This window comes from Xanthomonas protegens, assembly GCF_038442435.1.
Taxonomy (GTDB): Bacteria; Pseudomonadota; Gammaproteobacteria; order Xanthomonadales; family Xanthomonadaceae; genus Xanthomonas_A; species Xanthomonas_A sontii.
Map to the genome: position 1 here is coordinate 229,138 of NZ_JAQJCQ010000002.1, position 57,671 is coordinate 286,808.

At 68.2% G+C, this 57,671-nt stretch carries 40 protein-coding genes and 1 tRNA gene (2 of these 41 only partly in view); 22 read left to right on the plus strand and 19 right to left on the minus strand.

Features of this window, described 5'->3' with window-relative positions:
• From PIQ37_RS04745 to PIQ37_RS04780, 8 genes are all read left to right on the plus strand, one after another.
• Positions 1 to 2,723 carry the 3' portion of a maltotransferase domain-containing protein gene (locus PIQ37_RS04745; protein WP_407136574.1) on the plus strand. It extends 439 nt beyond the left edge of the window, so 2,723 of the gene's 3,162 nt are visible here — the last part of the coding sequence; its start codon lies beyond the left edge, outside the window; it ends in the stop codon at positions 2,721 to 2,723.
• Complete coding sequence (treS, locus tag PIQ37_RS04750) at positions 2,720 to 6,070, plus strand: maltose alpha-D-glucosyltransferase (RefSeq protein WP_342072572.1); 3,351 nt, start codon at positions 2,720 to 2,722, stop codon at positions 6,068 to 6,070. The genes PIQ37_RS04745 and treS overlap by 4 nt, the downstream gene beginning before the upstream one ends.
• Complete coding sequence (gene glgB / locus PIQ37_RS04755) at positions 6,067 to 8,250, plus strand: 1,4-alpha-glucan branching protein GlgB (RefSeq protein WP_342072573.1); 2,184 nt, start codon at positions 6,067 to 6,069, stop codon at positions 8,248 to 8,250. The genes treS and glgB overlap by 4 nt, the downstream gene beginning before the upstream one ends.
• 352 nt (positions 8,251 to 8,602) lie before the next feature.
• A tRNA-Ile gene (locus PIQ37_RS04760) sits at positions 8,603 to 8,678 on the plus strand.
• Positions 8,679 to 8,774: 96 nt separating this feature from the next.
• Positions 8,775 to 9,878 (plus strand): hypothetical protein, encoded by a 1,104-nt coding sequence (locus PIQ37_RS04765; protein ID WP_342072574.1) that lies wholly within the window; start codon positions 8,775 to 8,777, stop codon positions 9,876 to 9,878.
• A 498-nt stretch (positions 9,879 to 10,376) separates the two neighbouring features.
• A complete protein-coding gene (locus PIQ37_RS04770; RefSeq protein WP_342072575.1) occupies positions 10,377 to 10,559 on the plus strand; it encodes a SymE family type I addiction module toxin in 183 nt (60 codons plus the stop codon).
• 514 nt (positions 10,560 to 11,073) lie between these two features.
• Positions 11,074 to 11,331: a helix-turn-helix domain-containing protein gene (locus PIQ37_RS04775; RefSeq protein ID WP_342072576.1), complete on the plus strand. Its 258-nt coding sequence runs from the start codon at positions 11,074 to 11,076 to the stop codon at positions 11,329 to 11,331.
• 1 nt (position 11,332) lies between these two features.
• Positions 11,333 to 12,676, plus strand: a complete 1,344-nt coding sequence (locus tag PIQ37_RS04780; protein WP_342072577.1) for a type II toxin-antitoxin system HipA family toxin — start codon at positions 11,333 to 11,335, stop codon at positions 12,674 to 12,676.
• Positions 12,677 to 12,880: 204 nt separating this feature from the next.
• On the opposite strand, the gene PIQ37_RS04785 is transcribed toward PIQ37_RS04780, so the two are convergent.
• On the minus strand, positions 12,881 to 13,174 hold the full coding sequence (locus PIQ37_RS04785) for a hypothetical protein (protein ID WP_342072578.1): 294 nt from the start codon (positions 13,172 to 13,174) through the stop codon (positions 12,881 to 12,883).
• Positions 13,175 to 13,817: 643 nt separating this feature from the next.
• Here PIQ37_RS04785 and PIQ37_RS04790 point away from each other — a divergent pair.
• The 6 genes from PIQ37_RS04790 to PIQ37_RS04815 all read left to right on the plus strand — a co-directional run bounded on the left by PIQ37_RS04790 (position 13,818) and on the right by PIQ37_RS04815 (position 26,355).
• Positions 13,818 to 17,189 carry a GH92 family glycosyl hydrolase gene (locus PIQ37_RS04790; protein ID WP_342072579.1) on the plus strand — a complete coding sequence of 1,124 codons (3,372 nt, stop codon included), beginning with the start codon at positions 13,818 to 13,820 and terminating at the stop codon, positions 17,187 to 17,189.
• A 295-nt stretch (positions 17,190 to 17,484) separates the two neighbouring features.
• Entirely contained in the window at positions 17,485 to 20,586 is a 3,102-nt protein-coding gene (locus PIQ37_RS04795; protein WP_342072580.1) for a TonB-dependent receptor, read from the plus strand.
• Positions 20,587 to 20,725: 139 nt separating this feature from the next.
• The gene (locus tag PIQ37_RS04800; protein WP_342072581.1) at positions 20,726 to 23,170 is read left to right on the plus strand and encodes a GH92 family glycosyl hydrolase; all 2,445 of its coding nucleotides are present in this window, start codon (positions 20,726 to 20,728) and stop codon (positions 23,168 to 23,170) included.
• Between the two features lie 75 nt (positions 23,171 to 23,245).
• Positions 23,246 to 24,430: a LacI family DNA-binding transcriptional regulator gene (locus PIQ37_RS04805; RefSeq protein WP_342072582.1), complete on the plus strand. Its 1,185-nt coding sequence runs from the start codon at positions 23,246 to 23,248 to the stop codon at positions 24,428 to 24,430.
• A gap of 184 nt (positions 24,431 to 24,614) precedes the next feature.
• The gene (locus PIQ37_RS04810) at positions 24,615 to 25,058 is read left to right on the plus strand and encodes a DUF2231 domain-containing protein (protein ID WP_342072583.1); all 444 of its coding nucleotides are present in this window, start codon (positions 24,615 to 24,617) and stop codon (positions 25,056 to 25,058) included.
• Positions 25,051 to 26,355: a PQQ-dependent sugar dehydrogenase gene (locus PIQ37_RS04815; RefSeq protein WP_342072584.1), complete on the plus strand. Its 1,305-nt coding sequence runs from the start codon at positions 25,051 to 25,053 to the stop codon at positions 26,353 to 26,355. The genes PIQ37_RS04810 and PIQ37_RS04815 overlap by 8 nt, the downstream gene beginning before the upstream one ends.
• A 150-nt stretch (positions 26,356 to 26,505) precedes the next feature.
• Here PIQ37_RS04815 and PIQ37_RS04820 read toward each other — a convergent pair whose 3' ends face one another.
• The 5 genes from PIQ37_RS04820 to PIQ37_RS04840 all read right to left on the minus strand — a co-directional run bounded on the left by PIQ37_RS04820 (position 26,506) and on the right by PIQ37_RS04840 (position 36,608).
• Positions 26,506 to 29,058: a polynucleotide kinase-phosphatase gene (locus PIQ37_RS04820; RefSeq protein WP_342072585.1), complete on the minus strand. Its 2,553-nt coding sequence runs from the start codon at positions 29,056 to 29,058 to the stop codon at positions 26,506 to 26,508.
• Positions 29,059 to 29,074: 16 nt separating this feature from the next.
• Positions 29,075 to 30,475: a 3' terminal RNA ribose 2'-O-methyltransferase Hen1 gene (locus PIQ37_RS04825; protein WP_342072586.1), complete on the minus strand. Its 1,401-nt coding sequence runs from the start codon at positions 30,473 to 30,475 to the stop codon at positions 29,075 to 29,077.
• 264 nt (positions 30,476 to 30,739) lie between these two features.
• Entirely contained in the window at positions 30,740 to 31,984 is a 1,245-nt protein-coding gene (locus PIQ37_RS04830; protein ID WP_342072587.1) for a macro domain-containing protein, read from the minus strand.
• Between the two features lie 328 nt (positions 31,985 to 32,312).
• Positions 32,313 to 35,444, minus strand: coding sequence for an efflux RND transporter permease subunit (locus tag PIQ37_RS04835; RefSeq protein ID WP_342072588.1), 3,132 nt, complete (start codon positions 35,442 to 35,444; stop codon positions 32,313 to 32,315).
• 15 nt (positions 35,445 to 35,459) lie between these two features.
• Entirely contained in the window at positions 35,460 to 36,608 is a 1,149-nt protein-coding gene (locus tag PIQ37_RS04840) for an efflux RND transporter periplasmic adaptor subunit (protein ID WP_342072589.1), read from the minus strand.
• A 150-nt stretch (positions 36,609 to 36,758) separates the two neighbouring features.
• On the opposite strand from PIQ37_RS04840, the gene PIQ37_RS04845 reads away from it, so the two are divergent.
• Positions 36,759 to 37,490, plus strand: coding sequence for a response regulator (locus tag PIQ37_RS04845; protein WP_342072590.1), 732 nt, complete (start codon positions 36,759 to 36,761; stop codon positions 37,488 to 37,490).
• Positions 37,487 to 38,590: an ATP-binding protein gene (locus PIQ37_RS04850; RefSeq protein ID WP_342072591.1), complete on the plus strand. Its 1,104-nt coding sequence runs from the start codon at positions 37,487 to 37,489 to the stop codon at positions 38,588 to 38,590. Before PIQ37_RS04845 ends, PIQ37_RS04850 begins: the two co-directional genes overlap by 4 nt.
• A 12-nt stretch (positions 38,591 to 38,602) precedes the next feature.
• On the opposite strand, the gene PIQ37_RS04855 is transcribed toward PIQ37_RS04850, so the two are convergent.
• Together PIQ37_RS04855 and PIQ37_RS04860 are read right to left on the minus strand one after the other, a co-directional pair.
• Positions 38,603 to 39,214 carry a cytochrome b gene (locus tag PIQ37_RS04855; RefSeq protein ID WP_342072592.1) on the minus strand — a complete coding sequence of 204 codons (612 nt, stop codon included), beginning with the start codon at positions 39,212 to 39,214 and terminating at the stop codon, positions 38,603 to 38,605.
• 44 nt (positions 39,215 to 39,258) lie between these two features.
• On the minus strand, positions 39,259 to 39,852 hold the full coding sequence (locus PIQ37_RS04860; protein ID WP_342072593.1) for a TetR/AcrR family transcriptional regulator: 594 nt from the start codon (positions 39,850 to 39,852) through the stop codon (positions 39,259 to 39,261).
• A gap of 419 nt (positions 39,853 to 40,271) precedes the next feature.
• Between PIQ37_RS04860 and PIQ37_RS04865 the strand changes: the two genes are divergently transcribed.
• Entirely contained in the window at positions 40,272 to 40,427 is a 156-nt protein-coding gene (locus tag PIQ37_RS04865; protein ID WP_017910105.1) for a hypothetical protein, read from the plus strand.
• A gap of 39 nt (positions 40,428 to 40,466) precedes the next feature.
• Here PIQ37_RS04865 and PIQ37_RS04870 read toward each other — a convergent pair whose 3' ends face one another.
• The 6 genes from PIQ37_RS04870 to PIQ37_RS04895 all read right to left on the minus strand — a co-directional run bounded on the left by PIQ37_RS04870 (position 40,467) and on the right by PIQ37_RS04895 (position 47,279).
• Positions 40,467 to 40,706 carry a DUF1653 domain-containing protein gene (locus tag PIQ37_RS04870; RefSeq protein ID WP_342072594.1) on the minus strand — a complete coding sequence of 80 codons (240 nt, stop codon included), beginning with the start codon at positions 40,704 to 40,706 and terminating at the stop codon, positions 40,467 to 40,469.
• Between the two features lie 509 nt (positions 40,707 to 41,215).
• Positions 41,216 to 42,205: an MBL fold metallo-hydrolase gene (locus tag PIQ37_RS04875; RefSeq protein WP_342072595.1), complete on the minus strand. Its 990-nt coding sequence runs from the start codon at positions 42,203 to 42,205 to the stop codon at positions 41,216 to 41,218.
• Between the two features lie 99 nt (positions 42,206 to 42,304).
• Complete coding sequence (locus PIQ37_RS04880; RefSeq protein ID WP_342072596.1) at positions 42,305 to 43,606, minus strand: carbohydrate porin; 1,302 nt, start codon at positions 43,604 to 43,606, stop codon at positions 42,305 to 42,307.
• Positions 43,607 to 43,874: 268 nt separating this feature from the next.
• Positions 43,875 to 44,804, minus strand: a complete 930-nt coding sequence (locus tag PIQ37_RS04885) for a dihydrodipicolinate synthase family protein (RefSeq protein WP_342072597.1) — start codon at positions 44,802 to 44,804, stop codon at positions 43,875 to 43,877.
• A 109-nt stretch (positions 44,805 to 44,913) separates the two neighbouring features.
• Positions 44,914 to 46,320, minus strand: a complete 1,407-nt coding sequence (locus PIQ37_RS04890) for an MFS transporter (protein WP_342072598.1) — start codon at positions 46,318 to 46,320, stop codon at positions 44,914 to 44,916.
• A gap of 104 nt (positions 46,321 to 46,424) precedes the next feature.
• Positions 46,425 to 47,279 (minus strand): IclR family transcriptional regulator, encoded by an 855-nt coding sequence (locus tag PIQ37_RS04895; RefSeq protein WP_342072599.1) that lies wholly within the window; start codon positions 47,277 to 47,279, stop codon positions 46,425 to 46,427.
• Between the two features lie 382 nt (positions 47,280 to 47,661).
• Here PIQ37_RS04895 and PIQ37_RS04900 point away from each other — a divergent pair, with 382 nt between their 5' ends.
• The 4 genes from PIQ37_RS04900 (at position 47,662) to PIQ37_RS04915 (ending at position 52,695) form a co-directional block, all read left to right on the plus strand.
• Positions 47,662 to 48,132, plus strand: coding sequence for a hypothetical protein (locus PIQ37_RS04900; protein WP_295964028.1), 471 nt, complete (start codon positions 47,662 to 47,664; stop codon positions 48,130 to 48,132).
• Between the two features lie 105 nt (positions 48,133 to 48,237).
• Positions 48,238 to 49,041, plus strand: a complete 804-nt coding sequence (locus tag PIQ37_RS04905) for a YiiX/YebB-like N1pC/P60 family cysteine hydrolase (RefSeq protein WP_342072600.1) — start codon at positions 48,238 to 48,240, stop codon at positions 49,039 to 49,041.
• Positions 49,042 to 49,174: 133 nt separating this feature from the next.
• Positions 49,175 to 51,436 (plus strand): methyl-accepting chemotaxis protein, encoded by a 2,262-nt coding sequence (locus PIQ37_RS04910; RefSeq protein ID WP_407136579.1) that lies wholly within the window; start codon positions 49,175 to 49,177, stop codon positions 51,434 to 51,436.
• A gap of 617 nt (positions 51,437 to 52,053) precedes the next feature.
• Entirely contained in the window at positions 52,054 to 52,695 is a 642-nt protein-coding gene (locus PIQ37_RS04915) for a DUF6766 family protein (protein ID WP_342072601.1), read from the plus strand.
• A gap of 105 nt (positions 52,696 to 52,800) precedes the next feature.
• Here PIQ37_RS04915 and PIQ37_RS04920 read toward each other — a convergent pair whose 3' ends face one another.
• The 5 genes from PIQ37_RS04920 to fabR form a co-directional block, all read right to left on the minus strand.
• Positions 52,801 to 53,703, minus strand: coding sequence for a manganese catalase family protein (locus tag PIQ37_RS04920; RefSeq protein ID WP_342072602.1), 903 nt, complete (start codon positions 53,701 to 53,703; stop codon positions 52,801 to 52,803).
• A 122-nt stretch (positions 53,704 to 53,825) separates the two neighbouring features.
• Positions 53,826 to 54,332, minus strand: coding sequence for a YciE/YciF ferroxidase family protein (locus PIQ37_RS04925; protein WP_342072603.1), 507 nt, complete (start codon positions 54,330 to 54,332; stop codon positions 53,826 to 53,828).
• Between the two features lie 70 nt (positions 54,333 to 54,402).
• A complete protein-coding gene (locus PIQ37_RS04930; RefSeq protein WP_017910118.1) occupies positions 54,403 to 54,915 on the minus strand; it encodes a ferritin-like domain-containing protein in 513 nt (170 codons plus the stop codon).
• Between the two features lie 467 nt (positions 54,916 to 55,382).
• A complete protein-coding gene (locus PIQ37_RS04935; protein ID WP_342072604.1) occupies positions 55,383 to 56,249 on the minus strand; it encodes an SDR family oxidoreductase in 867 nt (288 codons plus the stop codon).
• A gap of 146 nt (positions 56,250 to 56,395) precedes the next feature.
• A complete protein-coding gene (fabR, locus tag PIQ37_RS04940; RefSeq protein ID WP_017912841.1) occupies positions 56,396 to 57,040 on the minus strand; it encodes an HTH-type transcriptional repressor FabR in 645 nt (214 codons plus the stop codon).
• A 94-nt stretch (positions 57,041 to 57,134) separates the two neighbouring features.
• Here fabR and PIQ37_RS04945 point away from each other — a divergent pair, with 94 nt between their 5' ends.
• Positions 57,135 to 57,671, plus strand: the beginning of a protein-coding gene (locus PIQ37_RS04945) for a ferredoxin reductase (protein WP_342072605.1). The gene runs 540 nt beyond the window's last position; only the first 537 of its 1,077 coding nucleotides appear in the window; the start codon lies at positions 57,135 to 57,137; its stop codon lies beyond the right edge, outside the window.

Sequence of the window (57,671 nt, forward strand, 5' to 3'; positions counted from 1 at the left end):
CCGGCTTCCGCGTGTTGCAGCCGCAGCGCGTGCCGGCGTCGCTGTGGCGCACGCTGATCGACGGGGTCCATGCGCAGGCGCCGCACGCGCGGCTGTTGGCGTGGACGCCCGGGCTGGGCCTGGACGCCTTGCGCAGCCTGGCCGGCGCCGGCTTCGATGCCGCGTTCTCCTCGCTGGCGTGGTGGGACGGCCGCGGCGACTGGTTCTTCGACGAAGACAGTGCGCTGCGCGCGCTGGCGCGCCGCGTGATCGCCACCGTCGACGCCGACGCACCTTCCGCCGCTCCGCTGCCGTTGCCACGTGCGCAGCGGCAGCGCCTGGCCGCCGCATTCGGCGGTGCGTGGGCGATCGCCGCGCAAGACGCGTCGACGGACCATGAGGAGCCAGAACACGCGCAGTACACGACGTCCGAGAGCGACGCGTCCACGCCGGCCGCGTCGCTGCCCGATGCCACCGCGTCGCTGCGCTTGCGTCCGCTGCTGCGCGATGGCGCGCTGACCGCGGTGGCGGTGGAGCCGCTGCACGGCGCGCCGTGGCTGGTGTTGCTCAATAGCGATCGCGACCACCTGCTGCCGGTGCCCGGCCCGGCGCTGCTGCGCCTGCTCGGCGACAGCGAGGGCCTGCTCAGCGACCACGGCGAGCCGATCCAGGGCGAGCAGGGCGGCACCCTGGAAGCGGGCGAGGTGCGCATCTATCGCAGCCTGCCGGCGCGTCCGGTGCTGACCGCGGCGCGCGCACGCACCCCCGCCGAGGTCGCCGCCGGCGAAGCGCGGGTGTGCATCGAGTCGGTGACGCCGTCCGTGGACGACGGGCGCTTCCCGGTCAAGCGCACGGTCGGCGACCGCGTCTGCGTGGAGGCCGACGCGTTCTGCGACGGCCACGATCGCATCGCCGTGGCGCTGCTGTGGCGTGCCGCCGATGCGCGCACCTGGTCCAGCACGCCGATGCGCGCGCTCGGCAACGACCGCTGGCGCGGCGAGTTCCCTTTGCAGCGCCTGGGCCGCTACGAATTCCGCATCGAGGCCTGGCGCGATGTCTACGCCACCACCCACGCCGACCTGGAAAAGAAGCGTGCCGCCGGCACCCTGCTGCCGGTGGACGTGCAGGAAGCGCTGGCCCAGGTCGAGGCCGCGCGCGGCCGCAGCCGTGGCGCACTGGCGACGCGCTTGAAAGCCATCGCCACCCGCATCGCCCGCGCCGGCGACCTCGCCGAGAAGGCGCAGTTGCTGCTCGAACCCGAGACCGCCGAGGCGATGGCGCGCGCCGACGCCAAGCCGTTCCGCACCGAATACCCGATGACCTTCCGGGTCGAGGCCGAACGCCGCGCCGCGCACTTCGCCAGTTGGTACGAGTTGTTCCCGCGCTCGCAGAGCGGCGATCCGCAGCGCCACGGCACCTTCGACGACGTGATCGCGCGGCTGCCGCACATCCAGGCGATGGGCTTCGACGTGCTGTACATGCCGCCGATCCATCCCATCGGCGAGAAGAACCGCAAGGGCCGCAACAACGCGGTGACCGCCGAGCCGGGCGAACCGGGCAGCCCGTATGCGATCGGTTCGGCCGAGGGCGGACATACCGAGGTGCACCCGGAGCTGGGCGGGCTGGAGGGTTTTCGCCGCCTGCGCGCGGCCGCGGCCGAGCACGGCCTGGAGCTGGCGCTGGACTTCGCCATCCAGTGCGCGCCGGACCATCCCTGGCTGCGCGACCACCCGGACTGGTTCACCTGGCGCGCCGACGGCTCCATCCCGTACGCGGAGAACCCGCCGAAGAAGTACCAGGACATCGTCAACGTCGACTTCTACGCCAGCGGCGCGGTGCCGGCGCTGTGGAATGCGCTGCGCGATGCGGTGCTGTTCTGGGTCAACGAGGGCGTCACCCTGTTCCGCGTCGACAACCCGCACACCAAGCCGTTCCCGTTCTGGGAATGGCTGATCGCCGAAGTGCGCGGGCGCCATCCGGACGTCGTGTTCCTGTCCGAGGCCTTTACCCGGCCCAAGCCGATGTACCGGCTGGCCAAGGTCGGCTTCTCGCAGTCCTACACCTATTTCACCTGGCGCCAGCACAAGGCCGAGCTGCAGGCCTACATCGAGGAACTCAACAGCGGCGTGCCCAGCGAGTGCTTCCGCCCGCATTTCTTCGTCAACACGCCGGACATCAATCCGCTGTTCCTGCAGCACAGCGGGCGCAGCGGGCACCTGATCCGCGCCGCGCTGGCGACCACGCTGTCCGGGCTGTGGGGCATGTACCAGGGCTTCGAACTGTGCGAGGCCACGCCGCTGCCCGGCAAGGAGGAGTACCTCGACTCGGAGAAGTACCAGTTGCGCGTGTGGCCGGAGCGTGCGCCGGGCGACATCGTCGAGGAAATCACCCGCCTCAACCTGCTGCGCCGCCAGCATCCGGAGCTGCAATCGCACCTGGGCACGCGCTTCTACGTCGCGCACAACGAGCAGGTGCTGTACTTCGGCAAGTTCCTCGACGCCGCGCACCTGGCGCGCGGTCGCAGCCTGGTGCTGGTGGCGGTGAGCCTGGATCCGCATGCGGCGCAGAACGCGCAGATCGAAGTGCCGCTGTGGGAACTGGGCCTGCCCGACCACGCCAGCGTCGCCGTGCGCGACCTGTGGGACGGCCACGACTTCGCCTGGCACGGCAAGACCCAACACATCCGCCTCGATCCGTCGCGGCCGTTCTCCCTGTGGCGCATCCGCGCCGGAGCCACTGCATGAATGTCGCCGCGCCGTCGTCCCCTCAACTTGAGCCGCGCGCACCGGCCGGCGATGCGCGCTGGTACAAGGACGCGATCATCTACCAGGTGCACGTCAAGTCGTTCTTCGACTCCAACGACGACGGCATCGGCGATTTTCCCGGCCTGATCTCCAAGCTCGACTACATCGCCGACCTGGGCGTGGACACGATCTGGCTGCTGCCGTTCTACCCCAGCCCGCGCCGTGACGACGGCTACGACATCGCCGAGTACATGGCGGTGCACCCGGACTACGGCAGCATCGCCGACTTCCAGCGCTTCGTGGAGCAGGCGCACGCGCGCGGCATCCGCATCGTCACCGAGCTGGTGATCAACCACACCTCCGACCAGCACCCCTGGTTCCAGCGCGCGCGCCTGGCCCCGGCCGGCTCGCCGGAGCGCGCCTTCTACGTGTGGTCCGACAGCGACCAGGACTATGCCGGCACCCGCATCATCTTCTGCGACACCGAGAAGTCCAACTGGACCTGGGACCCGGAGGCCGGCCAATACTTCTGGCACCGCTTCTACTCGCACCAGCCGGACCTGAACTTCGACAACCCGGCCGTGCTGGAGGCGGTGCTGGAAGTGATGCGCTTCTGGCTGGACCTGGGCGTGGACGGGCTGCGCCTGGACGCGGTGCCGTACCTGATCGAGCGCGACGGCACCTCCAACGAGAACCTGCCCGAGACCCACGCCATCCTGCGCCGTATCCGCGCCACGCTCGATGCCGAATACCCGGACCGCATGCTGCTGGCCGAGGCCAATATGTGGCCGGAAGACACCCAGCAGTATTTCGGCGAGAACGCCGACGAATGCCACATGGCGTTCCACTTCCCGCTGATGCCGCGCATGTACATGGCGATCGCGCGCGAGGATCGCTTTCCGATCACCGACATCATGCGCCAGACCCCGGAGATTCCGGAGAGCTGCCAGTGGGCGATCTTCCTGCGCAACCACGACGAGCTGACCCTGGAGATGGTCACCGACTCCGAGCGCGACTACCTGTGGCAGACCTACGCCGCCGACCGCCGCGCGCGCATCAACCTCGGCATTCGCCGGCGCTTGGCGCCGCTGCTGGAGCGCGACCGCCGCCGCATCGAGCTGATGACCTCGCTGTTGCTGACCATGCCCGGCACGCCGGTGCTGTATTACGGCGACGAGATCGGCATGGGCGACAACATTCACCTCGGCGACCGCGACGGCGTGCGCACGCCGATGCAGTGGTCGATCGACCGCAATGGCGGTTTCTCGCGCGCTGATCCCGCCGCGCTGGTGCTGCCGCCGATCATGGACCCGCTGTACGGCTTCCAGGCGGTCAACGTGGAAGCGCAGCAGCGCGACCAGTATTCGCTGCTGACCTGGACCCGCCGCGTGCTTTCGGTACGCAAGCGCTACCGCGCGTTCGGCCGTGGCACGCTGCGCTTCCTGTACCCCGGCAACCGCCGCCTGCTCGCCTACCTGCGCTGCCACGAGGACGAGACCGTGCTGTGCGTGGCCAACCTCTCGCACACGCTGCAGGCAGTGGAGCTGGACCTGTCCGAGTTCGAGGGCCGGGTGCCGGTGGACATCCTCGGTGGGGGCAGCTTCCCGCCGATCGGGCGCCTGACCTACCTGCTCACCGTGCCGGCGTTCGGCTTCTATGCCTTCCAACTGGTCGGCAATGCCACCCTGCCGGACTGGCACGTGCCGGCACCGGTGCCGCTGCCGGATTACCAGACCCTGGTGCTGCGTGGCGGCACCGACAGCGCCGGCCTGCAACCGCACCTGCCGACGCTGGAGCGCGACATCCTGCCGGCGTGGCTGTCCACGCGGCGCTGGTTCGCGGCGAAGGACCGCGCGCTGCGCAGCGTTCGCATCGCCCGGCGCACGCCGCTGTCCGGCGGCGACGGCCTCACCTTGCTGGAGATCGAGGCGGAGCTGGACGACGGCGCCCACGAGCGCTACATCCTGCCGCTGGGCATCGTCTGGGAGCGCGAGCAGCCGAGCGTGCTGGCCGAGCAACTGGCGCTGGCACGGGTGCGCCATGGCCGCGAGGTCGGCTACCTGACCGACGCCTTCGCGCTGAAGCCCTTCACCGTGAGCATGCTCGCCGCGCTGCGCGACAAGGCGGAACTGCGCGTGGATGGCGAGGCCGGCAATGACGCCGCCGAGCGCATCCGCTTCTGTCCGACAGCCGCACTGCAGCGCGTGGACATTCCCGCCGATCCGGAGATCCGCTGGCTGTCGGCCGAGCAGAGCAACAGCTCGCTGATCGTCGGCGACGCGGCGGTGTTCAAGCTGCTGCGGCGCGTGTCGGCCGGCATCAACCCGGAGATCGAGATCGGCGAGCGGCTCACCGCGCTGGGCTACGCGAACGCCGCGCCGTTGCTGGGCCATGTCGCCCGCGTCGAGGCCGACGGCAGCGAGACCACGCTCGCCTTGCTGCAGGGTTTCGTGCGCAACCAGGGCGATGCCTGGCGCTGGACGCTGGATCACCTGTCGCGTAGCGCCGAGGAATACGACGCGGCACAGGACGATGCCGCGCGGCTGGAGATCGTGGCGAGCTACGACGCCTTTGCGGCGATCGTGGGACGGCGCCTGGCGGAACTGCATGCCTTGCTGGCGCAGCCCACCGACGCACCCGCCTTCGCGCCGCAACCGGTGGATGCGGCCGCCGCGCAGCAGGTGGTGGAGGGCGTGGTGCACGAGGTGCAGGCCATTTGGGACACCCTGCTGGCGCACCGCGACGCCAACGACGACCCGGCCGAACACGCCGCGGTCGACAGCCTGCTGGCCGAACGCGCGCGCCTGGATGCCTGGCTGCAGCAGGCGCCTGCGCTGCTGTCCGGCGCACTGCTGACTCGCGTGCATGGCGATTTCCATCTCGGCCAGATCCTGGTCGCGTTCGACGACGTGGTGCTGATCGACTTCGAAGGCGAGCCGGCCAAGTCGCTGGACGAACGCCGCGCCAAGGCCAGCCCGCTGCACGACGTCGCCGGTTTCCTGCGCTCGCTCGACTACGCCAGCGAAGTCTCCGCACGCGGCGAGGAAGGCACCGCCGCGCGGGTGGGCGTGGGCCTGGACACCGCGCAGGAGGCGTACCTGGCCGCGTTCCGCAGCCGCGCCAGCGCCGCGTTCCTGTCGGCCTACCGCGCCGTGCTCGATGCCAGCCCGCATCCGTGGGTGGCGCCAGCCGCGTTCGAGGCCACCACCTTGCTGTTCCTGATCGAGAAGGCCTGCTATGAAATTCGCTACGAGGCCGCCAACCGCCCGGCATGGATCATGGTGCCCATACAGGGACTGTTGCGCATACTCGACCGCTTTCCCGCGCCCCAGGAGTCGATTCGATGAGTGATGCCGTCCACGTCTGGGACGACGCGACGCAACGTGCCTTCGCCACCGCACGCCATGGCGACCCGTTCGCGGTGCTGGGCGTGCATCGCCTCGGCAATGCGCGGGTGCTGCGCAGCTACCAGCCGGGCGCCGATGCGGTGCTGGCGGTGCTGGAGGACGGCAGCGAAGTGCCGCTGCAGCAGGGGCCGGAGGGATTCTTCCATGCTGAATTGCCGCACGATGGCCGTTACCGCCTGCGCATCCGCTGGCCCGGCGGCGAGCAGGACACCGCCGACGCCTATGCCTTCGGCCCGCAGCTCAGCGACTTCGACCTGCACCTGATCGGCGAAGGCCATCACCTGCACCTGGCCGACGCGCTAGGCGCCAACGTGGTCGAGGTCGATGGCGAGCGCGGCACCCGCTTCGCGGTGTGGGCGCCCAACGCCTCGCGCGTGGCGGTGATCGGCGACTTCAACAGCTGGGACGCGCGCCGCCACCCGATGCGCCTGCGCCACCAGGCCGGCGTGTGGGAACTGTTCGTGCCGGGCGTCGGCCCCGGCGCGCGCTACAAGTTCGCCTTGCGCGGCCCGCGCGGCGAAGAACTGCCGGCCAAGGCCGACCCGGTCGCACGCCAGGCCGAACTGGCGCCCGGCACCGCCTCCATCGTTGCCGACCCCGCGCCGTTCCAGTGGCGGGACGACGCCTGGATGGCCACACGTGCCCGCCGTCACGCCCCGCAGGCGCCGATCAGCGTGTACGAAGTGCATGCCGGCTCGTGGATGCACGCCGACGACGGCAGCATGCTGGACTGGGACGCGCTGGCCGAGCGGCTGATTCCCTACGTGGCCGACATGGGCTTCACCCACATCGAACTGCTGCCGGTCACCGAGCATCCGTTCGGCGGCTCCTGGGGCTACCAGCCGCTGGGCCTGTTTGCGCCCACCGCGCGCTTCGGCAGCCCGGAAGGCTTCGCCCGTTTCGTCGACCGCTGCCACCGCGAGGACATCGGCGTCATCGTCGACTGGGTGCCGGCGCATTTCCCCACCGACGCGCACGGCCTGGCCCACTTCGACGGCACCGCCCTGTACGAACACGCCGACCCGCGCGAAGGCTTCCACCGCGACTGGAACACCCTCATCTACAACCACGGCCGTCGCGAAGTCTCCGGCTTCCTGATCGCCAGCGCGCTGGAGTTCTTGCAGCGCTACCACGTCGACGGCCTGCGCGTGGACGCGGTCGCCTCCATGCTCTACCGCGACTACAGCCGCAACGCCGGCGAGTGGGTGCCCAACATCCACGGCGGCCGCGAGAACTACGAGACCATCGCCTTCCTGCGCCGTCTCAACCAGGTGGTGGCCGACCAGGCCCCCGGCGCCATGACCATCGCCGAAGAATCCACCGCCTGGCCCGGCGTCACCGCCGACCTCGCCCATGGCGGCTTGGGCTTCGACTACAAGTGGAACATGGGCTGGATGCACGACAGCCTGCACTACATCGAACTGGACCCGATCTACCGCCGCTACCACCACGGCGAGATGACCTTCAGCATGGTCTACGCGTATTCCGAGCGGTTCATGCTGCCCATCTCCCACGACGAAGTGGTGCACGGCAAGCGCTCCCTGCTTGGGCGCATGCCCGGCGACGATTGGCAGCGCTTCGCCAACCTGCGCGCCTACCTCGGCTACATGTACACCCACCCCGGGCGCAAACTGCTGTTCATGGGCTGCGAAATCGCCCAGCCCACCGAGTGGAACCACGACGCCGCGCTGCCCTGGCACCTGCTGGATCAGCCCAACCACCGCGGCATCCAGCGCCTGGTCCGCGACCTCAACCGCCTCTACGCCGAACACCCCGCACTGCACGCCCGCGACGACGAACCGGAAGGCTTCGCCTGGGTCATCGGCGACGACGCCAGCAACAGCCTGTTCGCTTACCTGCGCAAGGCCCGCAGCGGCGACACCCCGCTGCTGGTGGTGGCCAACCTCACACCGCAAGTGCACCACGGCTACCGCATCGGCGTGCCCCGCGCCGGCCGCTGGCGCGAACTGCTCAACTCCGACAGCGAGATCTACGGCGGCAGCAACACCGGCAATGGCGGCAGCGTGCGCACAGAGAACGTCGGCGCGCATGGGCATCCGGCGTCGCTGGTGCTGACCATCCCGCCGTTGGCGGTGTTGGTGCTTGGGGTGGAGGAGTAGGGCGAGAAAGCAGAAGGGGCCGCGGCTAGAGGGCGGGAAGAGCCGGCTGTTCGGAGAGAAGCCGGCTGTTGTGGGAGGGACTTCAGTCCCGACGCTTTCCCGACCCACTGTCAGCATCTGAGCCTTAACCACATGAGATGCCAAGGATGCGCACCGATCAGGTGCAGTCCTTGGCGCTCAACTCGCTAAGCTCGCAGGCCGAGAGCAATTCTCGGCCCCGTCTACCGCCCCGGGCAGACAGCCCACCACCCCGACCGGTAAACTCACGCCCGCCTCGGCGCCTTCCTCTGCATGCACGCCAGAGGCGCCAAGCCGGCGGCCGACGCATGGCTCGCCCGCTCCGGACGCGTCCGGGCCTATAGCTCAACGGTTAGAGCAGAGGACTCATAATCCTTTGGTTCCAGGTTCGAATCCTGGTGGGCCCACCATCAGCATGCAAATCAATCGCATGTTGTCTTTTCTTGAATATGAGTGACTTGAAAGTCAACCTGACTCCGTTCTTCAATTAAATAATAGGTGGATATATGCGTGCCGCAGCCCCTGGTAATAAAGTTCTGCAGGCGCTTGAAGATACTGGATTCATATTGGAGCATAAGGTTGCGCTCAAGTTCCAAGAAAAAAAGTGGGCAACAATAAATGGCCGGTATTATTTGGATGATGTTGACGGTCGAGCTCGGGAGCTTGACTTGATTGCCTACAAGGTAAAAAAAGATAAAGAAATAGAGGTCGCTACCGTTGTTTTGGTGAGCTGCAAAAAAGATGCCAAAAATACAGTTGCCTTTATGAGCAGGGGGCGGCCTGAAAAAGATCCAAACGCTGACAGGGAACCAGTTCATTGGTGGACTAGGGCTGAGCCCTTAAGGTCGTACTTGGCCTCTGAGGAATGGAAAGTTCGCTACGTAGAATCCAGTAAAAATATTAAGGATAAATTACTTAGTCCTCAAAGAGAAATATTCGCATTTCAGCTGATTAGTGAAAGTGGAGCCCCGCAGAACGATAAGCCAATATTTGATTCTGTGACTTGCTTGATGAAGGCTATGGATCATGAGATAAATAGATTCGACACGGGTGGGAAAGGCAAGAGGAGAATATATCAGTTCGTATTGTGCACGATTTTTGATGCTCCTATGGTCGATGCTCAATATGAACACGCCGCGCCACAAGTAATTGAGGTGTCTCACATATTATACTTTTCGCAGTATATTGTTAGCAAAAAAGATAGGTCTGCGCTTGTGCACTTTGTCCGTTGGGAAGGACTTGAAAAATTTCTAGACGACCTGGGTGCACTACATGAACATAATGCGAGCTTCTTTAAGAGTGCAATATCTCTTGCGTACTCGGCGGTCAAAACTTCTTCATTGGTTAGGAAATACTTCTCTGAAAATCTTAGCTGGGAGTTTAAGTTTAAATTGAATGATCGGTTAAGGAAACTCGGGAGGAAAAAAAGAATAAACAAGGTGAGTTTTGAATACTACGGGGGTAAATTGGTAATTTCTCTTGACTTGGAGGATTCTGAGTCGGAAATCCTTAATCGGGATAGGGTAACTCGCGATGAGGTTGCTTCGTTATTAAAAAAGACCCTGCGCTATGCGGGCGAATTTTCGATTGAGGAAGATATACCGTTCTAAGCGCAATGGCGTCCTTGTGGGAAGCTTTTTGGATACCTCGACATAGAATGTGAATGTGCCTGCCAAGTAATTTGCCTCAGCTCAGGATGAGCTAATCTAATAGGCATTTTGTGATGCCAAATATTTCATTGGGCTGCGCTTGCATGGTCTTTGGCTGGAAGGTCTCGGCTTCGCGGTGGGCGGCAAGTTGTGCATCCCTATGGCCGATGGCGCCCCGCTGATCACGGCTGCGCCGGTGCAGCAAACGGCGGCGAATAAGCAACTTAGGTGCAAGCTAGCGCCCTAGCCGGTCTATTTGGAGATAGCGTTGCCGGGGCGGCCGGTGTGAGCCGAATCGCTCGAGGGGCAGCGGCGGCGCGGCGGTGGCCGCGTTGTTGCTACATGCGGACTCCTCGGACGGAGCCGCTCCTCGTATGGCGGTATGTCATAGGGGCCTTGCATACGCTGCGGTGATTGACCAGATATCGGGGTCGGGTTGACTTAATCTGCACAGGAAGCATGCGCATCGGGCGGCAGGTGCCGAGCCTGCGTTTGCATGGCCTATGGCTGGAAGGCATCGGCTTCGCGGTGGGCAGCAAGGTGCGCATCCCGATGACCAATGGCGCCCTGCTGATCACGGCTGCGTCGGCGGGGACGCAGCCTGCGGCGAAGAAGCGACGCAGGTGCAAGGTGGCGCCGTAGCCGCTCGGTTTTGAAGGTGGCTTTGCCGGGGCGGGGCCGTGAGCCGAAGCGCTTGACGGTGTAGATGACGCGTGCCGGTCGCGTCGGCCCCTTGAACGGAGGGTGCCTCCCCGACGTGTGGCATCGGCCGTCCGGGTGGGCGAATGCGGACCTTGCGCGGCGATTGGCGGCCCCAATCACTGCAGGAAAGTGCGGTGATTGGGCCAAGGAGGCAGTGGAGGCCACAGGCATCGGGAGCGATGCAGTAGGCCGAGGACATCGCCTATCGGTTCCCAGCAAGTTCACCATTGGCAGGTGCGTCATGCCAGCGCGCCTGGCGTTCGGCAGCTCAGCCCGCCTTTGCCGCCCACTGCACCGCATCTCGGTCGTGATGCATGTGCCCGACCATTCGGCACCCGACGTCAACGCGGGAGACTCGCGCGCGCATCGATTGGCTTACCCGAATATCAGCTACTTGAAGAGTATTTGTTTTGCAGGTATTTTGCGTTTAGCTGGATGACGGGTACCGCCCCCAATGTCGACACGCCACGTTCTGGTCACCGCGACGCAACTAGGCGCGACGCTGCAGGCCGCACGCAAGGCCCAGGGACTGACCCAGTCTGCACTGGCCAGCCGTCTCGGCCTGAGCCAGTCGCGGGTTTCCCACCTGGAACTGAACGCTCATGCGTTGAGCGTGGAGCAACTCTTGGCCTGGTGCGCGGCGCTGGGGTTGGAGCTGACCATCGGCACCCGCGGCGACCCCACCGCCGCTAACGCGCAATCGGAATGGTGAGATGGGGCGTCGATCGCACAGCCGCAGCCTCTCCATCTGGACCAATGGCGTGCGCGTGGCGCGATGGACGCTGCTCGCGCGCGGCGACATGGAACTGCACTACGACACGGATTGGGTCGGCACCGACATCGGCCGGCCGCTGTCGCTGTCGCTGCCGTTCAATCTGCAGAACCTGCCGCTCAAGGGCGAGAGGGTCTTCAACTACTTCGATAACCTGCTGCCGGACAGCGATGTGATCCGCCGGCGCGTGGCGCAGCGCTTCACGGTGCCATCCACCGATCCGTTCGATCTGCTGAGCGCGATCGGGCGCGACTGCGTGGGGGCGGTGCAGGTCCTGGGCGAGGACGAGGTTCCGCAGGGTGTCGGGCGTATCGACGGCGTACCGCTGTCCGAAGAGGACATCGAACGGCACCTGATCGAAACCGTCTCGCCGCATGCCTTCGCCGCACACCGCGACCCGGATGCGGACTTCCGCATTTCCTTGGCTGGTGCGCAGGAGAAGACGGCCTTCCTGTGGTGGGAGGGGCGGTGGTACGCGCCGCGCGGCGCCACGCCGACCAGCCACATCTTCAAGCTGCCGATGGGCCTGGTGGGCGGTCGGCGGGCGGATTTCAGCACTTCCGTCGACAACGAATGGCTGTGCCTGCGGCTGTTGAAGGCGTACGGCTTGAACGTGGCCGATGCGCGCATCGCCCGCTTCGGCCAGCAGCGCGTGCTGGTGGTGGAGCGCTTCGACCGGCGCCTGGCGCCCAATGGGCAGTGGCTCATGCGCCTGCCGCAGGAAGACTTCTGCCAGGTCGAAGGCTGCTCGCCGCTACGCAAGTACGAGAACGAAGGCGGTCCAGGGCTCAAGGCCTTGTTCGGCACGCTGCGCCAGTCGGTCGATGCCGAGGCCGACATGAAGACGGTGCTGGCGGCGCAGGTGCTGTTCTGGTTGCTGCGCGCGCCCGATGGTCATGCCAAGAATTTCAGTATCCAGCTGCTGCCGCGTGGCCGCTTCCGGTTGACTCGGCTGTATGACGTGATGTCGGCCTATCCGGTACTGGGCGACGGCCCCCATCAATGGTCGCCCTACGACATCACATTGGCCATGGCGTTGCTCGGCAAGAACAAGCATTACGCGATGCACAGCATCCAGCGCCGACACTTCAGCAGTACGGCGCAGAAAGTGGGTTATGCGCCGTCGGCTGAGCCGATCATCGAGGAGATCCTTGCGCGTACGCCTGCCGCCATCGCCGAGGTGCGGGCGGACCTGCCGCAGGACATTTCGCCGCGCGTTGTGGATGCGATCCTGGGTGGGCTGGAACAGGCGGCGCTCGTGCTTGAAGGGATGCCCGCTAGCTAAAACGGGACCGTCGTGATCCGCGCCGCTTCGCGGCGCAGGGGTGAAGCCGCGCCGCGAAGCGGCGTCGGCTTGAATGCCATGTTGGGCTGCTTGTCGGCAAGTGGCAACGCCAAAGCTGTCGGTGCTCCGGCGTGTTGCGTTGCTCTTGCCGTCGCGCTACGTCGTGTTGTCGAAAGAGCCCGTCGCGCCGCGAACCACATTGCCCTAATCGCTAGGGGTCGTGCTATTGCCGTAGGAGTCTGTGCTGGTGCGACTGACGCTTCCGTCGTCGCCGCGGCAGGTTTTGTTGCCGTACGAGTCGGAAGAGCAGCGAATCGTGTTGCCCCGGTCGTCACGGGTCGTGGTATTGCCGTAGGAGTCGGTGCTGCTGCGCGTCACGCTTCCGTCGTCACCACGGCAGGTCTTGTTGCCGTACGAGTCCGAGGAGCAGCGAATCACGTTGCCCTGGTCGTCACGGGTCGTGGTATTGCCGTAGGAGTCGGTGCTGGTGCGCGTCACGCTTCCGTCGTCTCCGCGGCATGTTGTGTTGCCGTACGAGTCCGTCGAGCAGCGGGTTGTGTCGGCGAATGCGCTCGACGTTGCCAGCAGTCCAGCCAAAATTGCGAGTGTGGCTATTTTCATTTTGAAACCCCCTGAGTGTGTGGAGCGATCCAGCGCTTGCCAGTGTAGCCGCTGATGGTCGGTCAGGCAGGGCGCTCTATCGCCTTTGATCGCTCCTCGTCGCGGGACGGTTCAGCGTCATCTCTCTTCGTATTCGACGTAACGCGATCGATGGTGCATCGCGTGTCGATACGGAGACGAACTGTTGCGCAGCAGCATGCAACTCTGCAAAAGGCGTGTTACTTCTAGCCGAGTTGGATCGATCCAAAGCCGTTGATGCAGCGCATCTGGGGAAGACGGTGGGTAGGGATCGCGTGCTACGCGTTTGCTGAGGCCTGCTCTTCCGTCCGCATGCAGCTGCGGTCGTGAAGCGGTGCCGGATGCTGACTTGAGCTGCGATTCACCGGGTCGATCCGGTCCACGCTGCGTGCCTTCGCTGCGCGCCGTTGCCACCGGAGGTGCGTGACGCCGCGCGTCGCGGCACAGCCGATCGAGAGAGTTTGGGGAGCCTGCCATGCCAATCCGCCCGCGCTTTGCGCACATGCCTGAGTCTTCACGCCGGTGGTTGGCGGCCGTCGCGGCGTCGGCGCTGTTGTGCGCGGGCAGCGGTGCGGCATGCGCGGCCGATGCCGGCTTCGCGTCTTCGTTCGAGCGGGGCGAACCTGCGCCAGCGTCGGCCACGCAGTCCGACAAAACAGGTCTCCAGGTCGCCATCGGCAATGGGCCCGAGCAGCCCTATGCGGCCAAGGCCGGCATGGGCTACACCGGGCTGCATGCGCTGCACTATCGCGCCACTGCGGGCGGGCGCGCGCAGCTGTTTGCGGTCGATCTGCCGGTGGAGCAGGACACGGTGCTGTCGTGGATGGTGCTGCCGGAGATCGTCGACGGCGATACGGTGGCGTCGACCGGTGTGGCGGTGGATCTGCTGTTCGACGATGGGCGCCGCTTGTCCGAGTTGGGCGTGGAGGATCAGCACGGTGCGCTGGTCAGTGCGGCGGGGCAGGCGTCGTCGAAGACGCTGTATCCGCAGCAGTGGGCGCTCAAGCAGGTGCGGCTGGGTGACGTGGCAGCCTTGCGCGGTAGACGCATCCGCGCGATCGAGCTGCAGGTGCAGCCCGGCGCCGGCAAGGTGGCGTCGGGCTGGATCGACGATGTCGCGGTGCGCCGCGCGGCAGCGCCGCAGGCGGCGCGGCGGCCCAGCGACGAGGTGGTCACCACGCGCGGCACGCAGTCCAACGGCACGTTCTCGCGCGGCAACAACATCCCGGCCACGGCGATGCCGCATGGCTTCAATTTCTGGGTGCCGGCGACCGATGCGGGGACGCTGAGCTGGCTGTACCGCTGGAACGAGCAGAACGGCGACGACAACCGGCCCCGTCTGCAGGCGCTGTCGATCAGTCATGAACCCAGCCCGTGGATGGGCGATCGCCAGACGTTCCAAGTGATGCCGTCGTCCACGCGCGGGGTGCCGGAGGCGGACCGCGCGAAGCGTGCCTTGTCGTTCGGCCACGACCACGAGGAGGCGCGCCCGCATCTGTACCGGGTGGATTTCGACAATGGCATCCGCGCGGAGCTGACGCCGAGCGAGCGGGCGGCGGTCTTCCGCTTCCGCTTTCCCGAGGGCGGCGATGCCAATCTGCTGTTCGACAATGTCGACGCGCGTGGCGGGCTGACCCTGGATGCGGCGACGCAGACCCTGCGTGGCTACTCCGATACGCGTAGTGGCCTGTCCAACGGCGCCACGCGCCTGTTCGTGTATGCGCGCTTCGACCGTCCGTGGACTTCAAGCGGCAAGATCGCCACCGGCCGCCCGACCGGCTACGTCAAGTTCGCACCGGGCGCCGATCGCACGGTGGTGATGCGCATCGCCACCTCGCTGATCTCGGTGGAGCAGGCGCAACGCAATCTGCAGCAGGAGATCGGCGACGCCGGGTTCGAGGCGGTGCAGTCGCGGGCGCAGGACGCGTGGGACGCGGTGCTGGGGCGGGTACAGGTGCAGGGCGCCAGCCACGACCAGCGGGTCACGGTGTACTCCAATCTGTACCGGCTGTTCCTGTATCCCAACATCGCCCACGAGAACGTCGGCGACGCGGCGCATCCGGACTGGCGGCATGCCGACCAGAACAGTTGGTCCAAGGACAACACCGGCGGCGATGCCGAGCGCACCGCGGCGCCGATCGTGCCGGGCAAGGTCTACGTCAACAACGGCTTCTGGGACACCTTCCGCACCAGTTGGCCGGCGTATGCGTTGTTCGCGCCGGAGCAGGCCGGGGCGATGATCGATGGTTTCCTGCAGCAGTACCGCGACGGCGGCTGGGTGGCGCGCTGGTCCTCGCCGGGCTATGCGGACCTGATGGTCGGCACCAGTTCCGATGTGGCCTTCGCCGATGCCTGGCTGAAGGGCGTGCGCGGATTCGATGCGCACGAGGCCTATGCGGCGGCGCTGCGCAACGCGACGGTGGTGCCGCCGGTGTCGAATGTGGGCCGCAAAGGCCTGGCCCGCTCGATGTACCGTGGCTATGCCGCCAACGACGTGCACGAAGGGCTGTCGTGGACGCTGGAGGGCGCGCTCAACGATTTCGGCCTGGCGCAGATGGCGCAGGCGCTGGCGGAGCAGGAACAGGAACAGGATAAGCAGCAGGCGCAACGCTACCGCGAGGAAGCCGAGTACTTCCGGGCGCGTGCCACCGATTACGTGTTCCTGTTCGACCCGGCCACCCGCTTCTTCCGCGGGCGCACGCCGGCCGGCCAGTGGAGTACACCGGCGTCGAAGTTCGATCCGCGCGTATGGGGCGGCGATTACACCGAGGCCAATGCCTGGACCTTCGCCTTCACCACGCCGCACGACGCTGCGGGCCTAGCCACGCTGTTGGGCGGCGAGGATGCTATGGCGGCGCGGCTGGACGAACTCTTCGCCACACCGGAGACCGCGGACAAGCGCTTTGCCGGCAGCTACCGCGGCGTCATCCACGAGATGACCGAGGCGCGCGACGTGCGCATGGGCATGTACGCGCACAGCAACCAGCCCTCGCACCATCTGCCGTGGATGTACGTGGCGGCGGGGCAACCGTGGAAGACCCAACGCCTCACCCGCGAGGTGCTGCGCCGGCTGTACCTGGGCAGCGAGATCGGCCAGGGCTATCCGGGCGACGAGGACAACGGCGAGATGTCGGCGTGGTATTTGTTCGCGATGCTCGGGCTGTATCCGCTGCGCATGGGCGCGCCGGAGTACATGATCGGCTCGCCGGCGTTCCCGCGCGCCGAGGTCCATCTCGGCAACGGGCGCAAGCTGGTGGTGATCGCGCGCAACAACAGTGCGCGCAACGTGTACGTGCAGTCGCTCACGCTCAACGGCAAGCCGTGGAACACCGCCTGGCTGCGCCATCAGGACATCGCCGACGGCGCCACCCTGGAGTTCGTGATGGGCGCGACGCCCTCGCGCTGGGGCAGCGGTGCGGATGCGCGGCCGCCGTCGCTGACGCCGCCGGGCAGCGCGCCGCGCGGGCTGGAGGATGTGGCGTCGCAGGCCGTGGCGGTGTCGCTGGAAGGACAGCCCAAGGACGCCGCCCTGGTCGACGACGATGCGACGACGGCGCTGCCGCTGCCGGCCGGGGCCAGTGTCGACTTGCGCTTCGCAGCGCCGCAGCGCGCCACGCACTACACGCTGACCAGCGGCGCTGCCGCCATGTCCGGCCTGGCCTGGACGCTGGAAGGGCGCAACGGAGACGGCGCGTGGACCACGCTGGACCAGCGCCACGCGCAGGCATTCGCCTGGGCGCGACAATTGCGGCCGTTCCGCATTGCCAAGCCCGGCGCGTACAGCGCCTACCGCCTGCGCCTGGACGCGGGCAAGGACGTGGCGCTGGCCGAGATCGAATTGCTGCAGCCGGTGACACGGCAGGCCGCGCCGTGACCGCGTGCGAACGCGGTGAGCGCGTCCTGACCGCCGCGCTTCGCCGACGTCGTACGACGTACTAGGCCTGTTGCGCGGCAGCATGCGCTGCTGCATGGGCTGTGATACTTAGGTTTCCACTGCATTAGAACGATCCAATCGCATCTGCGCAGAAGGGGGAGGGAGACGTAGGGAAGCCGGCTTGCCGCAAGGGCGCCGGAGAGTTTTCGTGTCACACCGCGCGGGGTTCTCGCCCGATCTTTGGATCGATAGAAACCCGCCGCAGCCGATCAATCTTTGGGAGAGGATGATTGAAATGAACTGCATGCCATCCGCACGCAACCGCAGCACGCTGTCCGCCGGCATCGCCATCGCCTTGTTCGCGACGGCCGCCTCCACCACCGCCTTCGCCCAGCAGGCCGACGGCACGCCGGCGCCCACGGGCCAGGCCGAGGTCAAGGCCACCGACCTGGACGCGGTGACGGTGACCGGCTACCGCTACGCGATCGAGAAGAGCCTGGAGCAGAAGCGCAACGCCAATGCCGTGGTCGACGTGATCACCGCCGAGGACGTGGGCAAGTTCCCCGACAAGAACGTGGCCGATGCGCTGCAGCGCGTACCCGGCGTGGTCATCACCCGCGACGGCGGCGAAGGCAAGAACGTCAGCGTGCGCGGCCTGTCCTCGGAGCTGGTGCTGACCGAATTGAACGGCAACTACATCGCCACCGCCGAGTCCAACGGCGACCCGACGCGCTCGTTCAACTACACCCTGCTGCCGTCGAACCTGCTCGGCAGCGCCGAGCTGTACAAGACGCCGGAAGCGCGCATCGACGAAGGCGGTATCGGCGGCACGGTGATCCTGCAGACCCGGCGCCCGCTGGAGCTGGAGCCCAACTCCGGCTTCGTCTCCGCCGAGGGCGTGTGGTCGGACAGCAGCAAGAAGACCGATGGTCAGTTCTCGGGCTCGTACTCGTGGCACGACCAGGACAACCGCTTCGGTGTGTTCGTCGGCTACACGCAGCAGAAGCGCACCGCGCGCACGCTCAACGCCAGCACCGAGAGCTGGCAGTGGTATGGCCGCGACGAAGGCGGCCCGGCGGTCGACGTCAACGGCAATCCGTCGGACTTCAACGCCAACTGGTGGGGCGGCACCGGCTTCTGGGACCAGAACGGCAAGTACTACACCCGCTTCATGATGCCGACGGCCGTCAGCCTGGACGTCAAGCAGGAGGAGCGCGAGCGCAAGGGCGGCCAGCTGACCTTCCAGTTCAAGCCCACCGACGACCTGACCCTGACCGCGAACTACTTCCGCTTCGACCTGTCGCAGAACTCGCAGACCAATACCGTCAAGATCCCCGAGTGGAACATCGCGCGCTACTACGGCGACGGCAACTGGCGCGGCGGCCGCCTGCTCGACGGGCTGCAGTTCGATCCCAGCGGCACCATCGTCACCGGCGCCAACTACAGCCTGCATCCGGGCAAGGCTTACTACTGCAGCGAGGCGCAGGCCGCCGCCGCCGGCCTGCCGCCGGGCGGCTGGGGCTCGGACGACTGCACGGTGCCGACGCCGCAGATCACCGGCAGCTACAACATCGAGAAGTCGCTGTCGCAGACGGTGGACCTGGGCGGCGAATGGCGTGGCGAGAAGGTGGACGTGTCGTTCAAGGCCGGTCGCACCTGGGCCAAGGGCGGGCCGGAGCTCCAGTTCTCCCTGCCGATCAAGCCGCGCCGGCAGAACGCCGACGGCAGCTGGACCAACGGCAACTTCGCCAGCGCCTGGGACCTGACCGGCACGCCGACCATGACCTTCTCGCCGGAGCTGATGCAGAACCTGCGCGACGGCATCCTGCAGGTCGACCTGGGCTCGACCGGCTCGTCCTGGACCCGCAACACCAACCAGCAGCAATACGCGCAGATCGATACCACCTGGCACATGGACGGCGAGTTCTTCGACTCGTTGCAATTCGGCCTCAAGCGCCGCGACGGCGGCATCCACCGCAACACCGGCAACAACTACTGGGTGTGCCCGGGCACCGACCCGAGCGACTACAACAACCGCTACTGGAACGGGCGCTGCAATGCGCTGGCCACGCAGTTCTCGCCGGACCTGCTGTTCTCGCTGGGCAACCTGGCCGGCGGGGTCAACTCCAGCGCGTTCCCGGCGATCAACTTCCCGGGCTACATCGGCTACTTGAACCAGACCTACGGCGCGATGCAGACCCGTAACGAAGACAACTTCGTCTACAACGTGGACGAGAAGATCTACTCCACCTACCTGCAGCTCAACTTCCACACCGAGCGCCTGCGCGGCAACGTCGGCGTGCGGGTGGCGCGTACCGGCCAGCACGCCGACTCCACCGACAAGGTGACCGCCTACAACGACTACTTCTTCGACGGTGCCGACGGCAACCCGCTGGCCTGCCAGCAGGGCGCCGCCATGCCCGCCGGCGCGCCGGCCGATACCTACTGCGGTACCGAAGGTTACTGGCGGCTGTCGGATACCCAGCAACGCACCGAGTCGTTCGTGGTCAGTGCGCTGGACCGCAAGTACACCGACGTGCTGCCCAGCTTCAACCTGGCCTACGACCTGACCGAAAACCTGCTGCTGCGCGCGGCGGCGTCGAAGGTGATCGCGCGGCCGAGCTACAACGCCATCGCCGCGCCCGGCAGCCTGGAGTACTACAGTCCGGAATACGTGGCCGACCGGCGCCTGACCGGCGGTGCCAGCGAGCAGGGCTGGTACGGCTCGGGCAGCAACAAGAAGCTGGAGCCGTACAAGGCCAACCAGTTCGACCTGGGGCTGGAGTGGTACTTCCAGCCGGGCTCGGTGGCGGGCGTGGGGCTGTTCCGCAAGAACGTGGAGAACTTCTCGGTCGACGTGATCAGCGACGTCAACATGATGATCAACGGCCAGACGGTCACGGTGCAGAACTACAGCACCAAGGCCGGCGGCCAGGATGCGGTGTCGCAGGGCGTGGAGCTGTACGCGCAGCACACGCTGCCGTCCGGCCTCGGCGTGCAGTTCAACTACACCTACAACGATGCCAGCAAGGCCGCGGTGCGGCTGGAGGACGGCACCGAGGTCGGCAAGACCTCGATGCCGGGCAGCGCCAAGAACCAGACCAACCTCACCGTGTTCTACGAGACCGACCGGCTGCTGCTGCGGGCCTCGTACAACCGCCGCGGCGAACTGGTGCAGGGCCTGGTCAATGGGCTGAATGTCTACGAGGAGCCGTACTACCAGATCGATCTGAATGCGGCGTACAACATCACCCCGGCGCTGAGCCTCACCGCGTCGGTGCTGAATTTGACCAAGCAGGAGTCGCGCCAGCATCTGGGCGACGACACCCGCGCGCGCTTCTATACCGGCGGCTACGCCGGGCGGCTGGCGTACCTGGGGCTGACCTACAAGTTCTAGGCTGCAGCGTGTCGTGCCCATGCCTGCCGCGCGGCGGTCGGCATGGGCGCGACGGTCCGGCGACGGCCGGGCCGCCGTTTTCGCCGTCCACGACCGCGCCGTCGCGCTTGCCGCGGTCGTCCACTACAGGATCCATCGCATGACGTCTTCCCCGCTGCCCTCCCTGTTGCGCACGTTCGCCCTGTCCTTACTGCTGGTGACGCCGGCACTGGCCGCCGCGCCGCGGCTCAGTGCCGAGGTCAACACCTTCATCGGCAGCAAGGACGACGGCAACACCTTCCCCGGCGCGTCCGCCCCGTTCGGCATGATCCAGGTCAGCCCGATCGGCGCGCACTACGCCGGCTGGCGCTACGACGATCCGCAGATCCGCGGTTTCGGCCATTCCTTCCTGTCCGGTGCGGGCTGCTGGGAGCAGGGCGGGCAGGTCTCGATGTTGCCGGTCACGGGGCGCATCGGCCCTGGTGGCGAGTTCGATACGGGCGACCCGAAGGCGTTCGACCACACCCGCTACGGCGCGCGCTACCAGCACGACGGCGAGCGCGGCCAGGCCGGCTACTACAAGGTGCGGCTGACCGATTACGGCGGCATCGACGCCGAAGCGACCGCACTGACCCGCGCCGCGGCCGAGCGCTACACCTTTTCCACCTCGGGCGAGGGCCATGTGCTGGTCAACATCGGCCAGGCCAACGCCCGCCACACGGTCACCGGCAGCACCCTGACCGTGGTCGGCGACCGCGTGGTCGAAGGCAAGCTGGTGACCCAGAGCTTCTGTGGCGGCCACCAGTACACCACCTGGTTCCGCCTGGAGTTCGACCGCCCGTTCAAGGCCTTCGGCACCTGGGGCGAGGCCGGCGGCGTGCCCGGATCGCGTCATGGCATGGAAGGCGAGGGCAAGCCCAGCGGCGCGTGGCTCACCTTCGACCTGAGCAAGGGCCGCGCGGTGACCGCCATCTCGGCGATCTCGCACGTGGATGCCGAGGGCGCGCGCAACAACCTGCGCCGCGAAGGCATGGCCAATGGCCGCCTGCTCGGCTTCGATGCCATGCGCGCGCGTGCGCAGCAGGTGTGGGACAAGGAGCTGGCCAGCGTGCGCGTGCACGGCGGCAGCGGCGACGACCGCGTGGTGTTCTACACCGCGCTGTATCACGCGCTGCTGCAGCCGCTGACCGGCAGCGACGCCGATGGGCGCTACCGTGGCTACGACGACGGCATCCACCACGCCGATGGCTGGACCTATCACGAGTTCTTCTCGCTGTGGGACACCTACCGTTCGCAGAACCAGTTGCTGGCGCTGTTGCGGCCGCAGCGCGCCGCCGACATCGGACGGTCGATCCTGGCGATCAACGCGCAAGGCGGCTGGCTGCCGCGCTGGGGCTATGCCAACTTCGAGACCAACGTGATGACCGGCGATCCGGTCACGCCGTTCCTGGTCGACCTGTGGCGCTTCGGCGCGCTGCAGGGGCGCGAGGCCGAGGCCTACGCGGCGCTGCGCCGCAATGCCTTCGAGATGCCACCGATGAACTCGCGGCACGCCGGGCGCTCCGGCAATGCCAATTACCTGGCGCAGGGCTTCGTGCAGTACGACCGCGCATTTCCCTCCAAGGGCATGGATGTCGACCCGCACCACGGCGGCTCGGCGACGCTGGAGTACGCGCTGGCCGATTGCGCGCTGTCGACCATGGCCGGTGCGCTGGGCCACGCCGACGACGCGGCCGTGCTGAACCGCCGCGGGCGCAACTGGCGCTCGATCTGGGATCCGTCGGTGCGCGATGCGGAGACGGGCTTCACCGGCTTCCCGCGGCCGCGCACCGAGGACGGGGCGTGGTACACGCCGTCCGATGGCCATTACGATCCGCGTTCGCAGCACGGCTTCCATGAAGGCACGGCCTGGCAGTACCAGTGGCTTGCGCAGCAGGACGTGCCGGGCCTGGTGGAAGCGATGCACGGACCCGAGCAGGCCGCGCGGCGCCTGGATGCGTTCTTCGCCTACGACGCGCTGCTGGCCGACCCGGCCGGCGCCGCGCGCAAGGAATGGGTGGTGGGGCCGTACAGCTACTACAGCCAGTTCCGCTACAACCCCAACAACGAGCCCGACCTGCATGCGCCGTGGATGTATACGCTGATCGGCCAGCCGTGGAAGACCAGCACCGTGCTGCATGCGGCGCAGACGCTGTTCACCAATGCGCCGAACGGCGTCACCGGCAACGACGACCTGGGCACGATGTCGGCGTGGTATCTGTTCAGCGTCATGGGACTGTATCCGGCGGTGCCCGGCACCGGGCAGTTCCTGCTGCACGCGCCACGCTTCTCGCACGTCGAGCTGGACGTGGGCGCGGGCCGCACGCTGCGCATCGACGCACCGCAGGCCGGCGACGGCAAGCTGCGCTACGTCGGTGGCGTGTCGCTGGACGGCCGCGCGCACGCGCCGGTATGGCTGGACTGGGCACAGTTGCGCCAGGGCGGCCGCCTGCGCTTCGACCTGCGCGATGCGCCGCAGCCGCAGGGCTGGGGCACGCAGCCGCAGGACCTGCCGGTGTCGCCATGCGCGGCGCCGCCGTCCGCCGCCAGCCTGGGTTGGCGCTGAGTTCGTGCCGTCGCGCAGTAGGGGCGCGCAGCCGATGGTTTACGCTGCGCGTCTCGTCCGAAGGGAATCGATCCGATGAGCCAGAAGCGTCCACCCGGAACCGGATCCGCAGGCTCCAAGGCTGCCAAGGCCGCCGCGCGCAAGGCGGCGCCGGTTGCGGCGGAGCATGCGGACAAGGCGAAAAAGGCCACAAAGACCACAAAGACCGCAGCGGTCTCCGCCGCGCGTGACCGGCAGCGTGTGGTGACCGTCACCGACATCGCCGATGCGGTCGGCGTCTCGCGCGCGACCGTGTCGCTGGTGCTGCGCGGCAGCCCGCTGGTGCATGCCGACACGCGTGCGCGCGTGGAAGCGGAACTGAAGCGGCAGCGCTACGTCTACAACCGCGGCGCCGCCAACCTGCGCCGGCGCACCTCGACCTGCGTGGCCCTGGTCATCAACGACCTGGCCAATCCGTTCTTCGCCGAATTCGCCGCCGGCGTGGACGAGGCGCTGGGCGAGCAGGGCTACGTGACCCTGCTCGGCAGCACCGGCGAATCGCCCGCGCGGCAGCAGGCCGTACTGGCCTCGCTGATGGAACACACGCCGGCCGGCGTGATCCTGTCGCCGGCCGAGGGCAGCGACGCCGCCGAACTGCACACCGTGCTGGACGCACGCGCGAACGTGCTGTTGTTCAATCGCGAACTCGCCGGTGCCGACGACTGGGGTTTCCTCGGCCTGGACAACCAGCGCGGCGCGCAACTGGCCACCGAACACCTGATCGCGCTCGGCCACCGGCGCATCGCCTTCTACGGCGGCCACGCCGATTCCAGTTCCTGCCGGCAGCGCCGCGCCGGTCATGCGCAGGCGATGCGGCAAGCCGGGCTGCCGGTCGACCCTGCGTGGCTGATCGAGTCCGCGCCCAATCGCCTGGAAGCGGCCGCGCGCCACGGCGACCTGTTCGCCCACGACGCGCCGCCCACCGCGGCGGTCTGCTACAACGACACGGTCGCGCTGGGCCTGATGCTGGGCCTGCTCGCGCGCGGCATCCGTCCGGGCAAGGACTTCGCGATCACCGGGTTCGACGACATCCCCGAGGCCGCGGTGAGCACACCCGCGCTGACCACGCTCGCCGCGCAACCACGCGCGCGCGGCCGGCAGGCGGCGCAACTGGTGCTGGAGCGGCTGGATGCGGCCGCGCCGCCGCGCAGGACGATCGTGCCGGTGAGCCTGTCGGTGCGCGAGAGCAGCGGTGCGCCGGTCGCGCGCACGCGCAGCTAGCACTGCGAACGCGGCTGCGGCCGCAGCGACGATGCGCGATGGCACTCGGCGCGCGCAGTGCCATCGCGACGTCCTCTCGACAGGGGCGGGCAGATAGTGGGTCGCACCCTCACAGCGGCGCGTACCGCGGGTTCGTGCTGAGCGAGCGCTTCGCCCCCTTCTTCCTTTCGTCGAGAGCCGTGTCATGCATCTGCAGACTGCACCGCGCCGTTCCGTGGTGGCCAACGCCTTCTACGGCCTGCTCAATCCCATTCCGTTCGGCTGCTTCGTCGCCGCACTGATCTTCGACATCGTCTACGCCCGCAGCGGCGTGATCCTGTGGACCAAGGCGGCGGCCTGGCTGATCGCGATCGGGCTGGTCATCGCCATCGTGCCGCGCCTGATCAACCTGGTGCAGGTCTGGATCACTGCGCGGCGCTCCACGCTGCCGGTGGAACGGCTCGACTTCTGGCTGAACCTGTTTGCCATCGTCGCCGCCATCTTCAATTCCTTCGTGCATAGCCGCGACGCGTATGCGGTGGTCCCGGCAGGGCTTTGGCTCTCGATCGCCACAGTCGCGCTGTTGGCGATCGGGCATGTGCTCATCGCCATCCGCACCACGCCGCGCGAGGGTTACGTCCATGGCTAAGCGCCTGTGCCTGTCCGTTTTCGCGCTGAGCGGCGCAGTGGCCCTGGCCGCCTGCGGCGGCAAGGCCTCGCTCGAGCCCACCCAGCAGGCGGGCAACGCGCCGCCGCTGCCGCAGCCGCGCAACTTCCTGCTGCCGCCGATGCAGGTTCCCGAGGGAGTGGGCTGGAAGGAGGGGCAGGCGCCCACGGTGGCGGCTGGCCTGAAGATCGAGAAGATCGCTGGTGGCCTGAAGCATCCGCGCCAGCTGTACGTGCTGCCCAACGACGACGTGCTGGTGGTGGAGGCCAATTCGCCAGGGACGGAACCCGTCACCACGCCCAAGCAACTGATCGCGGGGCTGGTCCAGAGCCGCTCCGGCAAGAGTGCCAAGGGCGGCAACCGCATCACCCTGCTGCGCAGGGCCGCGGACGGCAAGTGGGAACAGCATGCGTTCCTGAAAGGGCTGCACTCGCCGTTCGGGGTGCAACTGATCGGCGATGCGCTGTACGTCGCCAACACCGACAACATCATGAAGTTCCCCTACGTCGCCGGCCAGACCGAGATCACCGCGCCCGGCACGCTGTTCGCCGATCTCCCCGGCACGATCGAGCACCATTGGACCAAGGCACTGCTGGCCAGCCCCGACGGACGCAAGCTGTACGTCGGCGTGGGCTCCAACAGCAACATCGGCGAGAACGGGCTGGACGTGGAATACCGCCGTGCGGCGGTCCTGGAAGTGGACGTGGCTTCGGCCAGCAGCCGTATCTTCGCCTCGGGCATCCGCAATCCCACCGGACTGCAGTGGGAGCCGCGCACCGGCAAACTGTGGGCGATCGCCAACGAGCGCGACGAGATCGGCGCCGACCTGGTGCCCGACTACCTGACCTCGGTGCAGGACGGCGGCTTCTACGGCTGGCCGTACAGCTACTACGGGCAGAACGTGGATGTGCGGGTCAAGGACCAGCGCCCGGACCTGGTGGCCAAGGCGATCAAGCCGGACTATGCGCTGGGCTCGCATGTGGCCGCGCTGGGCCTGTGGTTCTCCCGCGGCGATGCGCTGCCCGCAAAGTACCGCGAGGGTGCGTTCGTGGCCGAGCACGGCAGCTGGAACCGTTCGCCGCTCAGCGGCTATCAAGTGGTCTACGTGCCGTTCCAGCAGGGCCGTCCCATCGGCCCACCGCAGACCGTGGTCAGCGGCTTCCACTCGCAGGACGAGTCGCAGCTGTTCGGTGCCCCGGTCGGCCTGGCGCAGGACAAGGACGGTGCGCTTCTGATCGCAGACGATGTCGGCAACAGCGTCTGGCGTGTGCGCTTCTGACCGTTTGCATGACGCCGCCCATCTGTACGTGGGCGGCGCAGTCTTGACGCGATGCCGCCCTTATCACATGCGCCGGCCGTGATAAGGGCGGTGCGGTATACAGGTAACCCGGCTGCGTGGCCGGATTGCGGAAAAGCACGGACGTGGATGTTAAAGCCGCACGTCCACCGGTTCGCTCTCCAGGGCCAGTACGCCGAACACGCATTCATGCACCCGGTACAGCGGTTCCTGCGCGACGAAACGTTGCAGCGCTTCCAGGCCCAGTGCGAACTCGCGGATGGCCAGCGACTGCTTGGTGCGCAGGCCGCGCTGGCGCAGACGGTCGAGGTTCTGCGGTTCGGTGTACTCGGGCCCGTAGATGATGCGCAGGTACTCGCGGCCGCGGCACTTGATGGCCGGTTGTACCAACCCGCGCTTGCTGCGCGCCAGGCCTTCGACCGGCTTGATGACCATGCCTTCGCCGCCCTGCGCGGTCAGCGCCTCCCACCAAGCGACGGCGTCGGCCACGCTGGCCGCGTCGGCCAGATCGACAAACACGTGCCGGGTCAGGCGCACCAGCGGTTCGGCGTCGGCCAGGCGACGGGCGACGTCCAGGTGCCAGCGATGGTCGCGTTCCAGGCCGACCACGCCTTCGCAGGCCAGCACGTGGAACGGTGCGATCTTCAGGTCTTCCAGGCCGTTCACCTCCCAGCAGTAGCGGCGGTAGGCGTCGACGAAGCGGCTGGCGTCGCTGTGGCGCGCCTGCGCCTGCTGTTGCCACGGCTGCACGTCCACGCCACGCGCGGCGGCCGCATCCAGCCAGCTGCGCGCGGTGGCAAGCGCCGCGGTGGCGGCGGCGCCGGTGGGCGCGTACTGCTCGCGCAGCAGTTCCTGGGCCTTGGCCGACCACGGCAACAGTTCCGCGTCGAGCACGATCCAGTCGGTATTCAATTCCTCCCAGAGGCCCGCGCGCTGCAGTGCCGCGTCGAGGCGGTCGAGCAGGGCGTTTTCCAGCGTGCGCTCGCCGAAGAAGCGGCGGCCGGTGCGGGTGTAGACGACGCCGCGGCCGTCATCGCCGATGCCGAAACGGCGCTGCGCGACACCGGCATCGCGGCACAGCACCACGACCGCGCGCGACCCCATGTGCTTCTCTTCGCACACCAGCGTGGCGATGCCTTCCTGGCGATAGAAGTCGAGCGCTTCCTGTGGGCGCTCGAGCAGATCGCCGGACTTGGCGGTCTCCGGCGGTGCCATCGTCGGCGGCAGGTATACCAGCCAGCGCGGATCGATGGCGAAGCGGCTCATCACCTCCAGCGCGGCGATGCTGTTCTCTTCGCGGATGGTGACGCTGCGGAAGGCGCGGGTGTCGATCACGCGCTTGCCCGCGACATCGTCCAGGTCGAGCAGCAAGGCCTCGCGCGGTGCGGTGGCCGCGGCGCTCGCGTCCTCGGCCGGAAGCAGCGGCTTGACCGGGGCGTAGTACTCGCGCGCAGCCGCGACCGACACCAGCTCCTTCTCCGGATAGCGCAGCGCGGTGAGCTTGCCGCCGAACACGCAGCCGGTGTCGAGACAGATGGTGCGGTTGACCCATTCCGGCTCCGGCGTCGGCGTATGGCCGTACACCACCATTGCCGGGCCGCGATAGTCGCGCGCCCAGTCGGAACGGACCGGCAGGCCGAACGCATCGATCTCGCCGGTGGTCTCGCCGTACAGCGCGAACTCGCGCACGCGCTGCGAGGTGCGGCCCTGCAATTCCTGCTTGAGGCCGGCATGGGCGACCACCAGCTTGCCGTCGTCCAGCACATAGTGACTGACCAGCTTGTCGATGAAGGCAGCGACCTCGCGGCTGAACTCCTCCGGTTCGGCCTGCAGTTGCTCCAGCGTCTCGGCCAGGCCGTGGCTGATGCGCACGTCGCGTCCGGCGAGCTTGCGTTGCAGCTTCACGTCGTGGTTGCCGGGCACGCACAACGCGGTGCCGTTGCCGACCATGTGCATGACCAGGCGTAGCACGCCTGGCGAATCCGGGCCGCGGTCGACCAGGTCGCCGACGAAGACCGCCTTGCGCCCCTCCGGTGCGCTGACCTCGGGCGCCTCGCGGGTGCCGCCGACGGTGTAGCCCAGGCGGCCGAGCAGGGCGACCAGTTCGTCGCGGCAACCGTGCACGTCGCCGATCAGGTCGAACGGCCCGTGCTCCTCGCGGCGGTCGTTCCAGACCTTGATGCGTTCGATCGCGGCGGCCGCCACGTCCTCCACCGAGCGCAACACGCGGACATGGCGGAAGCCCTCGCGCTCCAGTCCACGCAGGCCCTTGCGCAGCGCCTGCTGCTGGTTGCGGATGACATGCGGGCCGAAGTTGCGGTCCGAACGCGCGTTGTTGCGCTCCTGGCACACGCGCTCGGGCAGGTCGAACACGATGGCGCAGGGCAGGACATGGAACTCGCGTGCCAGTTCGACCAGGCGCTTGCGGTCTTCCGGACGCACATTGGTCGCGTCGACGACGGTCAGGCGGCCGGCGGCGAGGCGCTTGCGCGCGATGAAGTAGAGCACCTCGAAGGCGTCGCCGGTGGCGGTCTGGTCGTTCTCGTCGTCGGCGACCAGGCCGCGGCAGGCGTCGGAGGAGATCACCTCGGTCGGCAGGAAGTGAGTGCGGGCAAAGGTGGACTTGCCGCTGCCGGACGGCCCGATCAGGGCGACCAGGCTGAGCTTGGGAATGCGTATCGTCATGAGGATGCCGAAAAGGTCAGGCCATGTCGCGGGTAAACACCGCCATCTGGGTCGGCGGGCCGACCTCCGGATCGTCCGGGCCGATGGATGCGTGGCGCACGCGGTAACCATTGCGCTGCGCCACGGCATCGGCCCAGGCGCGGAAGTCCGCGCGCGTCCATTCGAAGCGGTGGTCGGGATGGCGGAAGCGCCCGGCGGGCAGGGTCGGGAAGCGCACGTTGTATTCGCTGTTCGGCGTGGTGATCACCACCGCCGGCGGCCTGCCGAAACCGAACAGGGCGCGCTCGAACGCGGGCAGGCGCGGCGCATCCATGTGCTCGATCACTTCGACCGCGCAGGCCGCATCGAAGCCCTCTATACGCCGATCGCGGTAGGTCAGCGCGCCATGGGCCAGGGTGATGCGCTGGCGCTGCAGCGGCGGCAGGCGCTCCAGGTGCAGCCGGTCGGCGGCATGGTCCAGCGAGCGCAGCGACACGTCGATGCCGAGCAGGTGCTCGATCTGCGGCTCCTTGAGCAGCAGGCCAAGCAGGCGCCCCTCGCCGCAGCCCAGGTCGACCACGCGCCGCGCGCCCAGGGTGCGCAGCGTCTCGACCACGGTCTGCATGCGCTGGTCATTGAGGCTGAGCGGGCGTTCGATCGCGTCCTCGACCGCTTCCTTGCGCACTTCCTGCTCGTCGATCGCCTCCTCTTCGTCGTCCAGCAGGCGCGCCAGCGCGGCCCGGACCAACGGCTTGTGGCGGCGCAGGTAGCGGCCGACGATCGCCTCACGTTGCGGGTGCGCGGACAGCCAGGTACCGCCCTTGTCGAGCAGCTTCTCGATTTCGTCGTGGCCCACGTAGTAGTGCTTGTCGCCATCGATGGCCGGCAGCAGCACATACAGGTGGGTCAGCAGATCCTGCAGGCGGACGGTCCCGGCGAGCTGCAGGCGCACATACGGACTGTCGCCCCACTCGGGAAAGCGCGGATCCAGCGGCAGGCGCTCGACCGTTACGGTGTAGCCAAGCGGTTCGAACCAGGCCTGCAGCAGTTGCTCGCCGCCGCGGCACCGCAGCACCGGAATCTCCGCTTCCAGCGCAATGGGCGTGTCCGCCAGCGCCTGGCGACTCTTGCTGGTGCCGGCCATGGCGGTGCCGAACACCCGCTTGAGCGCGACCGAGAGGAAGGAACTGGCAACGTACGGCCGGTCGTTGACGTACTGCGACAGGCTGCCTTCGGCTTCGCCGCGACCGCGCACCAGCCCCACCGGATCGATGTCCAGCATCAGCACTGCGGTGCAGCGGGTGTCGTCGGCCTGCGTGTAGAACACCCGGGCAGTGCCGAACGGCAGTTCGACCTCGTGGGCGCGCTCGGGATGCTTGACCAGCAGGTAGCCGAGATCGGTGGCGGGCTGAGTGGTTGTGGACAGGGACAGCAGCACGGTGTGATGGCTTCGCGAGAAAGGCCGTGAGCCTACCGTGCTGCCATTGCCACTGTGCGGGGGCTGGGCAGGTGGGCTGGCCACTGCTGGCTTGGATGGCGAGTCCGCATGGCGGCGGATGTGGCACGCCACCGGTGACTCGGCCGTGTCTGTCAGGCCGACTTAGGGTGCCGGTTGTCGACCCGCAGTCGCCGTGATGCGGTGGCACCTTGCCGCAATTCGCGCTGGATTGAATGCGTGTCGGCGAACCTTGCAGCGCCGCGCTCAGCGCAAGCGAATCCAATCCAGTGCCAGTAGCGTATCGATCGCCGTTTTCGCAGTGCGCTGCTGTTCTTCCGACGCCCCGTTCGTGTGTGCATCCCGCAGATGGGCAAGGAGCTGCTGTGCATCGTGCCGTTGTCCGGGATGCGCCACCTGCAGCCGGCGCGCGGCCTGGAACACCGTCATGATGTCCTCGGCCTGGTCGATGTTCCTGATCCGTGCGAACAGGTCCACGGCTTTCGCGATCTCAGCGTCGTACGGCGCATACGCCGCGGCGAACCGCGCATGCTCCTTGTCGTACTGCGGCGAGGCGCGCAGCGCCATGGTCCGTCCCTGCGGCTGCTCGTGCAGCCAGTTGCGGTTGGCCAGGTCGGTCAGGATCGGCCGGACGTCGCCCTGGCGCGGGCCGCGGCCGGCAGTGCCGAACGTCAGCCCGGTCGGCACGCCCAGTTCGGTCATGGCCCAGCAGAGGGTCTGGAACAGGGTGCGCCCGATCGGCCGCGCCTCCGGCAGGGCCTGCAGCCGCCGCAGCACTTCCATGATCGCGATCCAGCCCGGCTGGGTCGCCGTGCGTTTGCCGGCGCCCTCGGCCGAGGCGTTTGCCGGCCGCGACAGGAAGGCGGTTTCGAGTTGCGCCAGCGGCGTGCCGTACGGCGCATAGACCTCGATGTCGACCGGCAGATGCGCCAGCGTGCGGTAGATCAACGGGCCGACCTCCTCCCAGGCCAGGCCGCCGTTGCCGCAGCCCAGCGGCGGCAGGGCAAGACTGCGCACGTCCCATTCGCGCAGATACGCGGCGAGGTAGTCCAGCCCTGCCGCGATGTCCTCCAGCCGCGACGGCGAGCGCCAATGGCGCTTGGTCGGGAAGTTGAGAATGCGGATGCCGCTGGCGTCGGCGTACAGATAGGGCTCGCCGATGCGCACGCGGCCTTCCCGGCAGCGCACGGCATAGTCCTCGAACATGGCCGGATAGCGCCGCTTGAATTCCTGCGCGATGCCCTTGCCCATGATGCCGGCGCAATTGACCGCATTCGCGTGGACGTGGGCGTGGCTGGCGAACAGGTCGCCGATTCGTGCCTTGAACATGGTGCGATCCATCGATGGAGAAATCCCCGGTGTAGCGCCTGTCGCTTGCCCGCACTGAAGGACACCGCGTGTGCGGATAGCGCTGCCCACCGCCTGGCCCAGAGAGGCCGGGCGAGTGCTGCCGACGTCAGCGCATGTGCGCACCTGGCTGTCCTGCAGCAAGGGGCGCCAGGGCAGCAGCGGGGAGCGCGCAAGCATGTGGCAGCGGCGTCTCACCTCCTGAGATCGGGCGAGGCCAGGAGAGGCCGTGCGGCGTGGCGCCGATCGACGGCAGCGATCCTTTCCCGTAGGAGCGGCTTCAGCCGCGACAGGCATGCCCAGTGATGCCTCGTCGCGGCTGAAGCCGCTCCCACAGGGGCTTGCGGCGAGCCGGTCGGGTGCATTGTGGGAGGGACTTCAGTCCCGACGCATTGCGCCATCGGAAAGCGCACCGCTTCGCGCGTCGCGGCTGCATGCAGTTGACTGCCACAATGGCAGCGACAGCGCCGATCTAGTTCTCAGCCGACGCCCCCCCGCCGCGTCGCGCACGCCAGCGCGCCACCCGCTCCTGCAGCCCCACCACGCAGACGAAGAACGCCGGCACGAAGAAGATCGCCAGCACGGTGCCGCTGACCATGCCGCCGAACACACCGGTGCCGATGGCGTGCTGGGTCTCGGCGCTGGCGCCGCTGGCCAGCATCAAGGGCACCACGCCCAGGGCGAAGGCCAGCGAGGTCATCAGGATCGGGCGCAGGCGCAGGCGCGCGGCGTTGGTCGCCGCCTCGAGCAGGCCCTGGCCGTCGCGGTGCAATTGCCGGGCGAACTCGACGATGAGGATGGCGTTCTTCGCCGACAGGCCGATGATGGTGATCAGGCCGACCTTGAAGAACACGTCGTTGGGCAGGCCGCGCAGCATCACTGCGGCCACCGCACCAAGCAGGCCCAGCGGCACGACCAGCATCACCGACAGCGGGATCGTCCAGCTCTCGTACAGCGCCGCCAGCACCAGGAACACTACCAGTGCCGACAGCAGCATCAGCAGCGGCGCCTGCGCGGCCGATTGCCGCTCCTGCAGCGATTGCCCGGTCCAGGCCACGGCGAAGCCCGGCGGCAGTTGCGCGGCCAGCCGTTCCATCTCGGCCATGGCGGCGCCGCTGGACACGCCAGGCGCGGCGCCGCCGGTGATGCGCACGGCCGGGAAGCCCTGGAAGCGCGCCAACTGCTGCGGCGCGTCGGTCCAGGTGGCGGTCACCACTTCGCGCAGCGGCACCATGCCGCCCTCCGTGCTGCGTACGCGCAGTCCCAGCACGTCGTCCAGTTGCATGCGCGACGCGGCGTCGGCCTGCAGGATCACTTGCTGCATGCGCCCGGCGTTGGGGAAGTCGTTGACGTACAGCGAGCCCATCGCCGCCGACAGGGTGTTGCTGATCGCGGAGAACGGCAGGCCCATGGCTTCGGCATGCTGGCGATCGATCTCCAGGCGGATGCTCTTGCCCGGCGGCAGGCCGTCCTGATACACGCCGCTGACCACCTTGCTGTCCGCGGCCAGTTGCAGCAGCTTCGCCTGCGCCGCCATCAGCGCGGCCTCGCCGCGGTTGCCGCGGTCCTGCAGGTACAGGGTGAAGCCGGAAGAGGTGCCGAGCTCGTCGATCGCCGGCGGCAGCAGGCTCATCACCGTGCCTTCGGGCAGGTCGGCCATGGCCTGCTGCACGCGTTCGGCTTCCTCGCTGGAGGTGGCGCCGTCGCGCTGGTCCCAGTCCTTGAGCATGGTGAAGGCCATGGCCGCGTTGGTGCCCGAGCCGGAGAAGCTGAAACCCAGGATCACCAGGTTGGAGGCCAGCGCCGGGCGCGTGGCGACGTGCCGCTCGAACGCCTTGACCACCGCCAGCGTGCGCTCGCTGGTGGCATCGGTGGGCAACTGGATCGAGGTCATGAAGTAGCCCTGGTCCTCTTCCGGCAGGAACGCCGAGGGCAGCACGCGCATGGCGAAGACCAGCGCCACGCACAGCACCGCGAACACCGCCATCACCCGCGCGCTGCGCCGCAGCAGCCGCGCCACGCGTGCGGCATAGCGGCCGGTCAGTCGCTCGAAGCCGCGGTTGAACGCGCCGAAGAATCCGCGCTTGGCATGATGGCCGGGCGCGATCGGGCGCAGCAGGGTGGCGCACAGCGCCGGGGTCAGGGTCAGCGCCAGGAACGCCGAGAACAGGATCGACACCGCCATCGCCAGGGTGAACTGCTGGTAGATCACGCCCACCGAGCCGCTGGCGAAGGCCATGGGGATGAACACCGCGGTCAGCACCAGGGTGATGCCGACCACCGCGCCGGTGATCTCGCGCATCGCCTTGGTGGTGGCTTCCCGCGGCGGCAGGCCTTCGCTGGCCATGATCCGCTCGACGTTCTCCACCACCACGATGGCGTCGTCGACGATGATGCCGATCGCCAGCACCATGCCGAACATGGTCAGCACGTTGATCGAGAAACCGGCCAGCAGCATCACCGCGAAGGTGCCCAGCAGCGCGATCGGCGCGACGATAGCCGGGATCAGCGTGTAGCGCACGTTCTGCAGGAACAGGTACATCACCAGGAACACCAGCACCATCGCTTCGAGCAGGGTCTTGACCACCTGCTTGATCGAGAGCTTCACGAACGGCGCGGTGTCGAACGGGATCGAATAGGTCATGCCGGTCGGCATGCTTGCGGCCAGTTCCGCCAGCCGCGCCTTCACCGCCTGCGCGGTGCGCACCGCATTGGCGCCGGGCGAAAGCTGGATCGCCGCGCTGGTGGCGGGAGCGCCGTCCTCGCGATTGGAGAAGCCATAGGACTGTGCGCCCAGTTCCACCCGCGCCACGTCGCCCAGAGTCACCCGCGCGCCGCCGCTGTCGGCACGCAGCACGATGGCGGCGAACTGCGCGGGCGTGGACAGTTGCCCGGCCACGGTCAGCGGCACGGTCAGGCGCTGACCTTGTACCACCGGCTCGTCGCCGAGGCGGCCGGGAGCGATCTGCGCGTTCTGCTGTTCGATCGCCTGCGCCAGTTCGGTCATGGTCATGCCGTAGGCGATGAGCTTGTCCGGGTCCACCCACACGCGCATGGCCTGCTCGGCGCCGAACAGCTGCACGCGGCCGACGCCGTCGATGCGCCGCAGTTCCTGCACGATGTTGCGGGCCAGGTAGTCGTTGAGCGCCACTTCGTCGTAGCGGCCGTCCGGCGAGGTCAGGCCGACCAGCATCAGGAAGCCGGAAGCGGCCGATTCCACCTGCAGGCCGTTCTGCCGCACCGCCTGCGGCAGGCGCGGCTCCACCGCCTTGATGCGGTTCTGCACGTCCACCTGGGCCAGCTCCGCATTGGTGCCGGGCTTGAAGGTGGCGGTGATCTGCGCGCTGCCCGAGGTGTCCACCGTGGACTCGAAATACAGCAGGTTCTTGACCCCCGACAGCTCGCGCTCGACCAGGCTCACCACCGAGTCGTTGAGGGTCTGCGGCGTGGCGCCGGGGTAGGACGCCATCAGCGACACCGAGGGCGGCGCCACCGACGGATAGCGCGCCACCGGCAACTGGCCGATGGCCAGGGTGCCGAACAGCACGATGAACAGCGCGATCACCCAGGCGAAGACCGGGCGTTCGATGAAGAACTGTGGCATGGCGGCGTCCCCGGCTCAGTCCGCGGCGGCGGTGGCGACCGCCGGCGGCTGCCACGCGCGTGCCTTCACCCGGGCGCCGGTACTGAGCCGGTCGATGCCTTCGACCACCACCTGCTGCCCGGCCTGCAGGCCGGCGACGACACGGTAGTGCCCCTGCACCAGTTCGCCCAACTGCACCGTCGCGCTGCGCACCTGCGCATTGGCGTCCAGCACCCACACCTGCGCGCGCTTGCCGACATGGGTGACCGCCTGCTGCGGCACGCGCAGCGCCTGCGCGTAGTGGGCGCGCGGCACCCGCGCCCGCACGTACATGCCGGGCAACAGGCGCCGCTGCGGGTTGTCGACGAGGATGCGCAGCAGCACATCGCCGGTGCCGGCATCGACGTTGATGCCGGAGAACAGCACGCGCCCGCTCAGTCCCGAGGGCGTGCCGCTGCGGTCGAGGATCTGCGCCGGCAGGCCGTCGCCGCCGGTGGCCTGCGCGCGCGCGGCCGGATCCAGCGGGTCCAGGTCGCTGGCGGACTGGCGCACGTCGACGTAGACCTGGTCGATCTGCTGGATCACCGCCATCGGCGCGCTGTCGCTGGGCGAGACCAGCGCACCCTCGGTGAGCAGTGCCTGGTCGATGCGGCCGTCGATCGGCGCATCGACGGTGGCGAAGGCCAGGTCCAGGCGCCGCCGCGACAGCGTCGCCTTGGCCTCGGCGACCGCCGCGGCGGCCTGGCTGCGCTGCGAGGCGGCGTCGTCGTACATCTGCCGGCTGACCATGCCGGATTCGACCAGCCGCTGTAGCCGGGCATGCTGCACGTCGGCCAGCACCTGCGCGGCCTCGGCACGGTGCAGGGCGGCCGCGGCGGTGTCCATCTCGGCCTTGAACGGTGCCGGGTTGATCTGGAACAGCGCATCGCCGCGTCGCACATCGGCGCCCTGCTCGAAGAAGCGGCGCTGCACGATGCCGCCGACCTGTGGGCGGATCTGCGCGCTGCGCACCGCGGCCACGCGGCCGGGCAGGTCCACGCTCACCGTCATCGGCGCAGGGTGCAGGGTCACCGCGGTGACCTGTACCGGCGCGGCCACCGCCTGTGGCTGCGCGCCGCCGCCGCAGCCCGCCAGGGCCAACGCCAGCGCGCCGCCCAGTCCCAGAGTCCGTACCTGTTGCCGCATGCCCATGCCTCGTGCCTCGTCGCTGCCGCCGCGGATGCGGCGAACACCAAAGCCGCGCATGGTCGCGGCCGCGGGTTGCGCGGCGTTCGATGCGATGTGGAGATATGATGGAGATCCGCCCGTCCGGGCCGATGCGCCTTCGCTGCCTCCATGTCCGTTTCCTCTCCGGGCGCCGCCGTGCCCGCGTCCGCGCCGCTGATCCTGATCGCCGAAGACGAGAGCGAGATCGCCGAGATCCTCGGCGCCTACCTGGCGCGCAGCGGGCTGCGCAGCGCCCACGCCGCCGATGGCCGCGCCGCGCTGGACCTGCACCTGGCGCTGGACCCCGACCTGATCCTGCTGGACGTGCAGCTGCCGGCGGCGGACGGCTGGAAGGTGCTGGCCGAACTGCGCCACCGGGGCGAGACCCCGGTGATCATGCTCACCGCGCTGGACCAGGACATCGACAAGCTGATGGGCCTGCGCCTGGGCGCCGACGACTACGTGGTCAAGCCGTTCAACCCGGCCGAGGTGGTGGCGCGGGTGCAGGCGGTGCTGCGGCGCATCCGCGGCAACGGCGCCGAGGAGGCGCGCAGCCTGCGCGTGGGTGCCTTCCACGTCGACCTGGACCAGCACGAGGCCAGCGTGCGCGTGGGCGAGCAGCGGCACACGCTGGATCTCACGCTCACCGAGTTCAAGCTGCTGGTGCGGCTGATGCGCGCGCCGAAGCGGGTGTTCAGCCGCGCCGAACTGCTCGACGCCTGCCTGCCGGAAGGCGACACCCAGGAGCGCACCATCGACAGCCACATCAGCAAGCTGCGCAAGAAGCTGGAGGCGCTGGGCGTGCAGGGCACACCGGCCAGCGTGCGCGGCGTCGGCTACCGGTTCGGATCCGGCGCATGAGCCGCGCCCCCGGGCTGCGCCGCCAGGTGATCCTGTCGCTGGGGGCGCTGGCGCTGTGGATCATCCTGCTGTCGGTGGTCGGCTCCTACGTGTTCTATGCGCTGGCGGCGGCCTACCAGCCCAACAGCATCTCCGACACCTGGGTGCCGTCGCGGGTGGAGATGATGTGGATCGGCGCCACCGCGGCACTGGCCGTGGCGATCGCGGTGGCGGTGGCGGTGCGGCTGTCGCGGCGCATCCTCACCCCGTTGAACTCGGTGGCGCACAGCCTGCGCGAAGTCGCCCAGGGCAACTTGCACGCACGCGCCAGCATGGATGCGCATGCGCTGGGCGAGACCGCGCAGCTGGTGCGCGACTTCAACGCCATGGCCGACCGCCTGCAGGCGATGACACGCGAGCGTGCATTCTGGAATGCCGCCGTCGCCCACGAACTGCGCACGCCGGTGACCATCCTGCGCGGGCGCCTGCAGGGCCTGGCCGAGGGCGTGTTCGCCCCGGACGTGGCGGCGTTCGAGAGCCTGCTGCGGCAGGTGGAAGGCCTGAACCGGCTGATCGAGGACCTGCGCGTGCTCAGCCTCACCGACAGCGGGCACCTGGAGTTGCAGCCGGCGCCGGCCGATCTGGCGCAGGAAGTGGAGGCGGTGCTGCATGCCTTCGGCGCCAGCCTGGACGCGCGCGGACTGGTGCTGGAACCCCTGCTGGCGCTGCGCACGCCGGTGCTGTGCGATGCGGTGCGCATCCGCCAGGCGCTGATGGCCTTGCTCGAAAACGCGCAGCACTATGCCGAGCCGGGCCCGCTGCGGGTCGGTGTGCAGGCGGACGCGGGCCAATGCGTGCTGTTCGTGGAAGACACCGGCCCCGGCATCGCGCCCGAGATCGCCGCGCGCGTGTTCGATGCATTCCGCCGCGGCGATCCGTCGCGTTCGCGCAAGAGCGGCGGCAGCGGCCTGGGTCTGGCGGTGGTCAAGGCCATTGCCGTGGCGCATGGCGGCGATGCGCTATGCCTGCCGGCCGGCAGCGGGACACGGTTCGAAGTGCGCTGGCCGCTCGCGCCAGCGGAGGCCGCGACGCGCACAGCGCAGGTGCCGGCGTCGCGCTAGACGCGCGTTGGCTCAGGCGGACGTCGCGTCGCTGCGCCCGCGCGGTGTACGCCACGGCAGCATGCGGGTCAGCACCTCGTCGCGCCGGACCCAGTGATGGAACAACGCGGCGGCCACGTGCAGCAGCACGACGACCCATGCGATCCATTTGCCGATGAAGTGGTGCACCACGTCGATCGGCGCTTCGAACGCTTCCCAGCTCAGGTGCCAGGTGCGGCTGATCCAGGCGAACAGCGCGGTCTCGTTGAAGCCGGGAATGCGGAACAGGCCGAGGTCGGTCGGCGCGCCGGTGCCGATGTAGCCGGTCAGCGGCATCACGATCAGCAGCGCGTACAGGCCCCAGTGCGCCAGATGCGCGAGCCGGTGTTCCAGCGCCGAGCCCGGCGGATCGTCCGGTTGCACGTCCAGCCAGCGCCACAGCAGCCGCGGCAGCACCAGGAACCCGACCAGCAGGCCCAGCACCCAGTGCAGGTTGAGCACCGGCAGCGAGGCATCGGAGGTGTCGTCCATGAACCAGATGACGTAGTACACCACCGCATAGGCGCCGATGAAGGCGGCGGCGGTGGTCCAGTGGAACAGCTTGGCGAGGGCGCCGAAGCGCTGTGCGGTATTGCGCCAGTGCATGTGCGTGATCCTGGTCGAGTGGCGAAGCGGGGCGTGCTGCGGGGTCAGCGCGTGCGCAGGCTGTCGAGCAGCCGGTCCAGCGCGTCCAGCGCGTCGGCCAGCCGTGCATGCAGGTCGGCGTCCGGCTCGGCGATCCAGAACGCGGCCTCGGTGATCGCGCCGTAGAGCATGCGTGCCATCACCCCGGCATGCAGCGGCGCCACCGTGCCGGCGGCGATCAGGGCTTCCAGCGCCGCCTGCAGCGCGGCGATGCCCACCGACTGCGCCGCCGGCGGCACGTCGCCGAACACGGCACGCGCGTCCTGCAGGATGATCCGGCGGATCTCCGGCTCCAGCGCCAGTTCCAGGTAGGTGCGGCAGCGACGGCGGAAACCGTCCCACGGCGTGGGCGCCGCGTCGGACACCGCCTGCAGGCGCAGGCCCACCTCGGCCTCGATCTGCTCGATGACCGCGATCAGCAGGCCGTCCTTGCTGCCGAAGTGGTGATACAGCGCGCCACGGGTAAGGCCGGCCTCGGCGGTCAACACGTCCATTGAGGTGTGCGCGAAGCCGTGCGTGGCGAATGCCTGCCGCGCCGCAGCCAGCAGGCTGGCGCGGGTGGTTTCGATCATCTCGCGGCGGCTGCGGCGCTGCTGCATGGGTGGGCCTTCATTCACATACGCGGCGTACGTTATTTGCGTATAGGGCGTATGTCAATGTGTATCTGTTGATCGGGCGCGCTGGGCAGCTTGGGCGGCGCGGCGGCGGGTGCGCTCCGAAGGCCTGAGGTTCGAGTGGCTTGCCCGTCCTGCGATCGCCTCGGCCAGGACGCTCAGGCATCGACAGCGCGATCGCCGCGGTGTCTCGAATACGCTCGGTTGCAAACTGAAGTGATGTTGGTGCTGGTCGCGAAGGCCGTCGTAAAGGCGCCGACGCGGCGGGTCGGGACTGCGCGACGGAACCGCTCATCGTGCGCATGCGATGCACCGGCATGACGCCGACGTCACCGTCGCACTAGCCAAGGCCTTCACTGCGTGTGTGGTCTGGTGACCGCTGTGCAACCGAATTGGAGTGTCGAATGGACACCACGCTGATGCCCTGGGTCGCCGGACTGTTCGTCCTGCTCATCGCCGCGATGCTGTATCTGGTGACGCGCGCCAAGAAGAACCGCAACCGCCCGGCACAGGATCACGCCGCGACCAAGAGCGACGTGGACAGCGCAGCCAAGCGCTAGCGCCTCGCGTCGGGCGCGGCGTGGTCGCCTGCGCCGTGCTCAGCCGTCCGCGTCGATCGGCGCGAAGCGTGGACGGCGTACCCCATCGATCTCCACCTGCTCGATGAACATCGGATACGGCCGCACCCACAGCGTGGCCTCGCCGTACAGGGGCCGGTACAGCACCAGAGGCTCCAGCGTCTCGCTGCTGCGCGCCACGCCCAGCACCTCGTACTCGCCGCCCTTGAAGTGGCGGTAGCGGCCCAGGGCGATGGAGGGCAGGGGGCTGAGGTCGCGCATGGCGGTGTCCTGGTGGCGTGGGAGCGCGAGTGTAGCCGTCTACGCCTGCGCGCCCTCGGCTTCGCAATGGCGGATGGCGCGCACCGCGGCGGTTCGCCGCGTCGTCGGGCGCCTTCGCTGACCATTGGAAGCGCCTCTCTGTCTCTCTCTACCTCGCTCGTAGGAGCGGCTTCAGCCGCGACGGAGTTGCGCGACTGCCCGTCGCGGCTGAAGCCGCTCCTACGGGGCGGATCTGGGGCAACCGCTTTTGAGAGCCAAACGTCCAGCGCCGCCGGCACGCTCCACTTCGACGTGCCCAACCCGCGTGTTGCGCATCACCTGAAAGCGGATCGACAGCACGTCGTCGGGTGCCGTGCGCGCGGCGGGATTGCCCAGGACATTGGTGGACGATTTCCGCCGCTGTATGCCGCCGTGCCGAGGTCGATCAAGCGCGTGGAGAGTATTGCGGTTTCAGTATTCGCGCTGCGCCACGCAGCGCTGCGAGCCAGGCGATGGCAGGCGCGCAAACGCTATGGCGCGGGACCGGCGAAGTCGAAGGCCTGCCCGGGTTCGGCGGCGACGAAGTCGGTGGCGGCGATGCCCGCCAGGTGCAATGACGCGGACAGTGCTTCGCGCGGCGCCTCGCGCCCTTCGTCGGTGAGCTGGAAGGTGCCCCAGTGGATGCCGAGCGCGCGGCGGGCGCCGGTGTCCTGGAAGATCCGTACCGCTTCGGCGGGGTCGATGTGCTGCGGCGCCATGAACCAGCGCGGCGCATAGGCGCCGATCGGGATCAAGGCCACGTCGGGCGCGCCGTGCCGCTCGCGGATCTCGCGAAAGATGGCGCCATCGCCATAGCCGGTGTCCCCTGCGAACCACACCGACCCTCGCGCCGTCTCGATGAAGAAGCCGGACCACAGGGCCATCCTGCGGTCGGCGATGCCGCGGCTGGACCAATGGTTGGCGCGGGTCAGCGTCGCCGTCGCGGCATCGCCGATCGGCAGCCGCTCGTGCCAGTCGCCGGTCGCGATGCGCGCATCGGCAACGCGCTTGCGCAACAGCACGTCGTTGCCCAGCGGCATCACGAACAACGGGTGGTGCGCATCGTGCAGCTTGCGCAAGGTCGCCAGGTCGAAGTGGTCGTAGTGGTTGTGGCTCAGCAGGACCGCATCGATGGGGGGCAGATCCGCGAAGCGGATGCCCGGGGCCGTCACCCGCTTGGGCCCGGCGATCTGCGAGGGGCTGGCACGCTGCGACCACACCGGGTCGGTGAGCAGGTTGAGGCCGGCGGCCTGGATCAGCAGCGTGGCATGGCCGACCATGGTGATACGCAGACCGTCGTGCCGCTGCGCCGGCACGGCGGGTGTCACCGGGACCTGCGCGGGCCAGCGCACGGCGCCCATCGCGGCTTTCCAGCGCAGCACCTTGCTCAACGCGTTGTCGATGGTGGGCTGGCCGGGATTGAAGAAGCGCACGCCGTCGAAATGGTCGCTGACGGGGCCACGGTAGTAGGGGTTGGCCATTGAGGCGCGATCCGGACGACGCAAGGGGAAGGCAAGATTACCCGCCCGCGACGCAAGCGTGTGCGCGCGCCTGCCGCGGCGCCGGTCCCACGCGTGGTGTCACTTCGGCGTGCCCAGCCCGCCCATGTTGAGCATCACCCGCAAGCCGATCACCAGCGCGTCGTCCGGCGCGCGGCGTGCCGCTGGGTTGCCCAGGATGTCGGGATGGGCGATGTACTGCACGTTCGGCACCAGGAACAGCGGCGACTGCGCGATGCGGTAGCTGTAGTTGAGTTCGACCATGAGCTCGTTGCGCGCGATGTCCGGCGGCGCGCCGCGTTTGCGCAGCAGGTCGTTCATGTAGCCCTGTTGGTCGGCGCTGAAACGGTAGTAGTTGGCGACGACGCCGAGCCCGTCACCGGGCCGCGATGCGAGCGGTCCGCTGTAGTAGAGGCCGGCGGTGACCTGCAGGTCGTAGACCTGGTGCCTGTCGAGCGGGGCGGCGATGTTGCCGAAGGCGACCAGCATGCGCTTGCTCGCCATGCCCTGCGGCCGATAGAGCGCGCGTTCGCCGAGCGTGTACGCGCCCCAGCGCCCGCCGTCGTACAGGCGGGCCGGGCCGCCGACCAGCCCGCGCAAGCCGCCGGCCTGGTTGTAGCGCAGATGGCTGTAGTCGGCCGAGTTGTACCAGAGGCCGGCGAGGTAGCGCGGCGCACCCTTGCCCAGTGCGGGATCGGGTTCGTAGCCGACCTCGAGCGTGCTCAGCACGCCAGTGCTGTCGGCGGTACTCCAGTCCAGGCCATGGTTATTCTTGCGCTGCGGGTTCAGTTCGAACGCGCCCACCGAAATGTAGGTGGCCTCGGGCTTGTAGCGCAGCTTCGCGCCCCAGTTCACGTAGGGGAAGCCGACGAAGCCGCCATCGGCCTGGCTCAGCTGGAACGGACAGTCCGATGCGCCGACGAAGCGGCAGCCGTAGCGGCTGCGTGCGAACTGCCAGGTGGTGTTCATGCGCCCGGCGACGAGTTGCCAGCGACCGTCGGCGAAGCGCTGTTCCCAGGTCAACTGCGCCAGCTGTGCCTGCTGCTGCGGGTACCAGTAGCCCTGCACCTTGACGCCGTTGCCGATCTGCCGCTGCGACAGGCTGTCGCCGTAGTACCAGGCGCCGGTGGCGTGCAGCGTGGCGCCGGGAATGCCGAACAGGCGTTGCAGATCCAGGTCCGCGCCGGCGACCACGCCGCCGGCGTTGCGATCGCCGCGCGACAGGCCACCGTCGACGTTGCGCGCATAGTCGTTGGACCAGACCAGGCGTGGTGCGATGCCATGCTCGTCCAGCCATTGCCCGGTGTCGGCGGCGACGGCGGGTGCGGGAAGAGCGATGGCCGTCAGTGCGGCCGATGCGAGCAGCGACAGGGTGCGCGACATGGGAGCGGATTCCACGGACGAAGGGATGCAGCGGACATGCGCAGGGCGCGTGTCCGGACCGGTAGGACGCGGGGGTGGATGGGGCTTGCAGTCATGCGGCGACGCGAAGGCCGCAGGCACGCGGGTCGCGCCGTCGACAGAAAGCTTCTGGAGAAGCAACAACCACACTCACCCTGCAACGCAGGCGGCAGGCAGGCACAGACACGCCGACTGCCGCTGCGACAAGGGCCGCGCGTACACGCGGCCCTCGGGATCAACCCGTCCCGGGTCAGGCCACCTTGCCGAGGCCAGCGGCGGCCATCGCCGCGGCGATCTCCTTGTCGGCGCCCTCGGCCAGCGGCAGCAGCGGCGAACGCACCGTGGCGTGGTCGAGCAGACCGCGCGCGACCAGCGCCCACTTCAGCGCCACCGAGCCCTCCATGTGCGAGCCGCGGTGATAGACGCTCTTGGTCACCGGCAGCAGGCGATCGTGCAGCGCGCGCGCCTTGGCGTAGTCCTTGGCCTTGCCGGCGGCGATCATTTCCAGCAGCGGTTCCGGGGCGATGCAGCCATAGCCCACCAGCGCGCCATCCACGTCGAACATGGTGTGCAGCAGATACTCGTCGTGGCAGGTCAGCACCGGCACGTTCGGGCGCTCCTTGCGGAACACCGGGATCTCGGTGTCCCAGCGCTTCATGTTGCGCACGCCGTTCTTCATCGCGACCACGCCCGGCAGCGCGGCGATCTCCAGCAACGTCTCCAGGTCGTAGGTGGCCTTGGTCGCGTCCGGGTACTGGAACAGGATCATCGGCAGGCCGCTGGCCTCGTGGATGGCCTTGTAGCGGTCCTGCGGTGCGCCCTTCTGGTAGCCGAAGCGCAGCCAGCCGTGCGACGGATAGATCAGGCCCGCCGATGCGCCGGCGGCGACCGCGCGCTTGGCCTCGTCGGCGGCCACGCGGGTGCCTTCCAGGGTGATGCCGGCGATGATCGGGATGCGCCCGTCGACGGCGTCGCGGAACGCGGTGATCACCTTGGCCTGTTCGTCGCGTTCCAGGAAGGTGCCCTCGCCGGCGTGGCCGAGCACGGTCAGGCCCTTGACGCCGTCGATGCCGCCGAGCCAGGCGCCGATGCGCTTGATCGCGGGATAGTCGACGGCGCCGTCGCGGGTGAACGGGGTGACCGGGGCGGGGACCAGGCCTTTCAGGTCGATAGTGCTCATGCTCATTTCCTCTTCTTCGGATCAACGGGGGATGGAATCGAACGCGGGGTCCGACGGGGGTGGTGTCGAGGTGTGGCGCGATGCGCCGGCGGCGGTGCCGGTGATGCGCTCAGGGAGACAGCTGTTCCAGCGATTGGCCCTTGGTTTCCAGGGCGAAGCGCCAGGTCACTGCGGCGCCGACCAGCAGCACGGCAGCGAAGGCGGCGAATACGTAGCGGATGCCGAGCCCGGCGATGACCGCGCCGACCAGCAGCGGCCCGCAGGCCGAACCCAGGCGCAGCCAGGCGCTGCCCAGTCCGGTGCCGATGGCGCGGATGCGGGTGGGGTAGAGCTCGGCCGAGTACAGGTACAGCGAGAAGGTGATGGTCTGCACCGCGGCATAGCCCAGCGCCGCGAACACCAGCACCTGCGGCGCCGAGGTGCCGCCGAGTACCGCCAGCGCCAGCAGCGGCACGCCGCCGGCGACGAACGCCAGCCCGTACCAGCGCTTGCGCCCGACCCTGTCGATCGACAGGGCGCACACCACGGCGGCGGCGACGCCGGCCAGCGAGGTGAAGAAGCCATAGGCGATGCTCTGCTGCAGCGACAGCCCGAAGTGCGTGCGGTACAGCGTCGGCAGCCAGGTGATGATGCCGTTGGCCACCAGGTAGGAGCAGAACCACAGGCTCCAGATCACCAGGGTGCGCTTGCGATAGACGCTGCCGAACAGCTCGCGCCAGTCCGAGCGCTGCGCCTTGGGCAGCGCGCTGCGGTCGAACACCGGCGCCGGCAACGGGCCATGGCGGCGCTCGGCGCTGCGCTCCAGTTCGGCGACGATGGCGTCGGCCTTGGCGTAGCGGCCCTTGGAGGCCAGCCAGCGCGGCGATTCGAACATGAAGAAGCGCAGCGGGATCATGATCGCCGCCGGGATCAGCCCGACCATGAACATCGCTTTCCAGCCGTAGGCCGGCACCAGGAAGTAGCCGATGCCGCCGGCGGCGACCAGGCCGAGCAGGAACATCACCTCGTACAGCAGGAAGAAGCGCCCGCGCTTCTTCGAGCCGATCAGTTCGTTGATGTAGGCGCTGGCCACCGGCACCTCGCCGCCGGTGCCGATGCCCTGGATGAAGCGGAACGCGATCATCGCCGCGGCGCTGCCGGCGAACAGGCAGGCCACGTCCATCGACACGAACAGCAGGATGGTGAACAGCAGCACGTGCAGGCGGCCGATGCGCTCGGCCAGCCAGCCGAAGAACACCGAGCCCAGCAGTTGGCCCAGGTAGCCGGCCGACAGGATCATGCCGATCTGTGCCGGCGACAGCTGCCATTCCTTGGTCAGCACCGGCATCGCGTAGGCGATGGCGATCACCGTGTAGCCGTCGAAGAACGTGGCGGCGCCGACGATGTTGCGCGCCCACCACACGTTGCGGGTGATCGGCAGGCGTTCGAGGCGTGCGCCGATCTCCGCCTGCGCCTCGGCGATGGACGGCGCGCGGGCGGTGGCGTTGGCGGTGGTGGCGGGGGCTGTGGTGGGCATGAGCATCGTGGCTGCCTTTCGCAGGACAAGGGGACCCCGACGCGGGCGCCGAAGCGTCCACGCAGCGAGACGGACAGGGAGGGCCGGGCGGTGGCCCGGGCGGATCAGGTGCTGGGGGCGGTCACGGCAACACTCCCGCTGGCCTGGATCGCGAAGGCGATGTCCTTGGCGGCCAGCAGCGTCGGCTGGAGGGCGGTCTCGAGCAGTTCGGCGTGGCTGGTGCGCACCGACGGCGCGGCGACGCTGATCGCGCCGAGCGGATAGTCGTCCGCATCCAGCACCGGCACCGCCAGCACGCGCAGGCCCTCGGTCAGCATCGACTCCAGGATCACGTAGCGGTCGCGGCGGATGCAGTCGAAGGTGCGCCGCATCGTGGCGATCTCCGGCGTCTGCGGACCATGCACGTCGACCCCGGTCACGCGGGTCACTTCCGCCGGCGCCAGGTGCGCCAGCATCGCCAGGCCGATCGCCGTGCGGGTGCTGGGCACCGTGGTGCCGATGCGGATGTCCACGCCCAGGCGGGTGATGCCGGCGCGCACGCGCTCGATGTAGAGCACGTCGGGGCCTTGCAGCACCGCGAAGCTCGCCGCTTCGTTGACGTCGCTGACCAGCGTGCGCAGCAGCGGCCGCACCACGCTGCGCAGATCGCGGCGGGCGATGGCGTGGAACCCGAGGTCGAGCACCTTCAGGGTCAGGCGGAAGCGGCGACTCTCCGGCACGCGGTGCACGTAGCCCAGCTCGACCAGCGTGTTGAGCATGCGGAAGGTGGTGCCGGGATCGAGCCTGGCCAGGGCCGCGATCTGGCTCAGCGACAGTTCCTCGTGTTCGGACGAGAACGCCTCGAGCACACGAAAGCCCTTGGCCAGCGACTGCACGGTACTGCGCAGCTTCTTGTCCCCGGCCTCGTCGCCGTCGTCGGGCGCGGCGCTGGCCGCGCGCTGGGAAATCGTCTTGATCATCTGGAGTTCCTGGAGGACCGGGGGAGTCGCCAGCTTGCTCGACCCGCCCGAGACTGTCGCTTGACAAGTAAGTTTCGGATTGCGAAAATTATTTCGTAATTTCATGCCCAGAGTCTGCCTGGACGCGCAATGCGTCAAGTTGCGGCGCAACATGCCGCGTGGGCGGTGTGCGCTATCAGGCGCCGCTCTCCGGTTCGAAGACCCCGGAAATCCGAGATGCGTAGGCGTGGCGCCATTGCGCGCCATACCTGGACCTCGAGGTGGCGCCTCTCGCGAGGTACGCGGCTCCCCTGCTGTCGCGCCAGGTAGACGAACACGGCCGTGCGCGGCAATGTCAGCCCTGCTGGCAGACACCGACGCGACAGCCCCGATACCGTGATGCATGGCCCGAACGACCCGACAGGCGCCGCCCCCGCCGGCGCAGACATGGTGGCAAGCACTCTCGTTCAAGCGCACCGCCGCCGAGGTGTCTGCGGTGCTGGTGGTGATCGGCGCGACCTACGGCTTCGTGCAGTACGTGGAGGTCAAGCCGCTGCAGCGGCAACTGGCCGAGGCGCAGGCTGGTGCCTGCGACGCCAAGGCCGCGGCGATGTCGCTGATGCTGAGTCTGTTGCCGGGCGAGAGCCGCACCCTCTTCGATGGCGCGCTGACCATCGCCAATCTCACGCCAGCGCAGGACGATGCCAAGGTGCGGCTGCGGATCGCGCCGCTGGGTGCGGCCGCGGTCGACAAGCTCCAGCCGGTGCCGGGAGACCGCTTCCTGGTGCAAGTGCCGGGCCGTGGCCGCTATGCGGTCTACCTGCGTTCCAGCAGCGCGCAGTTCGTGGAGCTGTCGATCCTGCGGCAACCGTGAGCCGATCGCTGGCGCCGGCACGCCATTCAAGAAATCCAGCGCATGGCCGCCATTGCGGATAGCGGAGCCGTTTCGCCGAAGCGGCCGTCCCTCGGGGGAACGCGCATGCTGTCCTTGCCACGTTTGCTGGGCCGCCACCTGGCCAAGTTCCTGTCCAAGCCGCGCCGTCATGGCTCGCAACTGCCGACCAGCCCGCCGCAGCTGTTGCATGCCACGCTGCGCAAGGGCGACGTGCTGCTGGTCGAGGGCAACAGCCGCTTCTCCACCGCCATCAAGTACCTGAGCCAGTCCACCTGGTCGCACGCGGCGCTGTACATCGGCGACCACGTGGCCGCGCTGCCCGGCGAGGAAGCGCCGCTGTTCTGCGATGTCGACATCAACGTCGGCGTGCGCCTGGTGGGATTGAGCGAGTTCGCCGGCCTGCACACGCGCATCTGCCGTCCGGTCGGGTTGAGCGCGCAGGAGATCGAGACCGTGGTGGAGTACATGGTCTCGCGGGTCGGCAACAGCTACGACCTGAAGAACATCTTCGACCTGGCGCGCTACCTGATCCGCACGCCGCCGCTGCCGTCGTCGGTGAAGCGGCGCTTCCTGGAGCTGGGCAGCGGCGAGCCGACCCGGGCGATCTGCTCGACGTTGCTGGCGCAGGCGTTCGGCGCGATCCGCTATCCCATCCTGCCGGACATCGACCCTACGCCGCCAATGGATAGCGATGCCGGAGAAGACGCGGAGATCCTGCATCCGCGCCATCACAGTCTGACGCTGCCGCGCGATTTCGACGTCTCGCCGTACTTCAACGTGGTCAAGCCGCGGTTGCAGCAGGGCTTCGATTTCCATCGCCTGGTGTGGGAGCCCCACGCCGCCGGCGTGCCGTCCGCAAGCGCGCCGATGGATGCCGCACTGGCCTGACGGCAGCCGGCCGCAGCGTGAAACTGTGGTGCGCGTTCCTCTGGCGAAGCACTGCGCGGTTCAAGTTCGAGTGCGCGCTGGCCGATACAAAATTCCGTTCTCTGCTTTCTACGCCATGAATCCCATCCAATTCCTGCGCCGCCATATCGCCAATCTGCCCATGGCGCGCAAGTTCATCGTGCTGTGCACGCTGATCGCGCTCGGCGTGATCCTGCTCGCCGTCGCCGCGGCGCGCCTGCAATATCTCAACCTGATCGATGCGCGCAAGCAGACCGTCAAGACCCAGGTCGACATGGGCCTGAGCGTGATGCAGCACTACGCCGACCTGGCCAAGCGTGGCGAGATGACCGAGGCGCAGGCGCAGGCGGCGGCCAAGGGCGCGCTGGCCGACATGAAGACCAATGGCGGCGTGGACTACTTCTTCATCGTCGACCCGCAGATGCGCATCGTCATGCATCCCAAGCGCGCGGTCGGTACCGACATGAGCGGCTACAAGAGCGATGCCGGCGAGTACGTCTACCGCGACATCCAGACCGCGGTACGCAGCGGCGACGGCTTCAGCTACTACACCGCGCCCAAGCCCGGCAAGTCGGTGCAGCTGCCGAAGATCAGCTACGCCGCGCTGTACCCGCAGTGGAACTGGGTGCTGGCGATGGGCGTGTATGCCGAAGACATCCAGGCCGAGGCGATGGGCTTCACCAAGGTGCTGACGGTGATCGGTGCGGGCCTGGTGATGCTGGTGGTGGGCCTGTGCTGGCTGATCGCCGGGGCCATCGTCGCGCCGCTGCGCGGCGCCACGCGCACCGCCGAAGCGATCGCCTCCGGCCGTTTCGACAATCCGATCAAGGTCGAGTCGCGCGATGAGACCGGGCAGTTGATGACCAGCATGCAGCAGATGCAGACCCAGCTGCAGCGCTTCAACGGCGAGATGCAGACCCTGGTGCGGCTGCAGCAGGGCGAGGACATCAGCCACCGCATGCCGGAGGACTTCCCCGGCGACTACGGCACGCTCGCGCATGGCATGAACACTGCGCTGTTCGAGCACCTGGACGCGATCGTCGAGGCGATGGCGATCATGGACGAGTACGGCCGCGGCGACCTGCGCCGCGACATGCGCCGGCTGCCGGGACAGCGCGCCGCGCTGCACGAGGCGCTGGACGTGGTCAAGGCCAACCTGTCGGCGGTCAACGGCGACATCGCGCGGCTGGCCGACGCGGCCGCCCGCGGCGACTTCACTGCACGTGGCGACGAGGCGCGCTACGAGTTCGCGTTCAAGGAAATGGTGGAAGCGCTGAACCGGCTGATGCGCCAGGCCGACAGCGGACTGGCCGACGTCGGCCGGATCATGGGGGCGATCGCCGATGGCGACCTGTCGCAGCGCGTGGACGTGCGCTACGAAGGCGCGTTCGGCAAGCTCGCCGACGCCGCCAACCGTACCGCCGAGCAACTGACCGGCATCGTGCAGGGCATCCAGCGCGCGGTCGGCTCGATCAACACCGCCGCCAGCGAGATCGCCAGCGGCAACAGCGACCTGTCGGTGCGCACCGAGCAGCAGGCGGCCAGCCTGGAAGAAACCGCTGCCTCGATGGAGGAACTGACGTCCACCGTGAAGCAGAACGCCGACAGCGCGCGCCAGGCCAACCAGCTGGTGCTGAGCACCGGCGAGGTGGCCGAGAACGGCGGCCGCGCGGTGGAGGAAGTGGTGGCGACCATGGCCTCGATCAGCGCCGCGTCCGCGCGCATCGCCGACATCATCGGCGTGATCGACGGCATCGCCTTCCAGACCAACATCCTCGCGCTCAATGCGGCGGTGGAAGCGGCGCGCGCCGGCGAACAGGGCCGCGGCTTCGCGGTCGTGGCCTCGGAAGTCCGCTCGCTGGCGCAGCGTTCGGCGGCCGCGGCCAAGGAGATCAAGACCCTGATCTCCGATTCGGTGCAGGAAGTGGAACAGGGCTCGACCCTGGTCAACCGCGCCGGCACCACCATGACCGACGTGGTCGCCTCGGTGAAGCGGGTCACCGACATCATGGCCGAGATCTCCGCGGCCAGCGCCGAGCAGAGCGCGGGCATCGACCAGGTCAGCAAGACGGTGATGCAGCTGGACGAGGGCACCCAGCAGAACGCGGCATTGGTGGAAGAAGCCAGCGCGGCGGCCAAGAGCATGGAAGACCAGGCGGCGGAACTGGCACGCGCAGTGGCGGTGTTCCGTCTCGCTGGCGGTGCGGCCGTCAGCGTGGCACCGGCCTTCGCGGCGAGGCCGCAGCCGGCCAGGCCGGCAGTGCGGGCTGCCGCCGCCGCCAAACCCAAGCCGGCGGTCCCGGTGCGGCAACCGGCGGCCAAGCCGCGCCCGATCCAGGGCGTGCCGGCGGACAGTGCGGAGTGGGAAGAGTTCTGACCCAGTGCGGCGTGGTGGCGCCTGCCGCCACGCCGTGGCCGCCTCGCTTTCGTAGGAGCGGCTTCAGCCGCGATCGGTGTTCCCCGGGGAAGGCTCGGTCGCGACTGAAGGGCAATTCCAACAACGTGCTTTTCCGCGGCTCAGCGCGACATGTCGTGACCCTCGTAGGAGCGGCTTCAGCCGCGACGGGCGTTCCCGGTAGCGCCAATCGCGGCTGAAGCCGCTCCTACGGACGGGAATCCGCCGTGACATGCGCCCTGAAGCCGCTCTCATGGTGCATTCAAGCGTGCGGGCGGACGCGCGGACTTCTCGCATTTTGCTCAGGCTGGCGACCCCTTGGAAAACGCCCCGCAGACACGGTGTACGGTGTTTGGGTGGATCAAAGCCGCAGATCCCGACCTGGGCGGATGCGGGCGCGTCCTCGTAGGAGCGGCTTCAGCCGCGACAGGGGCGTTCCCGCGAATTCGGTCGCGGCTGAAGCCGCCCCGACAGGTGATGGCATCGCCTGGCATCCGAGGCGTATCGTCCCAGCTTCTTCATCCACCCTTTGCCCGTCGCTGCCTATGGTCGCAGCGACGGCGCGCCGGTAGTGCGGCGGTGGAGGAGGAGCCGAGTCGATGTTCTGGAAACGCAACAGCCTGTCGATCGTGTTGCTGGCGCTGAGCCTGCTGTTCATGGCCGCTCAAGCGCTGAGTGGCCATCAGGCCTACAACGAGGAACTGCGCCAGCAGGGGCTGGCGGCGCTGCCGATGTGGCAGTACCTGCACAGCGGGCACTTCGTCGGCGCGCTGTTCGAGAACTGGGAGAGCGAGTTCCTGCAGATGGGCATGTACGTGGTGCTGACGGTGAAGCTGCGCCAGTGGGGCTCGGCCGAGTCGCGACCGCTGTCGCCAGGGCAGGAGGACGACGCCGTCGCGCCGGGCCCGGCGCCTTGGCCGGTGCGCGCCGGCGGCATCTGGCTGGCGCTGTACGAGCGCTCGCTGGCACTGGCCTTCGGTGCGCTGTTCCTGCTCAGCTTCGTGCTGCATGCACTGGGCAGTTGGCGCCACGAGGTGGCTGAGCAGGCCATGCAGCATCGGCCGCCGCCGTCCTTCTGGGAACACGCCAGCGGCGCGCAGTTCTGGTTCGAATCGATGCAGAACTGGCAGAGCGAGTTCCTGGCGGTGTTCGCGCTGGTGGTGTTGAGCATCTGGCTGCGGCAGAAGGATTCCCCGCAATCCAAGCCGGTGCACGCGCCGCATCGGCAGACCGGCGATTGATCGCGGCGCCGCGGGTGGTGTCGACCAGGGGCAAGTGCGCAGACATGCGAACGCCGCGATGCTTGCGCATCGCGGCGTCGTTGCGTTGGAACCTGCGGCGAAGCGCTAGCGCGCCACGCTGCCCTTGGTCGAACCGGCGCCGGGACCGGCACCCAGGTCGGCGCCGGTGGTCGGGTCGCTGTCCGGCTGCGATAACGTACGCGCCGCCAGTGCCTGCACTGCGCTCTGTTCCAGTTCGCTCAGGCCCACGCTGGGCATGCCGCTGCCGCCATCCACCGCCACCTGGCGATTGCGGTCGGCAATGGACTCCCACTGGCTGCCGCTGTTCCAGGGCCCATGCATATCGCCGTCGCCCTGCGACATGTCGTAGTAGCGATCGGTGAAGGCCGGATCGCCCGGCAGCTTGCCCGGCGGGAAGTTCGGCTCGATCGAGTACAGCGCCTTCTCGAAGGATTTCTGGTGCGCTACCTCGCGGGTCATCAGGAAGGTCAGCGCATCGACGATGCCCGGATCGTCGGTGACGTTGATCAGGCGCTCGTAGACGATCTTGGCGCGCGCTTCGGCGGCGATGTTGGAGCGCAGGTCGGCCGTCGGCTCGCCGATGCTGTCCACGTAGGCCGCGCTCCACGGCACGCCGCTGGAATTGACCAGCGCCGGGCCGCCGCCGTAGAGAATCTGCTGGGTCTGGCTGGTGTTGTTGTTGCGGGTGAGGTTGCGCATGTCTTCGGCCTCGGCCATGCCTTCGGACAGCACCGCCTTCGACCCCTGATTGAGCATGGCGATGATCGAGCCGATGATTTCCAGGTGGCTCAACTCCTCGGTGGCGATGTCGTACAGCAGATCCTTGCGGCCGGGATCGACCTCGCCGATGGCCTGGGTGAAGTAGCGCATCGCCGCGGCGAGCTCGCCTTGCGGGCCGCCGAACTGTTCCAGCATCAGCGAGGCCAGCGCCGGATCGGGTTGTGCCACGCGGACCGTGTACATCAGCCGCTTGTTGTGCATGAACATGGGGTTCTCCTGGAGTGCCGCCCGAACGTCGTGACGACGCAATGGCGCGACCGACGGCCGCGCGTGGGGGATAGGCGTCTGGGACGCCGCGACCCGCGCTGAGCGGGCCGCGGCCGGGGCGGTCAGGCCGCCTTGCGCTTGCGTGCCGCTTCTTCGTTGCCGCCCTGCTCGGCGAGCAGGGTCAGCTTCTCGTCGGTGGACTTCTCTTCGTCGAGCGTTTCCAGCAGCAGGCTCAACGCATCGTCCATGCCCAGCTGCTTGGCCATGGCGGCGAGCGTGCCGTAGGAGGCGATCTCGTAATGCTCGACCTTCTGCGCGCCACCGATCAGCGCGGCATCGCGCACCGGGCCGGCTTCGATCGACTCGATCACTTCCTTGCCCTCTTCCACCAGGCCTTCCATGGCGGCGCACTTGATCCGCTTCAGGCGCAGGTTGCCCTTTTCGACGATCTGGTCGATGCGTTCGATCTGGCCCTGGGTTTCTTCCAGGTGCGCTTCGAACGCCGCGCGCAGCGCCGGGTTGGTGGAGGCGCGCGCCAGTCGCGGCAGTGCCTTGGTCAGCTGCTTCTCGGCGCTGTAGATGTCCGACAGCTCGTGGATGAACAATTCGTCGATGGTCTTGACGGCCATGGGGAGTCTCCGGTCGGTGATGGTTGGGTGCTGCGGGAATGTGCGCACGTCGTGCGGTGCACGACGACGCTCAGTGCTTGGCGGTTTCGCCTTCGGTGCGTTCGCGCTTCAGGAACGCCAGGATCGTGGCTTCCTGATGCTCGATCAGCCACTCGGCCATGGCGATTTCCTGGTCGAGGATGGCGGCGCAGATGTCGGCGATCTCGGTCTGCCCGGCTTCCTTGGCGGCGATCACCAGGGAACGGTAGCTGGCGATCTCCATATGCTCGAAGGCGTAGCTCACGCCCAGGCTCTTGGCCACCTCGTCGCTCATCATCGAATTGCCGGCGGCGTGCACCGAGGCCATCACGCTGGCGACGGTGCCCTTGATCGTCGGGATCGAGCCGTCGAGGATCTCGATGCAGCGCTTGACCTGCTCGGACTGATCGCGGGTTTCGTTGACGTGCTGCTCGATGCGCGCCTTCAGCTGCGGGTAGTGCTCCAGGCGGCCGGCGGTGGCAGTGAGCATGGTGTTGGCCTCCTGCTCCATCGCGTAGGCGTCCTGCAGCCACTTCAACAAGCGTTCGGTGTTGCTTCGGGTCATGGATATCGCTCCAGATGTTGTGCGCGACGCACCTGCATCGCATCGCGCGTCCGTGTGTTTTTCCCCTGTGGGACTCACGCTAGACCCGCCGCCGTTACAGCGGTTGCAGGGCAGGGTGAATGCTTTGCGAGATGCGGCGTGAGGAAACATGCACATGCAACGACGCAGGCGATGCCGCTCTTGCAAAGGTGTCTCGTAGGAGCGGCTTCAGCCGCGACAGGCATTCACGGGAATGCTCGTCGCGGCTAAAGCCGCTCCTACGTGAGGGTGAGTTCGGTCTGCGAATGGCCCGCCCCCAGGACGGCGGCAGGCGTTGCATCACGCGTTGTGTTGCGCGTGAGCGCGTGTGGGGAACCGCAACTTCGAAAGACAGTTTCGGGAGAGCCATCGCGGCTGAAGCCGCTCCTACAGCGCCGCCAGCCGTGATGCTTTTCCGAATCCCTAATCCCTAATCCCGAATCCCAGCCCTACAGCGTCACCGCGCCACCCGAGATCGTCAGCAACGTGCCCGAGGTATAGCTCGAGGTATCCGCAGCCAGCAGCACATAGGCCGAGGCCAGTTCCGCCGGCTGGCCGGGGCGGCCGAACGGCGTCTGCTCGCCGAAGGTGCGCACCGATTCCTCATCCATGCCGGTGGGGATGAACGGGGTCCAGATCGGGCCCGGCAGCACCGCGTTGACCCGGATCTTCTTCTCGGCCAGCAGGCCGGCCAGGCCGATGGTCAAATTGGCCAGCGCGCCCTTGGTCGCCGAGTACGGCAGGATGTTGGGCGTGGGCTTCTTCGAGTTCACCGAGGCGGTGTTGATGATCGATCCGCCCTCCGGCATGTGCGGCAGCGCCAGCCGTACCAGGTGGAACGGCGCGTGCACATTGGTGGCGAAGGTCTTCTCCCATTCGTCGAGGGTGATCTCGTCGAAACTGTGGAAGTAGCGCTGGTAGGCGGCGTTGTTGACCAGCACGTCGAGGCCGCCGAAGGCGTCGGCCACGGTCTTGATCAACGTCTCAGCCTGCGCGCGGTCGCTGATGTCGCAGGGATGCAGCAGCACGCGCACGCCGGCATCCTCGACCAGCTTGCCGATGCGCTCGGCGTCGTCCTGCTCGTCGGGCAGGTAGGCGATGGCAACGTCGGCACCCTCGCGCGCATAGGCGATCGCCACCGCGGCGCCGATGCCGCTGTCGCCGCCGGTGATCAGGGTGCGCTTGCCCTGCAGCAGGCCGTGGCCGACATAGCTGTCTTCACCGTGGTCCGGTTTCGGATCCATGGCCTGGGTCTTGCCGGGAAAGGATTGCTGCTGCGCCTTGAACGGCGGCGACGGATAGTTCGGAACGGCCATGTGCATGCCTCGTTGGGGGAGTGTCCGACGAGGGTGGGCAGGCGCAGGTAAAGCCGGGGCCAAGGCCATGTCGGCGGCATGTCACGATGCGGGCAAGCGCCCGTGCCGGTCACTGTCTGCGGTGGCGACGCCGCGGCGCCGCGAACTCAGCCGGCGGCGAGCGTGCGCGCGCCGACGATGATCATGCGCAGCATCGCGGTGATCTGCCGGATCAGCTCCGGATCCTTCTCCGGCGGCAGGTCCATCGCGGTGGCGCCCATCGCGAACACCAGCCGGGTGATCGCCTTGGAGACCAGCGCCGGCTCGTGCAGCGGCGCGCCCTCCAGCGCGGCCAGGCGGATCAGGTCCACCCGTAGTTCGTCCTCGAAATAGTTCAGCTCGCGGTCCACCGCATGCTTGAACGCGTCCGAGCCGACCGTGCCCTCGCGTAACAGGACGTGCAGCAGCTTGTCGTCGGCGCGCAACTGTTCCATGAAAGTCTCCACGGAACTGAGGATGATGCTGCGGCGGTTGCCGGCGGCACGCTGCCGCGCCTGGCCGATGATGGTGCGCAGCGAGCTGCCGGCCAGGTCGATCAGCGCCACCGCCAGCTCGTCCATGTCGCGGAACTGGCGGTAGAAGCTGTTGGGGGCGATGCCGGCCTCGCGGGTCACCTCGCGCAGGCTCAGCGTGGACACGCTGCGGTGCGGCCCGATCAGCTTCAGCGCCGCGGCCAGCAGGTCCTCGCGCGAGATCGCGCCCTTGCGGGCGTTCGGCGTGTCCGCGGACGGGGGAGGGGAGAGCGTCGTCATGGGCAGACCGGGCCAGGCAATGGGGGATGATAACGCCATTGCTGAATGCACAACTGTATAGACATCTGTATCTTCATCTGTATAGTGGACACCCATGAACGCTGCCCGCCGTCCCGCCAAGCTCCGCCCCGCCGCCCGCGCCCTGCGCGCCTGGGTCAAGCCGGACGTGTTCGATTTCTGGTCGACCCGGCTGCATCCGTTGTGGACTTGGCAGCGCCCGCGTGCGCGCCTGGTGCAGCGCGAGGCCGCCAGCAGCGATGCGGTGACCCTGGTGCTGCAGCCCAACCGCCACTGGCGCGGCCTGCGCGCCGGCCAGCACGTGGAACTGGGTGTGGAGATCGACGGCCGCCGGCTGCTGCGCAGCTACAGCCCCACGCCGTTGCCGGGCGGGCGCCTGGCGATCACGGTCAAGACCGTCGACGGTGGCCGGGTCAGCCAGTACCTGGCCGGCGCGGCGCGTATCGGCGAGGTGTTCGAACTCGGCCAGGCCTACGGCGAGATGGTGCTGCCGACCGCGCCGCACGGCCGCTGGCTGCTGCTGGCCGCGGGCAGCGGCATCACCCCGATGCGCGCGCTGCTGCGGCAACTGGCCGATGCCGGCATGCCGGCCGACGTCGACCTCCTTTACTGG

Coding starts and splice junctions, on each gene's coding strand:
- treS (WP_342072572.1), top strand. CDS start 2,720: ATGAATGTCGCCGCGCCGTCGTCCCCTCAACTTGAGCCGCGCGCACCG.
- glgB (WP_342072573.1), top strand. CDS start 6,067: ATGAGTGATGCCGTCCACGTCTGGGACGACGCGACGCAACGTGCCTTC.
- PIQ37_RS04765 (WP_342072574.1), top strand. CDS start 8,775: ATGCGTGCCGCAGCCCCTGGTAATAAAGTTCTGCAGGCGCTTGAAGAT.
- PIQ37_RS04770 (WP_342072575.1), top strand. CDS start 10,377: ATGCGCATCGGGCGGCAGGTGCCGAGCCTGCGTTTGCATGGCCTATGG.
- PIQ37_RS04775 (WP_342072576.1), top strand. CDS start 11,074: ATGTCGACACGCCACGTTCTGGTCACCGCGACGCAACTAGGCGCGACG.
- PIQ37_RS04780 (WP_342072577.1), top strand. CDS start 11,333: ATGGGGCGTCGATCGCACAGCCGCAGCCTCTCCATCTGGACCAATGGC.
- PIQ37_RS04790 (WP_342072579.1), top strand. CDS start 13,818: ATGCCTGAGTCTTCACGCCGGTGGTTGGCGGCCGTCGCGGCGTCGGCG.
- PIQ37_RS04795 (WP_342072580.1), top strand. CDS start 17,485: ATGAACTGCATGCCATCCGCACGCAACCGCAGCACGCTGTCCGCCGGC.
- PIQ37_RS04800 (WP_342072581.1), top strand. CDS start 20,726: ATGACGTCTTCCCCGCTGCCCTCCCTGTTGCGCACGTTCGCCCTGTCC.
- PIQ37_RS04805 (WP_342072582.1), top strand. CDS start 23,246: ATGAGCCAGAAGCGTCCACCCGGAACCGGATCCGCAGGCTCCAAGGCT.
- PIQ37_RS04810 (WP_342072583.1), top strand. CDS start 24,615: ATGCATCTGCAGACTGCACCGCGCCGTTCCGTGGTGGCCAACGCCTTC.
- PIQ37_RS04815 (WP_342072584.1), top strand. CDS start 25,051: ATGGCTAAGCGCCTGTGCCTGTCCGTTTTCGCGCTGAGCGGCGCAGTG.
- PIQ37_RS04820 (WP_342072585.1), bottom strand. CDS start 29,058: ATGACGATACGCATTCCCAAGCTCAGCCTGGTCGCCCTGATCGGGCCG.
- PIQ37_RS04835 (WP_342072588.1), bottom strand. CDS start 35,444: ATGCCACAGTTCTTCATCGAACGCCCGGTCTTCGCCTGGGTGATCGCG.
- PIQ37_RS04840 (WP_342072589.1), bottom strand. CDS start 36,608: ATGCGGCAACAGGTACGGACTCTGGGACTGGGCGGCGCGCTGGCGTTG.
- PIQ37_RS04845 (WP_342072590.1), top strand. CDS start 36,759: ATGTCCGTTTCCTCTCCGGGCGCCGCCGTGCCCGCGTCCGCGCCGCTG.
- PIQ37_RS04850 (WP_342072591.1), top strand. CDS start 37,487: ATGAGCCGCGCCCCCGGGCTGCGCCGCCAGGTGATCCTGTCGCTGGGG.
- PIQ37_RS04855 (WP_342072592.1), bottom strand. CDS start 39,214: ATGCACTGGCGCAATACCGCACAGCGCTTCGGCGCCCTCGCCAAGCTG.
- PIQ37_RS04860 (WP_342072593.1), bottom strand. CDS start 39,852: ATGCAGCAGCGCCGCAGCCGCCGCGAGATGATCGAAACCACCCGCGCC.
- PIQ37_RS04865 (WP_017910105.1), top strand. CDS start 40,272: ATGGACACCACGCTGATGCCCTGGGTCGCCGGACTGTTCGTCCTGCTC.
- PIQ37_RS04870 (WP_342072594.1), bottom strand. CDS start 40,706: ATGCGCGACCTCAGCCCCCTGCCCTCCATCGCCCTGGGCCGCTACCGC.
- PIQ37_RS04875 (WP_342072595.1), bottom strand. CDS start 42,205: ATGGCCAACCCCTACTACCGTGGCCCCGTCAGCGACCATTTCGACGGC.
- PIQ37_RS04880 (WP_342072596.1), bottom strand. CDS start 43,606: ATGTCGCGCACCCTGTCGCTGCTCGCATCGGCCGCACTGACGGCCATC.
- PIQ37_RS04885 (WP_342072597.1), bottom strand. CDS start 44,804: ATGAGCACTATCGACCTGAAAGGCCTGGTCCCCGCCCCGGTCACCCCG.
- PIQ37_RS04890 (WP_342072598.1), bottom strand. CDS start 46,320: ATGCCCACCACAGCCCCCGCCACCACCGCCAACGCCACCGCCCGCGCG.
- PIQ37_RS04895 (WP_342072599.1), bottom strand. CDS start 47,279: ATGATCAAGACGATTTCCCAGCGCGCGGCCAGCGCCGCGCCCGACGAC.
- PIQ37_RS04900 (WP_295964028.1), top strand. CDS start 47,662: ATGGCCCGAACGACCCGACAGGCGCCGCCCCCGCCGGCGCAGACATGG.
- PIQ37_RS04905 (WP_342072600.1), top strand. CDS start 48,238: ATGCTGTCCTTGCCACGTTTGCTGGGCCGCCACCTGGCCAAGTTCCTG.
- PIQ37_RS04915 (WP_342072601.1), top strand. CDS start 52,054: ATGTTCTGGAAACGCAACAGCCTGTCGATCGTGTTGCTGGCGCTGAGC.
- PIQ37_RS04920 (WP_342072602.1), bottom strand. CDS start 53,703: ATGTTCATGCACAACAAGCGGCTGATGTACACGGTCCGCGTGGCACAA.
- PIQ37_RS04925 (WP_342072603.1), bottom strand. CDS start 54,332: ATGGCCGTCAAGACCATCGACGAATTGTTCATCCACGAGCTGTCGGAC.
- PIQ37_RS04930 (WP_017910118.1), bottom strand. CDS start 54,915: ATGACCCGAAGCAACACCGAACGCTTGTTGAAGTGGCTGCAGGACGCC.
- PIQ37_RS04935 (WP_342072604.1), bottom strand. CDS start 56,249: ATGGCCGTTCCGAACTATCCGTCGCCGCCGTTCAAGGCGCAGCAGCAA.
- fabR (WP_017912841.1), bottom strand. CDS start 57,040: ATGACGACGCTCTCCCCTCCCCCGTCCGCGGACACGCCGAACGCCCGC.